Genomic DNA, 56,938 nt, shown 5'->3' with positions numbered 1-56,938 from the left:
GGCGCCGTTGACCGACCCGATGCCGGTCAGCAGGCCGTCGGCCGGGCTGGCGGTGAGCAGGTCGTCGAGGCCGCGGCGGCGGCGCTGGGCCGCCAGCAGCAGGGCGCCGTATTCGATAAAGCTGCCGGGATCGACCAGGTCGGTCACATTCTCGCGCGCCGTGCGCTGGCCCGTGGCGCGGCGGCGGGCGACCGCCTTGGGCCGGTTCTCGTCCAGGGTAAGGCCATGACGGGCGATCACCTCGGCCAGGTCCGGCCGGATGTAATCGGGATCGATCGCGCCTTGCTGGCTGGCGGCATCGGCCGCCACGTCGCCGGGTTCGATGAACAGCAGCGCGCTGTCCTCGAACACCACGTCGCCCACCTGCGGCCCGATGGCGCGGACGATGCCGGCGACGGGCGCCTTCACCACATGCTCCATCTTCATGGCTTCCAGCACGGCGATGGGCTGGCCGGCGGCGATGGCATCGCCCGGCGCCACCTCGATCACCACCACCTTGCCCGACAGGGGGGCTGGAACCGGCACGGTGCCGTCCGGCGCATCGATCGCGGCCGGGCCTTTGGCTGCCACCGGGGCCGCGGGGAAGAAGCGGTTGGCCCGCGCGGCGCCGGCTGCCGCCAGGCGCGGCGCCACCCGTTCCACCCAGCGATTGTCGAAGCGGACGGCGGCGATGTCGCCCTCGCCCAGCAGATGTTCGAGGAAGGCCAGGTTGCTGGCGACACCCTCGATCCGGCTCTGGCCCAGGGCCTTCGCCGCCGCCTTCACCAGGGCGGGGAAATCCGCCTTGGGCGTCTGGACGATCAGCTTGGCGATCAAGGGATCGAAGCTGGGATTGGTGGTGTAACCGGCATAGCCGCAGGCATCGACACGAATACCCGGGCCTGACGCCATCTCGAACACGCTGAGCGTGCCGCCCGAAGGCCGCGCCTCGCCATTGGGGGCGATGGCTTCGAGGTTGATGCGCAGTTCCATCGCCTGGCCGCGCGCCGCCACAGTATCCAGGCCCAGCGCGTCGAGGCCGGCCCCGGCGGCCAGGCGGATCTGCGTCGCGACGATATCCGCGCCCGTGACCATCTCGGTCACCGTGTGCTCCACCTGCAGGCGTGGGTTGGCTTCGATGAAGAAGAAAGCATCGCCGTCGACCAGGAATTCGACCGTGCCGATGTTGTCGTAGCGGGCGGCCCGGCCAAGCGTCAGCGCCGCCTCGATGATGCGCCGGCGCAGGCCCGCGTCCAGGCCGGGCGCCGGGGCGATCTCGACCAGTTTCTGGTGGCGGCGTTGCAGGCTGCAATCGCGCTCGAACAGATGGGCCACCTGGCCCGTCCCGTCGCCCAGGATCTGCACCTCGATATGACGGGCGGCGGGGATGAAGCGCTCGACGATGAGGGCGCCGTTGCCGAAGGCGGCGCGGGCCTCGGATTCGCAACGGGTGAAGGCCTGCGCCAGATCCTCGGCCCGCTCGACCACGCGCATGCCGCGCCCGCCGCCGCCGGCCACGGCTTTCACCATCACCCGCGCGCCGTCGCCCAGGCCGGCCAGGAAGGCCTGGGCGCCGGCCAGGTCCACCGCCCCGGCCGTGCCTTCCGCCACCGGCACGCCCGCGGTCACGGCAAAGCGCCGGGCGGCGGCCTTGTCGCCGAACAGATCGAGCAGGTCGGGCCGGGGGCCGACGAACGTGATCCCGGCTGCCGCACAATCGCGGGCGAACCCTGCATTCTCGGCCAGGAAGCCATAGCCGGGGTGGATGGCGTCGCAACCCGCCGCCTGGGCCACCGCGATGATCTGTGCGCCGTCGAGATAGGGCGCGACGCCGCGCCCGCCCAGCACCCGGGATTCATCGGCCGCGGTTACATGCAATGACGCCGCGTCATCCTCGCCATGAACGGCGACGGTGGCGATGTCGAGCCCGGCGGCGGCCCGGGCGATGCGGATGGCGATCTCGCCGCGATTGGCGATCAGCAGGCGGGTAAACAACAGGCTTCCTCCCCTTATTGGGCAAGAACCCACCACATTCTCAAGGACTTGTCATGCTTGTGCCGATTACTCACTCGTCATCCCCGCGAAGGCGGGGATCCACGGCAGTGGCGATACGGGTCTGCCCCAGTGTTCCCCGACGGTGGATCCCCGCCTTCGCGGGGATCACGACGGGGTGTGAGGGATGCACCTGCACCAAATCTCCAACACAAGACAATGGGGCGGACACGCGCCGCCATGCAAAAGCCGCGCGGGACGGTCATACCTTCGGCGTCACGCCGGGGGTATCCGATGATCGTCTATTGGGGCAGTTTCGCGCTTATTCCGTTCAGCCTGCTGGCCCTGGCCGGGGTCATCCGGCGCCCGGGCCTGTGGACCGGCCTGGTGCTGGCAGTCCTGCTCCTGGGGCTGTGGACCCGCTTCATCGAGCCCAACTGGATCATCACGCGCGAGGCGACCATCGCGGTCGGCGGCAAAGCCCGCCTTGCCCTGATTTCCGACATCCACCTCGGCGTCTTCAAGGGCCGTGTCTTCCTCGACCGGGTGGTCGACAGGCTGAACGCGCTCGATGTCGATGCCGTGCTGATCGCGGGCGACCTGACGGGCGAACCCGCCGAACCGCTCGACTACCTCTTCGCCCCCCTGGCCCGGCTCAGGCACCCCACCTATGCCGTCCTGGGCAATCATGACGAGCAGCGGCCGGGGCCGCCCCTGGGCGAGGAACTGCGCCGGGTGCTGGCCCGCTACGGCGTCACCGTGATCGAGGGCAAGGCGGTGCCCGTGGGCGGCATCACCCTGGTGGGCCTGGGCGACCGCTGGGCAGGCAAGGATTCGCCAAGCTTCGTCGCCACCCTGCCCCACGACCGGCCGATCGTCCTGCTGACCCACAATCCCGACACCGCGATGGATGTGCCGGCCGGCACGGCAGCCCTGCTGCTGGCCGGTCATACCCATGGCGGGCAGGTGCGCCTGCCCTTCCTCTACCGCCGGATGATCCCCGCGCACCCGCCCTTCGACCGTGGTCTGGTCGATTGGCAGGGGCTGCCGGTCTATGTCACCTCAGGGTTAGGCGAGACGGGCCTGCCCCTGCGCTTCCTGAACCCGCCGGTGATCGATGTCCTGACCCTAGAGTGACGCGACGTCCTGCCCACCCGGCTTGACATGCCCTATGCAGCGTTGCACGAAGGCTGACGTTAACGGCAGTGGGAGAGACGACGTGCAGGCGCGGCAGACCGAGATCATCCCGCTGATGTCGTCCAGCCCCGGCACCGCGCGCCAGATCACCGTCCATCGCTATGGCTCGCCGGGCCGCGGCCCCAAGGCCTATCTCCAGACCGGGCTGCACGCCGATGAACTGCCCGGCCTGGTGGTCATGCAGCACCTGCTGGCCCTGCTGGATCAGGCCGCGGCGGCGGGCCGGATCACCGGCGACATCATCCTGGTGCCCTACGCCAATCCCATCGGCCTGTCGCAATACCTGTTCGGCAAGCACGCCGGCCGCTACGAATTCGACTCTCTGGGCAATTTCAACCGGCTGTATCCCGATCTGGCCGCGCCGATCGGCGATGCCCTGTCGGACAGGCTGGGGCCCGACGCCGGCGCCAATGTCGCCCTGATCCGGGCCGAGGCGAACCGCCTGCTGGCCGCCATCAACCCCAGGAGCGAGGTCGACCACCTGCGCCTGGAATTGATGCGGCTGAGCGTCGATGCCGATTATGCCCTGGACCTGCATTGCGACGATGAAGCGGTGATGCACCTCTATCTGGGCACCGCCCTGTGGCCCGGCGCCGCCGACCTGGCGGCCGAGTTGCAGGCCCAGGCGGTGCTGACCGCCGAGGTCTCGGGCGGCGAACCCTTCGACGAGGCGGTGGGCGGCATCTGGTGGCAACTGGCCAAGCGCTTCCCTAAGGCCGCGATTCCCGCCGCCTGCCTGTCGGCCACGGTCGAGCTGCGCGGCGACCGGGACGTGAGCGACGACCTGGCGAGCGCCGATGCCGCCGCCCTGTTCCGCTTTCTGGGCCGGCGCGGCCTGATCGATGCCGACCCCGGCCCGCTGCCCAAGGCCCTGTGCGCCGCCACCCCGCTGGACGGCACCGACATCATCGAATGCCCGCACGGCGGCGTGCTGCTGTTCAAGCAGGCGGCCGGTGCCACGGTCGCGGCGGGCGACCTGGTGGCCGAGATCCTGAACCCCGCCACCGGCGCCCGCACCCCGCTGGTCAGCCGGGCCAGCGGCATTCTGTTCGCCCGCGCCGGCCATGCCCTGGCGCGGCCGGGCCTGCCGGCGGCCAAGGTGGCCGGGCCGGTCCCCCTGCCCCATCGTACCGGGCGCCTGTTGACCCAATGACCCGATAACAAAAGCAACGAGGAGAGAGATCATGGCCATCGACCACGAGCAGATCATGGGATGACGTCCGGCCCCTGGACCGTCAAATACACCGACCGCGAGACCATGCTCTATGCCCTGGGCGTGGGGCTGGGCCTCGACCCGATGAACCGGGACGAACTTCCCTTCGTCTACGAGAACGGCCTCAAGGTCCTGCCCTCGCAGGCCACCGTGGTCGCCTGGGACAACACGATCCTGGCCAATTCGGGCGTGAACTTCATCATGGTCGTGCACGGTGAGGAACGCCTGGTGGTGCACAACCCCCTGCCCTACGAGGGCGAGATCGAATGCACGGGCAAGGTCACCGGCTGTTACGACAAGGGTGCCGGCAAGGGCGCCATCATCCTGCTGGAAACCGAGATCCGCGACAAGGCGACGGGGATCAAGCTGATCACCATCGGCATGACCATCTTTGCCCGCGGCGACGGCGGCTTCGGCGGCCCGGCCGGCGGCGGGCCCGAGCCGCACAAGCTGCCCGAGCGGGCGCACGAGACGGCGGTCGCCTACAAGACCCTGCCGTCGCAGGCGCTGATCTATCGCCTTTCGGGCGATCGCAACCCGCTGCACGCCGATCCCGGCTTTGCCGAGATGGCGGGCTTCCCCCGGCCGATCCTCCACGGCCTGGCAACCTATGGCAATGCCTGCCGCGCCGTCACCGAGGCCTACTGCGGCTGGGATCCCTCGCGTATCGTCGAGTTCAATGCCCGCTTCTCGGCCCCCGTGTTCCCGGGCGAGACGCTGGAGACCCAGATGTGGCAGGACGGCAACGTGATCTCGTTCCGCACCCGCGTGGTGGAGCGTGACGTGATCGCCATCAACAACGGCAAAGCCGTGATCAAGGATTGATGCCATGAGCGGTGCCAACGACCGGCTGCTTCCCGCCGCCACCGTGCTCCTGCTGCGCGATGGCGCAGCGGGGCTGGAGGTCTTCATGGTCCAGCGGCACCATCAGATCGATTTTGCCGCCGGGGCCCTGGTGTTTCCCGGCGGCAAGGTCGACAAACGCGACAGCGATCCCGGCGTGGCGGCCCATCTCTCGCCCACCCCGGACCTGACGCCCGAGCTGATCCCCTTCGCGGTTGCCACCATCCGCGAAGCCTTCGAGGAATGCGGCGTGCTGCTGGCGGGCCCCAAGGGCAGCGACTCCCTGGTCGATGCCGCCCGCCTAGCGCAGATCGAGGCGCGCTGGCGGGGTCCCATGGCCAAGGGCGAGATCGGCATCCAGGAGATGCTCGCGGCCGAGGACCTGACCCTGGCCCTCGACCGCCTCACCCGCTATTCCCATTGGGTAACGCCCAGCTTCATGCCCAAGCGTTTCGACACCCACTTCTTCCTGGCCACGGCGCCGGCCGATCAACTGGCCCTGCACGACGGCGGCGAGACGGTCGACAGCATCTGGATCAACCCGGGCCAGGCGATCGCGGACGGCATCAGCGGCAAGCGCTCGGTGATTTTCCCGACCCGCATGAACCTCTCGATCCTGGCGCGGGACAACACGGTGGCCGACGCGGTGGCACGCGCGCGGGCCAACCCGCCGGTGATGGTCCAGCCCTGGCTGGAGGATCGCGCCGACGGCCAATGGCTGGTGATCACGCCCGACGCCGGCTACGACCGCACCGAGGCGCCGATTTCGGAACTGATGTAACCAGCTCGAATTCGTCATCCCGGCGAAGGCCGGGATCCACTGGCGTGGCAATACGGGTCTGCTCCAGTGCTCCCCATCGGTGGATCCCGGCCTTCGCCGGGATGACGGCAATAGAAAATCAGGGGAGAGAGTAATGTCCGACGAGTTTACACCGGTGCTGATCGGCACCGGCCAGGTTACCCAGAAGGATGTCGACCCGCTGGTGGCGCGCGGCCCCATCGCGATGATGGCCGAGGCGGCGCGCCTGGCGGCCGAGGATGCCGGCATCGGCGCGGCGGGCTTGGCCGAGATCGACCGCCTGGGCGTGGTGCGTTTCCTCTCAGGTCACTTCGACGATCCCGTCGCCACCCTGGCCGAGGCGCTGGGCGCTCACCCGGCCGACAAGCACCTGACCTCGGTCGGCGGCAACTCGCCCCAGATGCTGGTCAACGAGACGGCGGAAAGGATCGCCAAGGGCGAATGCCGCCTGGCCCTGTTGACCGGTGTGGAAGTCCTGGCGACCATCACCAAGGCCCAGCGTAGTGGCGTTTCCATCCCCTTCGGCACGGTCACCCTGACGGAGGAGGACCGCAATGGCTCCCTGCCCACGGAACTGGCCCACAGCATGTTCCCGCCGGTCAACGTCTACCCGATGTTCGAGAACGCGATCCGGGCCAAGCGCGGGCGCAGCCAGAAGGCCCACCTGGTCAAGATCGGCGAATTGTTCGCGCCCTTCACCAAGGTCGCCGCCGCCAACCCGCTGGCCTGGTTCCCGATCGAGCGCAGCGCGGCGGAACTGACCACGCCCAGCGCCAAGAACCGCTTCGTCGGCTATCCCTATACCAAGCTGGTCAATTCGATCATCGAGGTCGACCAGTCGGCCGCGGTCATCATGACCTCGGTCGCGCAGGCCCGGCGCCTGGGCGTGCCCGAAGCCAACTGGGTGTACCTGCATGGTTGCGCCGATGCCAAGGATCACTGGTACGTGCTGGAACGGGTGAACTACCACTCCTCGCCCGCCATCCGCACCGTGGGCCGCGAGACCTTTGCCATGGCCGGCAAGACCGTGGCCGATATCGACTTCTTCGACATCTATTCCTGCTTCCCCTCGGCGGTGCAGATCGCCAAGCAGGAACTGGCCCTGCCCGAAGTCGACGAGAAGCCGCTGACCGTGACCGGCGGCCTGCCCTATTTCGGCGGCGCCGGGAACAATTACGTCATGCATTCGATCGCGGAGATGGCCCGGTGCCTGCGCGCCAACCCGGGCAAATACGGCCTGGTCACCGCCAACGGCTGGTACATCACCAAGCATGCGGCCGGAATCTATTCGACCGAGCCGCCGATGAAGGCGTTCGAGCGCAAGGATCCCAAGACCTACCAGGCCGAGATCGACGCCGATCCCAAGCCGGTGATCGTCGAGGAGGCCAACGGCAACGCCAAGATCGAGACCTACACGGTGGTCCACGGCCGCGACGGCGAGCCTTATCTGGGCATCGTCATCGGCCGCCTGGAAGACGGCAGCCGCTTCGCCGCCAACACGCCGGGCGACCGCGAGGTGCTGGACTGGCTGCTCGACGGCGAAGCCATCGGCAGGAAGGGCAAGGTCACCTCGTCGGGCGGGCAGAACAGCTTCGATCCGCGCTAGGGCGCCGGCAGGAACACCCTGCGTCCTTCGAGACGGCCCTTTGGGCCTCCTCAGGATGAGGAGAATCTTTGTGGCAAAAAGACTTACCTCATCCTGAGGAGCCACGGCACGTGGCGTCTCGAAGGACGCACCATGTTGCACCAAGGCGCGATGCGGCGGAACGGCTGCCTAGTTCAGCCCCGGGATGCGGAGGCCGCCCAGCCCGCCTATCCCGCCCAGTCCCTGCATCATCTGCTCCGCCGGCATGATCGGGACACCGGCCGGCACCTGGAAGCGGCCGGGGTCCTGCGGGGTGAGCGAGACACGGGTGGCTGTGACCACATAGGTCTTGCCCTGGTCGACGGTCTCGGAATAGAGCAGCACATTGTCGGGGGTCAGGCAGACCTTGGCATCGACCCGGTCCTTGCCCAGGGTGCCGATCGCGTCATAGAAGGTGCAGCCGACCCCGGCAATGGTCCTGGTGCCGATCCGGGTCAGGGTCACGTCGGCCTCGGTCATCATCTTCTGCGGGCTCATGCCGCCGGCCGCCCCCGGGGCGCCGGGGATGGGCTGGGACATGTCCATCTCGAAGGCCATGAGCATCGGCGATTGCAGCAGCACGAACATCCGGTTGGTGTGCAGGTTCATGAATCCGGTCATGGGCTGGCCCCGCTCGGTCATGTCCATGCGCATCAAGCCCTGGTGATGGGCCAGTTGCATGGTCTGCCCGCCCGGCGTCACGGTGTAGGTGGCGGCATAGTCGACCTTGGGCAGGGGCAGCGGATCGGCCGCGGCGGGCAAGGCGGCCAGGGCGCAAAGCGCGGTCGTTGCGGCGAGGGTGGCAAGGCGACTCATGGCGGATCCTCCTGAGCGAGCGCCGATACTGCCACGACCGCCCCTCGGTGATAAATCGCCGGGGCGGGTGCCGGTTCCCTCACCTGACCGGCAAACCGGGCATTCCCCCATCCCCTGCATCATCTGATCCATGCTCATCACCTGGACACCGGCGGGAGGGCTGAAGCGCGCGGGGTCTTGCGGGGCGATCGAAACCTGGGTCGCGGTCATGGTGAAGGGCTTGCCCGGGTCCGTCGAAACGGATTCGAGCATCACATTGTCGGGCGTCAGGCAGACCCTGGAATGGACCTCTTCGCCGCCGGCGTTGCAGATGGCGTCATAGACCACGCAGGTGAGGCCGGCGATGGTCTTGCTCCCCAGCGGGGTCGGGTCGATGCGGGAACCGCCCAGGACATCGCCGGGACCGACGCCGGGCTTGGCCGAGATGCCGGGGCTGCCCTGGCGGGTGTCGAGCTCGATCGCCATGCCCTGCATCAGCATGATCGCGCGGTGCGCCAACGGCTCCAGCAGGATGGCGATCGCCTCGCCGGCCGCGCCCATTTCCAGGCGGATGATGCCGTCGTGATGGGCCATGGTCATGGTCTCGCCATCGGGCTCGATCGTGTAGGTGGCGCTGTAGTCGACCTTGGGCACCATCTGGCTGTCCGCGGCCGCATCCGCCCGCTCGGTGCGGAACGTGAAGGGCAGGACGGCGACGACGAACAAGGCAAGGCAACGCATGATTTTCCCCTGAATACGGGCGGCGACATGGCGATTCGTGACCTGTCGCCACTGTGACATGGTTCACAATTCCGGCGCGGTGACGGCGGTCACAGACCCGTCACCGTCGCGTCATCCTGGCGTCTCGGCGGGGTGCTTGCAGACCCCCGCCACCCAGGGCACCCTGGGCCAAAATGATAAGCGTCGGCAAGGCCGATGGAGGAGAGACCATGACCGACATGTCCCTGTTCGACCCGCTGCTGAAGCCGGTGCCCAGCCCCTATTTCAAGGAAGAGCATCACACCTACCGCGCCCAGTTGCGCCGGTGGGTGGACGAGCATGTCGCCCCCTTCGTCGACGAATGGGATGAAGCCGGCACCTTCCCGCGCGAGCTCTATAAAAAGGCCTCGGAGATCGGCCTGCTGCGCATGGGCTTCCCGGAGGAATACGGCGGCATCGAGGGCACCGACATCTTCCATTCGATCGTCGCGACCGAGGAACTGGCCCGCGCCGGGGCAGGCGGCCTGATCGCCGGCCTGATGACCCATGGCATCGGCGCGCCGCCGATCGCGGCCCTGGGCTCCGACGAATTGAAGGCGCGCGTGCTGCCCGGGATCATGGCGGGCGAGAAGATCTCCGCGCTTGGCATCACCGAACCCTCGGGCGGCTCGGACGTCGCCAACCTGCAGACCACGGCGCGGCGCGAGGGCGACAGGTACATCGTCAACGGCTCGAAGATCTTCATCACGTCAGGCATGCGCTGCGACTATCTCACCACCGCGGTGCGCACCGGCGGCAAGGGCTTTGGCGGCATCTCGCTGTTGCTGATCGAGATGGACCGCGCCGGCATCACCCGCACGCCGCTCAAAAAGATGGGCTGGTGGATGTCGGACACCGCCGCGATCTATTTCGACAATGTCGAGGTCCCGGCGGAGAACCTGGTGGGGCCGGAGAACGCCGGCTTCCTCGGCATCGTGCGCAATTTCAACGGCGAGCGCATCGGCCTGGCCGCCGGCGCCAACGCCTTCGCGCGGGTGGCCCTGGAAGAGGCCATCGCCTGGGCGCGCCAGCGCACCACCTTCGGCAAGCGCCTGGCCGATCACCAGGTGATCCGGCACAAGATCGTCGACATGGCCATGCGCATCGAGGCGACGAAGTGCATGCTGGAGAACCTGGCCTGGCGGGTCGACCAGGGCGATGCGCCGATCGCCGAGATCTGCATGCTGAAGAACCAGGCGACCCTGACCATGGAATTCTGCGCCCGCGAGGCCATGCAGATCCTGGGCGGCGCCGGTTACATGCGCGGCACCAAGACCGAGCGCATCTATCGCGAGGTGCGGGTGAACGCGATCGGCGGCGGCTCGGAAGAAATCATGCGCGACCTGGCCGCGCGGCAGTTGGGGTTGTGATAAGTCAGCCCCCGGACAACGGGCGTTGCGTCCTTCGAGACGCCCCCTGCGGGGGCTCCTCAGGATGAGGAGGACTTTTCTGCCACAAAGAACGTCCTCATCCTGAGGAGGCCCGGAGGGCCGTCTCGAAGGACGCACCATGCCGCTGCAACGAGAACTTCCTGGAGGTAACGCATTGCGGCCGTCCCTGGTGATTTTCGATTGCGACGGCGTGCTGGTCGATTCCGAAGGCCCGGCCAACCGTTGCCTGGGCGAGGCGGTCACGGCCTTGGGGCTGCCCATGGACGAGGCGGGCAGCCGGGCACAGTTCGTCGGCCTGTCGATGACATCGGTCATGGCCCGGATCGAGGCGATGACCGGCCGGCCCCTGCCCGCAGGCTGGCTGGCCGCCCTCCAGGCCAAGACCTATGCCTGTTTCCGGGCAGAGCTTCAGGCCATCCCCGGCGTGCGCGCGGCGATCGAGCGGATCTTGGCGGCGGGCATCGCCACCTGTGTCGCCTCCTCGGGCTCGCCCGACAAGATGGAACTGACCCTGGGCCTGACCGGCCTGCGCCCGCTGTTCGGCGACCGGCTGTTTTCGGCCGTGCAGGTGGCGCGGGGCAAGCCGGCCCCCGATCTCTTCCTGCTGGCGGCGCGGCGCATGGGTCTGGCGCCCGAGGCGACCGTCGTGGTCGAGGACAGCGTGCCCGGCGTCACCGGCGCGGTTGCCGCCGGCATGCGTGCCCTGGGCTTTGCCCGCGATACCGATGCCGCCCTGCTGGCCGCCGCCGGGGCGGAAACCTTCGACGACATGGGCGCGCTGCCGCGCCTCATCGGCCTTTGACCCGGCTAGGCCGGCAACAGCTCATAGCCGGTGCGCGGGAAATGGACGTGGAGCGTGCCCAGCCCGGCCGGCTCGCGGGCCAGGATCCAGCGCGATGCCGTCGCCCCGACCAGCGTGCCCGCGGTCCGACCCTGCGCATAATCCGCCGGGCCGATGCGAACCGGCCGGCCGATCGACGGATCGGCGCGGTGCTCGTCCAGGATCGGCCTGGGCGATGCGCCCTTGGCCACCGCCAGGGTCTCGTCGGGCGAAATCTCCTCGCGCTGTCCTTCGCCGAAGGCCTTGATCCGCTCCATCCAGGCGATGGTTTCGGGGAACGGGTCGATGAGCGACGAGGCCCCGAGGTCGCGCATGAACCACAGGCTGTGATAGGTCGAAAAATCCGCGTGGTTCGGCTCGGCACCGAACAGGAACGGGTGCTGGCGCAGGCGCTGTTCGACCCCGGCCAGATGCGCCAGCACCCGCTGGCGCGGCCTGCCCAGGTCCCCGAGCTTCACCGAGGATTTGCGCCCGATCTGCACCCGGTCCCACAGGGCGCGCAGGAGGTCGAACGGGTTCATGGACGATCCCATGGTCCGCAGGAGGCTGGCGCCCCCCGCCGACATCATGCAGGCGAGGAAGATCTTGAGGTCGACCTCCCGGGCATAGGCCCGCACCTCGTCGCTGCAATGCTCGAGCGAGAGGGCGGCATGGCCGGACAGCGCTGCGATCTCTTCGGCAATGACCTTGGAATCGCAGAAGATGTCGGCGCCGATCTGCGCGACGGGGATCCGCCGGTATCCGCCGGCAAGCTGCGCCAGGACCGGGCGGGGCGGGAATTCGCGTGTTACAGCCGAGCGCCAGGAAAGCTGCGCGGACCCGAGCATGGCGCGAACCTTCGCCGAGAAGGGCGAAAGCGCGTAGTGATGCAGAATCAGGTCGGGCATGAGATCTCCCCCTCGTCGCGTCGGCCATGCTTTGCCACGGTACCGCCTGTGAGGGAAAAGGCAAAATCACCCGCAATCCCCTTTGGTGGGAAAGCTACCGACCCACCGGCACGCAACACCCCGTCGGATGCGGCGACGACAACATTGCCCGGTTGCCGGCAAAGGGCGATAAGCTCAGGCGATGAATCACTGGTCGAGTAGAGGGAGCAGCTTTTGAGCAAGCCCGGTTTCCAGACGACCTGGCGCGGTGCGACCGATGCCTGGGAATGCGACCAGATGGGTCATATGAACGTCCAGTTCTACGGCCGCAAGTTCGACGAATCCCAGGCCGTCATGATGACCCGCCTGGGCCTGCCCCTGGCCAGCGCCATCGCCCCGCGCCCCCTGACCGACCAGATCGTGTTCAAGCGCGAGAGCCGATCCGGCGCCGTGCTGCACACCCAGACCGCCGTGATCGGCCTCGACCGGGCGGCCGGCACCATCCGCCTGCGCCACGAGATGTACCAGTCGGCCAGCGACACCCTGGCGGCGGTACTCGATACCGTCATGGGCGGGGCCGATGCCCAAACCGGTGCCCTGTGCCCCCTGCCCGCCGGCGTGCTCGACGCGGCCGCGGCGCTGCTGGTGGCACCCAATGCCGTGAACGCGCCGGCCCAGCCGGAACTGCCCGGGCCGGCGGGCGGCGTGTCCGGCCGGGCGGCGGCGGATTTCGGCCTCAAGGAAACGCTGGTCAGCCTCGTGCGGCCCGGCGACCTGGCCGCCGGTGGGCTGTTGACCCGCCAGGCCTATATCTCGCGCCTGTCGCAGGCCGTGGGCCATCTGATCGCCAGCGACGCGATCTCGGCCGAGGCGCTGCGCGCGCGCCACATCGGCTCGGCCGCGCTGGACTACAAGGTGCGCTGGCTGGCCCCGTCCAGGCCGGGCGACATCGTCGTCCTGCGCTCGGGCTCCAGCGGCATCGTGGGCCGCACCCTGCGCCTGTTCCACTGGCTGTTCGACGAGGCGAGCGGCACCCCGCTCGCCACCGTCGAAATCGTCGCGGTCTATTTCGACATGCAGGCCCGCAAGGCAATCGAGGTCCCCGACGAGATCCGCGCGCTGATGGCGGGCCAGACGGCGGCGTGGCCGGGCTGAACGCTGAGGCCTACTTCCGCCGCTTGGCGGGATCGAGGAGGCCGGCAAAGCCCTCGAGCACCGAGGTGGCGGCCACCGCCGAGCTGGCGGCCGAAGCCGCCACGGAGGGCGGCGCCTTGCGCTCGCGCAGGGCGATGGCCAGCACCGGCACCAGGCAGAGGATGCCGGTCACCGCCGCCGCCAGGGCCGTGCCGAGCAGCGGCAACAGCGCCTCGAACAGGGCAAAGGCAAGAAATCCCGCCCCCATCAGGGTCAACCCCGCCAGCAGCAGGGCGCGCGCATAGCTGCGTTCCATGGACCTGGACCTCCTCACCTTGGGCGATGATCGTCCAGGTCCGCCCGTTCGGCAAACGGGGAAACAACCGGGTCAGAAGGTATAGCCCAGGGTCAGGCGCGCCTCGGTCGGGGCGCCCGGCAGGACGTAGAAGTCGCTGTAGGAGCCGACGTAATATTCCTCGTCGAACAGGTTGCTCACGTTGAGCTGGGCACGGTACGGGCCTTGCTCATAGGATAGCGTGGCATCGACCAGCGTATAGGCCGGCAGGGTGAAGCTATTGCCGTCGTCACCCTGCTGCTTGGTGTAGTGGCTGACGCCGGCGCCAAAACCGAAGCCTTCGAGCGGCCCGTCCTGAAGGCGGTAGTGCGCCCAGGCACTGTACATGTGAGCCGGGACATTCCGGGGCGTGGCACCGTCGTTGTCGCCCTCCGTCACCCTGATATGGGTGTAGGTGTAGGCGGCGGTCAGGTCGAGCCCCGGTGCCGGCGACCAGCGGGCGTCGAGCTCGACGCCACGGCTGCGCTGCTCGCCCGAGACGGCGTAGACATTGGGAAACCCGGTCGACGATGCAACGTTCTGCCGGGTTATGTCGAAGAGGGCAAGCGTCCCGCCCAAGGTTCCATCCTCGCTGTCGGCCTTGAGGCCGATCTCGTAGTTGACCCCGGTCTCGGGCTCGACATTTCCACCGCTTGCCGTGCTTCTTCCCGGCTGTGGCCGGAAAGACTCGCTGTAAGTGGCATAGGCCGCGAAGCCCGGCTGGAATTCCCAGGTGATGCCGGCCTTGGGGCTGAACTTGTCGTCTTCGCTCTCCGCGTGGCCGCTTGGCCCGTCGGAACTGGTCTTTGCGCGATCGAAACGGCCGCCGAGCGTCACCGTCACGTCGCTGCCGATCTTGACTTGATCCTGGACATAGAAGCCCAAGGCACGCGAATCCGCCTGCGTATGTACGGTCAGCGGCTGCGCCGGCGACGGTTGGCCGTAATCCGGGTCGAAGATATCGATGAAGTCGAAGACGCTGAAATCGGATGCATCGTTTTCGTCGTCATAGGCGCTGTAGTCGACGCCAACGGCCACGAAATGCTGCAACGAGCCGGTCGAGAACCGCGCTTCGGCTGCTGTGTCGATGCTGAAGACCGTCCACTTGTCCCGCTGCGAGTAATAGAAGCGCATCAGGGTACGATCGTCGGCGGCGAGAAAACCTGGATAGATGATGTTGCTCCACTTGGAGTCGAACCAGCTCATGCGCAGGTTCTGGCGCACGGCAAAGGTCTCATCGAACTCGTGGCGGAATTCGTAGCCGAGGCGCTGGCTCTCCAGGTTCAGCTTGCCGGGATAGTCCGGCTCGCCCAGGAACCTGTCGAGCGGCAGCTTGCCGTTGGCATTGGGCAGCACGGTGCCCCGCGCCGGCAGCGTGGGCGCCGCCCGGTCCCAGTTTTCCGAATAGCGGGCAAGCAGTGTCAGGCTGGTCTGCGCGTTCGGCTTCCAGGTCAGCGAGGGCGCGACGACGATCCGCTTCGAGGGATCGACATGCTCGATGAACGTATCTTCCGAGCCGAGCAGGATGAGCAGCCGCCCGTACAGCGTCTCGTCCGGGGTCAGGACCAGGCCGGCATCCAGCGTCGCCTGATAGTCGCCCTCGGTCCCCGCCATCGTCGTCACGGTGGCGAAGTTCTCAGGGACCGGCCGCTTGCTGACCAGGTTCACCATGCCGCCGGCGGAGCCTGCGCCATAGAGGGTGGAGGCCGGACCGCGCACCACCTCGACCCGGTCGAGCAAAAGCGGATCGGTGGCGATCCCGACGTAGTAGTCGTTGACCAGGCCATCGAGAAAGACCGAGGTATCGGCCTCGAAGCCGCGGATACGCACATAGTCCCAGCCATTGTAGTAGCCGCCCGGCATGACGCCGGCGGCATGGCGCAGGATGTCGGTCAGCGAGCGCGCGCCCGTATCCTCGATCAACTGCCGCGTCAGCACCTGGATCGACTGCGGCACCTCCAGGATCGGCGTATCGGTCTTGGTGCCGGCGCGGCTGGTGTCCGCCCCATAGCCCACACCCGGCCCGACCGGATCGGCCGCCTGCGACTGCCCTTCGACGGTCACCGTGTCGAGCGTGATGGTGCCGTCGCTGCCCGCCTCCTGCGCCGCGGCGCCATCGCCGGCGGCCAGCGCCACGAGCAGCGCCACAATGGAAAAGCCATGGCGCCCATGACGCGAGCCGAACCTACTCATCTGCAAACCCCAGGGTTTCCGCCGCAGCGCGGAAATTCAGGGGGACTGTAGGTGTTTGCTAGTAAGAATAAATTGCAATTGTCTGATCACTATCACGGTGAACGGCAAAGCTGATAGGTTTGGAGAGGCATGGTGCGTCCTTCGAGACGCCACGCTTCGCATGGCTCCTCAGGATGAGGAAAGTCTTTTTGCCATAAAGATTCTCCTCATCCTGAGGAGGCCCGAAGGGCCGTCTCGAAGGACGCACGACGCCGGTGCAAAACTTTTTCGCCACGCCGGGCATCGCAAAAGAAAAGGGCCGGCGGGTTGCCCCGCCGGCCCTTCTCAAGTCGTAAGCCTCAACCTTACTCGGCGGCGGCCGCGAGCTTGGCGGTCTGGTAGAAGGTCTCGCCCTTGGCGGCCATGTCGCGCAGGAGCTGCGGCGGGCTGTAACGCTTGCCGTACTTCTGGGCGAAGACATCGCACTGGGCGACGAAGGCGGCGACGCCGACCCGGTCGATCAGCGACAGCGGGCCGCCGGTCCAGGGCGCGAAGCCCCAGGCCAGGATCGAGCCGACGTCGGCATCGCGCACGTCCGTGACCACGCCTTCGGCGTAGCAGCGGGCTGCTTCCACCGCCTGGCGGAACAAGAGGCGGGTGCGGATTTCCTTGATCAGGTCCGTGCTGCTCTCGGCGATCTTCACCGGGGCGAGATCGGCCAGGCCTTCCCACAGGTACTTCTTGCCGTCGGCCGGATACTCGTAGAAGCCCTTGCCGTTCTTGCGGCCATAGCGGCCCAGCTTCTCGACCAGGGTGGCAACCAGGGCATCGGCCGGAGTCGCCTCATAGGCATCGCCCAGGTCCTTCCTGGTCTGGGTGCGCACCTTGTGGCCGAGGTCGAGCGCCACGTCGTCGTTCATCTCGAGCGGCCCGCGGGGCATGCCCGTGGCCCGGCCGATGTTGTCGATGATCGCCGGGGCAATGCCCTCGGCCAGCATCTCGATGCCTTCGCTGACGTAGGTGCCGAAGCAGCGGCTGGTGTAGAAGCCGCGGCTGTCGTTGACCACGATCGGGGTCTTCTTGATCTTCTTGACGTAATCCATGGCGACCGCCAGGGCGCGCTGGTCCGTCTTCTTGCCCATGATGATCTCGACCAGCATCATCTTGTCGACGGGCGAGAAGAAGTGGATGCCGATGAAGCTCTCAGGACGCACGCTCGCCTCGGCCAGGCCGGAAATCGGCAGGGTCGAGGTGTTGGAGGCATAGATCGAGGTCGCGGGGATGACGGCTTCCGACTTCTTCGTCGCCTCGGCCTTCACCTCGCGGTTTTCGAACACCGCCTCGATGACCAGATCGCAGCCGGCGAGATCGGCATGATCGGTGGTCGGCTTGATCAGGCCCAGCAGCTTGGCCTTCTTGTCTTCAGTGGACTTGCCACGGCTGATCGCCTTGTCCAGCAGGCCGGTCGAATAGGCCTTGCCCTTCTCGGCCGCCTCGATCGTCTGGTCGAGCAGCACGCATTCGATCCCGGCCGAGGCCGAGACATAGGCGATGCCGGCGCCCATCATGCCGGCACCCAGGATGCCCAGCTTCTTGACGTCGGTCGCCGGCTGGCCGGCCGGGCGACGCACGCCCTTGTTCAGCTCCTGCATGGAGATGAACAGGGTGCGGATCATGTTGCCCGAGGTCGGGTCGATCAGCAGCGAGACGAAGTAACGGGTCTCGATACGCAGGCCGGCGTCGAAGGGAACCTGCAGGCCCTCATAGACGCAGGACAGGATCGCCTTGATCGCCGGGTAGTTGCCCTGGCTCTCGCGGTGGCTCATGGCGATGGCGCCCGGGAAGGTCTGCATGCCCGAAGGCGTGTAGACGCCGCCGCCGGGGATCTTGAAGTTCTTCTCGTCCCAGGGCTGGACGCTGCGCGGCTTGTCCAGCAGATAGGCCTTGGCACGGGCCAGCAGGTCGGCCGCCGGCACCACTTCGTTGACGACACCCTGGCCCAGGGCGCCCTGGGGATCGAGTTCCTTGCCCTGGAGCAGCAGCGGCAGGGCATTGGCCGCACCGATCAGGCGGGGCAGACGCTGGGTGCCACCGGCGCCCGGCAGGAGACCGACCTTCACTTCCGGCAGGCCCAGCTTGGTGCGGGAATTGTCGGCGGCGATGCGGTAGTGGCAGGCCAGGGTGATTTCCAGGCCGCCGCCCAGCGCGGTGCCGTTGATCGCGGCGACGAAGGGCTTACCGCTGGTCTCATAGCGGCGGAAGATCTTCTGCAGGGTGCCCGAATTGTCGGTCAGGGCCTTGGCATCCTTGGGGCCGAAGGCGGTCTTGACCAGCATGTCGAGGTCGGCGCCGGCCAGGAACGCGTCCTTGGCCGAGGTGATGATGACCCCCTTCACCTTCTCGTCGGCGATGGCCTTCTCGGTTGCCTCGGCGAAGTCCCGGATCGAGCCTTCGTTGAGGACGTTCATCGACCGGCCGGCCATGTCCCAGGTGATGGTGGCGATACCGTCCGCGTCGACGGCGTAATTGATGTTGTTGCTCATGTTCCGACCCTCGATCAGACGCGTTCGATGATGGTGGCGGTGCCCATGCCGGCGCCGACGCACAGGGTGATCAGCGCGGTCGACAGATCGCGGCGTTCCAGCTCGTCGAGCACGGTGCCGAGGATCATGGCGCCCGTCGCCCCCAGGGGTGGCCCATGGCGATGGCGCCGCCGTTGACGTTGATCTTGTCATGGGGGATGTCCAGCGCCTGCATGAAGCGCAGGACGACCGAGGCAAAGGCCTCGTTCAGCTCGTAGAGGTCGATGTCGGTCGACTTCATGCCGGCGCGCTTGAGGGCGCGTTCGGCCGCGGCAGACGGGCCGGTCAGCATGATCGTCGGCTCGGAACCGATCGAGGTGAAGCTGCGGATGCGGGCACGCGGCTTCAGGCCGTTGGCATCGGCCACTTCCTTGGTGCCGAACAGCACCGCGGCGGCGCCGTCGACGATGCCGGAAGCATTGCCGGCGTGGTGGACGTGGTTGATCTTTTCCACTTCCGGGTAGCGCAGCAGGGCGACACCGTCGAAGGCCATCTCGCCCATCATGGCGAAGGACGGCTGCAGGGCCGACATCGACTGCATGGTCGCATCCGGACGCATGTGCTCGTCACGGTCCAGGATGGTGACGCCGTTCAGGTCCTTGACCGGCACCACGGTGTTCTTGAAGTAGCCGTTCTTCCAGGCATGCGCGGCGCGCTTCTGGCTTTCGATGGCATAGGCGTCGACGTCTTCGCGGCTGAAGCCGTACTTGGTGGCGATCAGGTCGGCGCCGATGCCCTGGGGCGCGAAGTAGGACTTGAACGCCGCCTGCGGATCGGCCGGCCAGGCGCCGCCCGACGAGCCCATGGGCACGCGGCTCATGCTCTCGACGCCGGAGCCGATCGACATCGGGCTCTGGCCCGACATGACCTGCGCCGCCGCCATGTTGCAGGCTTCGAGGCCCGACGCACAAAAGCGGTTGATCTGCACGCCGGCGGTGGTCTCGGCATAGTCGGCATTCAGCACGGCGATGCGCGCGATGTCCGAGCCCTGCTCGCCCACCGGCTCGACGCAGCCCATGATCACGTCTTCGACGAGGGCGGTGTCCAGCTCGTTGCGATCGCGGATCGCCTTCAGCACGCCGGAGGCGAGGTGCAGCGAGGTGACCTCGTGCAGGCTGCCGTCCTTCTTGCCTTTGCCGCGCGGGGTGCGTACCGCGTCGAGGATGTATGCGTCGGGCATGGTCTCTACTCCTCAGAAGTTTTTGTCTCGATCGTCACCCCGGCCTCGAGCCGGGATCTTGTAACCAGTAAGCACTCTATCCCCACGAGATCCCGGCTCGAGGCCGGGATGACGCAGGACAAGGAACCTCACAGCATCCGGCTGATCAGTTCCTTCATGATCTCGTTGGCGCCGCCGTAGATGCGCTGAACGCGGCCGTTCACATACATTTGCGCGATCGGGTATTCCATCATGTAGCCATAGCCGCCGTGGAGCTGCAGGCACTCGTCGACGACCTTGCCCTGCAGGTCCGAGCACCAATACTTGGCCATGGCCGCGGTCTGGACGTCGAGCTTGCCCTCGACCAGCAGCTCGATGCAGTGGTCGACGAAGACGCGGGCGATGCGGGTCTCGGTCGCGCATTCGGCCAGCTTGAAGCGGGTGTTCTGGAAATCGAAGATCGACTTGCCGAAGGCCTTGCGGTCCTTGGTGTACTTGACCGTCTCCTCGACCGCCTTCTCGCAGGTCTTCACCGCGGTGATGGCGATCTGCAGGCGTTCCGAGGGGAGCTGCTGCATGAGCTGGATGAAGCCCTGGCCTTCCTCATGGCCCAGCAGGTTGGCGGTCGGCACGCGGACCTCGTCGAAGAACAGCTCGGAGGTGTCCTGCGCGTGCATGCCGATCTTGTCGAGGTTGCGGCCGCGGCGGAAGCCTTCGACCTCGTCGGTCTCGACCACGATCAGCGAAGTGCCATGGGCGCCCTTGGTCGGGTCGGTCTTGGTCACGACGATGATCAGGTTGGCGAGCTGGCCATTGGTGATGAAAGTCTTCTGGCCGTTGATGACGTAGTGGTTGCCATCCTTCTTGGCCGAAGTGCGAACGCCCTGGAGATCCGAGCCGGCGCCCGGCTCGGTCATGGCGATGGCGCCGATCAGCTCGCCCGTGGCCATGCGTGGCAGCCACTTCTTCTTCTGCTCTTCCGAGCCGTAGGTGTGGATGTAGGGTGCTACGATGTCCGAATGCAGCGAGAAGCCGGGGCCTGAGGCGCCGGCGTCGACCTGCGCTTCCATCAGCAGGGCGGAGGCCTTGAAGTCCATGCCCGAGCCGCCGTATTCCTCCGGCATGGTCGCGCACAGGATGCCGGCCTCGCCCGCCTTCAACCAGGCCTCGCGGCTGATCACGCCGTCTTCGGCCCACTTCTGATTATAGGGCACGCATTCCTTTTCGAAGAACCGGCGGGCGTTGTCCCGCACCATCTCATGCTCTTCGTTGAGCTTCAGGCTACGCTGGAACATGGGCGATCTCTCCTCCGCCGTTTGGGCTGGTTACCGAACTTTTTTTATCTTGGAACGGGGGCGCCAAATGCGCCCCCGTCCTTGGATTGGTGACAATCAGAAATTGGCGGCCTTCAGCGCCATGATGCTGTCCGCGCCGGCGCTGAGCTTGACCAGCAGCGAGGCGGTGTCGGGCACGATGCGGTCCAGGAAGAAGCGGCCGACGATCAGCTTGTTCTCGTGGAACTCGGTCGCCGTGCCGGCGGCCTTGGCGTCGAGCGAGATCTTGGCCATCTGCGACCACATGTAGGCCAGCACCTGGATGCCGAACAGGTGCATGTACTCGACCGAGCCGGCACCGGCGTTGTCCGGGTTGGCCATGGCGTTCTGCATGAACCACATGGCGCCGTCGCGCAGGTCGCCCGTCGCCTTCTGCAAGCCGTCCAGGAACGGCTTCAGCTCGGCGTTGCCGGCATTCTCGGCGACGAAGTGCTCGACCTCGCCGATATAGGCGAACAGGCCGCGGCCACCGTTCTGGCCCAGCTTGCGGCCGACCAGGTCGAGCGCCTGGATGCCGTTGGTGCCTTCGTAGATCTGGCTGATGCGAGCGTCGCGCACGAACTGCTCCATCCCCCACTCCTTGATGTAGCCGTGGCCGCCGAACACCTGCTGGGCGGCGACGGTCGACTCGAAGCCCTTGTCGGTCAGGTAACCCTTCACGACCGGGGTGACCAGGGCGACGATGTCGTCATTGGCCTCGCGCACCGCCGGATCGGGATCCTTGTGCGACAGGTCGATCTTCAGCCCGGTCCACAGGTAGAAGGCGCGCGCACCCTCGACGAAGGAGCGGATCGAGAGCAGCATGCGGCGCACGTCGGGGTGCACGATGATCGGGTCGGCCGGCTTCTCGGGGAACTTGGTGCCCGAGATCGAGCGCATCTGCAACCGGTCCTTGGCATAGATCGCCGCGTTCTGGTAGGCGACCTCGGCCTGGGACAGGCCCTGGATGCCGACGCCGAGGCGGGCCGCGTTCATCATGGTGAACATGGCGCGCAGGCCCTTGTGCTCTTCCCCGATCAGGAAGCCGGTGGCCTCGTCGAAGTTCATGACACAGGTGGAATTGCCGATGATGCCCATCTTGTGTTCGATGTTGCCGGCCTTCACGCCATTGCGGGCACCCAGCGAACCATCGGCCTCGACCATGAACTTCGGCACGATGAACAGCGAAATGCCCTTCACCCCTTCCGGGCCGCCAGGGATCTTGGCCAGCACGAGGTGGATGATGTTGTCCGACATGTCGTGTTCGCCGGCCGAGATGAAGATCTTGGTGCCGGTGATCTTGTAGGTGCCGTCGCCCTGCGGCTCGGCGCGAGTGCGCAGCAGGCCCAGATCCGTGCCGCAATGCGGCTCGGTCAGGTTCATGGTGCCGGTCCACTCGCCCGAGACGAGCTTGGGCAGGTAGGTCTGCTTCTGGTCGTCGGTGCCCCACTGGTGGATCGCCGCATAGGCGCCGTGGGACAGGCCGGGATACATGCCGAAGGCCATGTTGGACGACGAGACGAATTCGTTGAGTGCGAAGCCCAGGACGTAGGGCATGCCCTGGCCGCCGAACTCCGGGTCGCCGGTGATGCCGGGCCAGCCGCCGTCGACGAAGGTCTTGTAGGCTTGCTTGAAGCCGGTCGGCGTGGTCACCACGCCGTCGGCGATCTTACAGCCTTCGGCATCGCCCACCTGGTTCAGCGGCGCCAGGACGCGTTCGCAGATCTTGGCGCCCTCGTCGAGGATCGCATCGACCACGTCGCGCGGGGCGTCGGCAAAGCCGGCCAGGTTGGAATACTTCCCGATATTCAGCACGTCGTTCAGGACGAAGCGAATATCGTCGACGGGCGCCTTGTAGCTAGGCATCTCGATCTCTCCTCAGAATGCGCGGGCCCGGACGGCCATCTTGTTTACCAGGTAGTCGACGCAATTTTGTTGCGCAAAACCCGGTCTGGCCTTCCGGCTTGCATCGCCATACCGACAACGCAACGGCACTTCAAGCTCTTTTCTGAACATAATTGTCAATATAGTTGACGCTAACGTCACCAAGACGAGGAAACCCGCCGGAGTCATGCCGCGACTCCCGTCATGGCGGGCAGGCTGGCGACCGCCGAGGGATCGACCACGCCGTCGAAGGCCAGCGCCTCGAAATAGCGTGAAGTCCACTCCCGGCCCGCAACGATGCCGCGATGGGCCAGCGGCTCCACCCGGGTTTCGATGAACAGGCGGGTGACCAGGGCCATGCGGGCATTACCCTGCCCCAGTTCGACCACGGCACTTTCCAGCAGCAGGGCCGCGGCCAATACCTCGGCCATCAGGGCCAGCAGGCGGCGGGCATGGCGCTGGGCCAGGGCCGCGTCGGCCTGCAGCAGCGCCACGGCTTGCGTTACCTCGGCCAGGCCGGCCTCGGTCGACCGGGCCAGTACCGACAAAGCGGGCGGTGCCGATCCGGTGACCTTCTCGATGCGGGCCCGATAGGTCTCGAAGCCCGGCAGGCGGTTGCCCAGCAGGCGCAGCAGTTCCAGCGCCTGGATGTTAGCCGGGCCTTCCCAAACGGTCAGCACCTGGGCATCACGCAGCAGGCGCGGCGTGACATGATCGGCGGTGTAACCATTGCCGCCGATCAGCTCGATCGCCCCGCGCGTGGTGGCGCAGGCATCTTCCGCCGTCTGGTATTTGGCCAGGGCGGTCGCAACGCGCAGCCAGGCCCGCTCCGCCGTCTCGGCCTCGGCCACATCGCGGCCATGGGCGGCGTCGAAGGCGCGGGCGGATTCAAAGGCCAGGACCAGGCCCGCCTCATGGGCGACGAGCATCTTCAAAAGCTCGTCCTGCACCATGGGATAATCGGTGATGGTGTGGCCGAAGGCGGCGCGCTGATCGGCGTAGCCAAGGGCTTCCAGATAGGCCCGGCGCTGCACGCCGACACTGCCCATGGCGTTGTGGATGCGGCTGAATTCCAGCGCCTCGACCATCAGCTTGAAGCCGCGCGGCGGCGGCGCCACTTCTACGGCCCAGGTATCGATCAGGTCGATCTCGCCGGTGGGGATGCCCTTGGTGCCGAGCTTTTCCTTCAGCCGGCGAATGCGCATCGAATTGGGTGCGCCATCGTCCCGGTGCGTGGGTACCAGATACGCCCCCAGGCCCTTGGAGCCTTCAGGGGCGCCCTCGGGCCGCGCCGTCGCCAGGGCGAGGCCGCCATTGGCGTTGGAGGTGAACCATTTCAGGCCGGTGAGCCGCGCGGTACCGTCGCCCTGTAACGTGGCCCGGGTCGTGGTGGCGCCGATGTCGGAGCCGCCGTGATGTTCCGTCGCCCAGGTGCCGCCGGTTAGCGCCTGGCCGTCCATCCGGGTCATCTCGGGCAGATAGCGTTCCCGCACGCTCTCGGGCGCGAAGCGGTCCAGCACATAGGCGACCGCCCCAGTCATGGTGACGGGACAGTGCAGCGAGATATCGGCCATGCCCAGCAGGTAGCCGAAGGCGAAGGTCAGCGTGTAAGGCTCGGCCTTTTCGCCAAACGCCAGGCCCACGGCGCCGCGCTCGTAAACCTCGCGGCTGACCGCGTCCCAGGCCGGGTTGTGGTGAATGACATTGACCATCCGGCCCGACCGGTCATAGGTCTCGAGCCGCGGCGGGGCAAAGCGGTCGGTATAATCCGCCGCCTCTTCGACCGGGCCGCCGCAGAAGGCGCCGAAGTCTTCGAGGCGGGCCTGCTGGCGGGCCAGGCTGTCGGGGATCAGGCGGCCGAGCAGGCGCTGCAACGACCCGTCCAGGGCGTAGAAATTTCCGCCCTTGATCGGATACGGCAGTCGGGGCCTGGCCGGCCGGTTGGTCACGCCGCGTTCACCTTCTTGCGCTTGAGCGGCGCGGTGACGGGGGCATCGGGGTCGACGCCGCGCTCGCGCAGCAGGCCTTCGAGATAGCCGCAGGAATTGGTCAATTCGTGCATCACCTGCTCGATATCCTGGCGCTGGCGCTCCAGGGCCTCGAGTTTCAGGCGCGAGGTCTCCAGGGTACGGCGGATCTGCTCGGTCTGGCCGTCGCCCAGGTCGTAGAGGTCGAGGATTTCGCGCAGTTCGGCGAGCGAGAAGCCAACCCGCTTGCCCCGCAGGATCAAGAGCAGGCGCACCCAGTCGCGCTGGGAATAGATCCGGGTCTGGCCTTCCCGCTTGGGATGGAGCAGGCCGCGATCCTCATAGAACCGGATCGCCCGCGGGGTGACCGCGAACTCTTCGGAAAGCTGGGTGATGGAATAGGTCTTCGACACCGTTGCCTCTCCCCTGGTGGCTCACTTGAGCCGTTTCCTCCGATTTCGGGGACTCATAGGTGACGTTGACGTTAACGTCAACTGCCAATTTGTCAGTCAGCAAGAATTCCGGTCGTAACCCCGCGCTTGAAACCGCCGGGAGGTGGACGCCAAATAGATGTAACAACGAGGCCGATCACGGCGACGGGTGCGGAGGATATCGATGTCCAAAAGCGAACCAGCGGCGGGCACCAACCGGCCCGCGACGATCACGCGCTACCGCGACTTCTTTCCCTATTATTTGCAGGAACATGCCAAGCCGGCAACCCGCGCCATCCACTATTTCGGCACAGGGCTGACGCTGGGCTTCCTGGCCGCCGCCATCGCCACCCTGAATCCCTGGTGGCTGCTGGGCATGCCGCTCGCCGGCTATTTCTTCGCCTGGGTCGGCCACTTCGGCATCGAAAAAAACCGCCCGGCCACCTTCACCTACCCGCTGTGGTCGCTGGTCTCGGATTATCGGATGTTCTTCCTGTGGGCCAGCGGGCGGCTGGGGAAGCACTTGCGCGCGGCGGGGGTGGCGCAGCACGACAATCTTCACTAGAATCAAGAACTAACACACTATAGAATACGGGAACAATCTGGCGCAGGGCAGATCATCCGAATGAAACACGTCATATCTTCCATATCCAGCATTTTAATGGTATTGGTAGCAATTGCCCTAACCGTATATCTTGCACCTAAAATATTAGATAATTTCAGTCCAAAATATAAAACTAAAGATCAATTCGAGAAAGATATACTTTTATATAATGCTGGAGAACTTTCGTCGATCATTCTTGTAAAAGAGAATGATCAACTTACATATAAACAATATCTTGATAGCATGTACATAGTCTATAAGAGGACGGTGCAGAATAAGCAATCTGACTTTACAACGGAAGACGAAAGAGATAGAGAAGCCGCCTGGGACAAATTGGTTACAAGCATACACGTTAAATCATCCTTTTCATCTGAGATGAATATTAAATTACTTTTAAAGTCATACTATAAATTTATAAAATATTTATCCGGCGAAAACGCAGATGATTGCGCAAACTTAGCGGCAGGAAAAAACATTCCGATGGAAAAATACGCGGCGGCTGATGAATATATAAACCAACTTCGCATATCCTATATTGATGGCATCAAAACACCCGACTTGGCAGAAATTCAGGATATCGATAAACTTTATCAGCAAATTATTAAACCCAAAGAAAAATTATTTTCACAAAATGAATTGTCTGCAATGGAAAGCCTTAGCTCATCAAACAGCGATACGCTATGCAGCGCCTACACAAAATACCTAAAAATAATACTTGATGCTAATAACAGCAAATCAACATCATTCTATCGTCTCCTATTGAGGAGAAATTAGAATTCGAGAATTTTTGCGGTGACTTACAATGTGCCGCCAAGTGCTTCAACATAGCGTGGCAGGCTGCACAGATGAATGTCTGCATGCCTCTCCAGCTTGACCACCCCCGCTGGCTAGTCCGATGTTCCGCTACCAAAATCTTCAGGGGGCTCTTCCCCCGCCAAACGGCGTGTATCAACCTCCATCTCTTGCAGCACATCCTGCGTGGCCTGCGCATTGCGGGCCCGACGCACGGGCGGCAGGGCTTTACGCAGTTCATTGAACGAGTGGTGGCCGGTCATGGTTTGGACTGACATGGTTGTAAGCGCCAGGATAAGGCGCAATCGACGCCCCCGGCAAGATGCCTCCGCCTGCAATCTTACCGCCGTCATCCCGGCGAAGGCCGGGATCCACTGCGGTGGAGCGCGCGGCCCAACCGGTATTGCCACGACGGTGGATCCCGGCCTTCGCCGGGATGACAATCAGATAATAAACGGGATGATCGCCTTGCGGTCGCTGGGGTAGCCGGGGAATCTCTCGTGGTACCAGCGGTGGCTCTGGAAGGCGCGGGGGACCAGGTTGCCGGCGGAGATCAGGAAGATCATGACGCCGGGCAGGCCCCAGGTCATCAGGGCGAAGCCGGCCCAGGCGGTGAGTTCACCCAGGTACTGCGGGCTCGAAACATAGCGGAAGGCGCCGCCGTAGGGGATCTTATAGTCCTGCCCTGCCGCGTTTGGATCGCGCAGGTGACGCATGATCGCTTCCGACCGAACCGTCAGGAACAGGCCGCAGAGATAGACCGCCAGACCGCCGATGAAGCGCGGATCGGCCAGCCAGGCGCCGGTCAGGTGCGGTGCGTACTGCGTGAAGAAAGTCGCATTCAGATAGCCGTGCAGGCCGGTCACGAACATGCCGAGCAGCATGACCGTGATGCTGAAGGTGCTGCTGCGGTTCCTGGCGACACGCAGGGACAGCGGGAAGAACCAGCCGCGGTTGCCGTAGTGGATGGTCCAGACCAGGGCCAGGGCCAGCGGCGTTACCTCGAACGCGCGGGCCCCTTGCAGGTAGAACCAGAAGAACACCACCGTCGCCGGCAGTTCCATCAGCCACCAGCCGAGTTTGGGATTCAGGTTCACCCCCATCTTGTCCGAGGCGAAGCGGCCATAGGGGCTCTTGGCGAACAGCGAACCCAGCAGGGTGAAAGCAGCGAAGCCGAAGCCGACTGCCAGCCAGGTATCGAAAGTCTCGTTGCCGGTATACCAGGCCATCACGGTTTCCCCAGGGTTTTCAGGAAATGCTCGCTCATCATCACCGTGGTGATCTTCCACATGCGGAAGATGCGCGAGACCGAGCGCAGCATGATGGTCATGTGGCGCATGAGCTGCAGCCGGTTGCGGGCGCCGAAGAACACCAGCTTGTTGGTGACATGCGCCTCCGACGGCCAAGCCTCCTCGACGATGCCGTCCAGGGCGGCCACGCCGGGGGTCAGCACTTCCTCCACCACATTGCGGACATAGCGGGCGCGCGGCTGCATCCATTCGCTCATCGGCGATTGCCAGCCGAACCAGCGCCGCATCCATTCATCCCTGGGGATGGACTTCGGGCGCTCCAGCAAGGTTACCGCCAGCAGGCCCGGGCTGCGCTGGCCATCGGGCCAGTCCCTGGACTTGCCATGGGCATTCTCGCCATAGTCCGTGTAGAGCCATTCGTCCACCCGGTAGCCGGCAAGATCGAAACCGGCTGCCTGCAACACCGCCTCATAAGGCTGGCGCTGTGTGGGATCATCGAGCCACAGGTTGATCTGGGCGACGAAGGGCTTTGGCCCCAGCATCCGGGGTGCGGGCGAAGCGATGGTGATGAGATCGTCGGCGATGTTCATTTGCAGGCCGGCCGGAGCCATCCCCAGCAGTTTTGGTGCGCAGTCGTCGAGCAGGATCCGGCGCCGCTCGGCCGGGGTCATGGCCCCGCGCGACCACAACAGATAGATCAGCTTGCTCATGCTTTGCGCCCCTGCCTGGCAGCGATGAAGTCGCGGGCCGCCGGCAACAGCAGCGGCACGGCAGTGGCCGAGGTGTAACGCGGCGTGTAGCCGAGCAGGCGCTGCGCCTTGGCGATCGACAGCCGCGAATTCTCGGCCAGGTTATTGACGCCCCGCACCGTCAGCATGGGCATCGGCGCGCCCAGGTAATGGGACAGTTCCGCGACCCGCGCCACCGTGCGGATCAGCCACATGGGCAGCCAGGTGGTGGGGAAGCGGAAGCCAACCCCCTCGACCAGGGGCCGGAACCAGGCCATGCCGTTCATCGGCTCGCCATCGGTGATGTAGAAGGCCTGGCCGCCGACCGCCTCCGGCGCCGCGCGCAGGGCCCGGGCGGCCAGCAGCATGGCATCCACCAGGTTGTCGACATGGGTATTGTCGGTGACCGTGTTCTTGTCGCCGACCAGGGCCTTGAACTTGCCCGCCGCCAATTGCTCGAGAAAGCTGCGGATCATCATCGAGCCGGTGTCCGTGCCCCAGATCCCGCCCGGCCGTAGGGCGCAGACCCGCAGGCTACCTGGACGGTCGGCCGCCAGCGCTGCCTTCTCCGCCTCGATCTTGGACAGGGTGTAGAGATCCCTGGCCCCTACGGCATAGGGCAGGGATTCGTCCTGCGCCGCCGCCGACCCGTCCAGCGCCACATTGAAGGAACTGGTGTGAACCACCGCGCCCACGCCCGCCTCGCCGGCGGCGCGGACGACATTGCCCGTCCCGCCTGCATTGACCTCGAAGACGAAGCGCCGCTCGGCCTGGCGATAGAGGCTCAGGGTGTTGATCAGGGCGGCGGTGTGGAAGACCGTGTCCACGCCTTCGCAGGCCGCGCGGACGGCGCCATAGTCGCGCAGGTCGCCGACCACCGTCGCAACCCCGTCGCCATGGCTGTGTGCGATCACGTCGAAGCTGGTGACGGCGCAGCCCTGCTTGCCCAAGCGCCGGATCAGGTTACGGCCGACATAGCCGGCACCCCCGGTCACCAGGCAGCGCGCCCCCAGGTGTGCGGGCCCAAGCTGATCGGTGGCGCTCATGATTCAGATGACCCATAGATGCTGCGGGTGGCATTGCTGAAGAAGTTGGTCCGCTGCCGGTGGGACATGAACCGGGTCACGCCATTGACCAGGCGGTTCAGGCGCCCGGCGATATGGATCGGCCCCTTGCCCAGTGCCGCCAGCCCCTCGCGGGCCACGGCATCGGCGCGCATGGGGAAGGCCTTGCCGCGCTTGGCCTCAGGCGTATAGCTCTCGAACCCCGGCGTGAGCGTGGCGCCGGCGACGCAGGCGATGACATCGACGCCGTGGGGCTTCAACTCGGTCCACAGGCTCTCGGCCAGCGTGATGTTGAAGGCCTTGGTCGCGGCATAGGTCGCGATCAGGGCCGAGCCCTGGAAGCCCGACATGCTGGACATCAGCAGGAGGCCGCCGCGCTTGCGCGCCACCAGGCGTGGGCCCAAACGCTGGGCCAGGATCAACGGCCCGCGGCAGTTCACGTCCAGCATCCGCTGGTGATCGTCCAGTGCCACATCGGTGAAATCGGCGATCCGGGAATAGCAGGCATTGTAGATGCCAAGGCCGATGTCGAGGCCGGCGGTCGCCGCGTCGATCTGCTGCGCCAGGTCGGGCGCGGCGAGGTCGACGGAGACGGGCCGCACTTCCACCCGGTGACGGCGGCGGATCAGTTGCGCGTCCTGTTCCAGCACCTCGATCCGGCGCGCCAGGGTGACCAGGTTCAGGCCACGTTCGGCCAGGACATGGGCATAGGCCTGGCCGATCCCCTCGGAGGCGCCGGCCACGATGGCCCAGGGGCCATAGCGTTGATGAAATTCAGGAAACAGGATCATGGGTGCCGGTCCGCCACTTAGCCACGGGCTAAGAATGCGGGGCGCGCCGCAGCCTGATATTGCGAAAACTTGCCAAATCATTGTGAAATTCCGCCACAATCGCGTCGGGAGGGATTGGGAAATGACCTTGGCCGACGCAGCACGCCCCGACGCGCCGACGATTTCGGCCGCCTATGCCCGGCTGCTGTTCGACTATCTGCGCGCCCTGGGCCTCGCCCCCGCGAGCGTGCTGCCGGCCTGGCAGGTGGCGGAGATCGAGGCCAAGGACTCCCATGCCCTCACCTCCCGCGCCAACTGGCTGGGCATGCTGGGCCGGATCACCGGCCATACCGACGACCCGGACCTGGCGCTCAAGGTGGGCGAGGCCTTCCGCATCCGCCACATGGGGGTGGCCGGCTATGTCCTGGTCAATTGCGCCACACTGGGCGAAGCGGGGCAGCAGTTCGGCCGCTATCACCGCCTGATGGGCGATGTCGGCCGCTCGCGCGTTCACCGCGAGGGGGACCGGGCGGAGGATGTCTTCGAATGGGCGGGCGAGACCCCGCCCCCGGCCATGGACCAGCTTTGGGCGGCGGCCACCGTCAGCCTGGGCGGCTGGCTGACCGGGCGCACCGACCTGGCCTGGGAGGCGCATTTCCGCTTTCCCCGCCCGGCCCGGATCGCGGAATACGAGCGCATCTTCCGCGCCACCCCGCGCTTCGACCAGCCGGTGACCAAGCTCACCTTCCCGGCCTGGGTGCTGGATCTGCCGATCGCCATGGGCAGCCCCGAACTGCGCCGGCTGGCGGAGTTGCAGGCAGAGAGCGCCCTGAAAGCCCTGGCGGGCGAACCCGGCCTGCTGCGGCGAACGCGCCTGGTGATCGCGGAAAACTTAGGGCTGGGCCGCGCCTCGCTGGACCAGGTGGCGCCGGCCCTGGGCCTGTCGCCGCGCACCCTGCACCGCCGGCTGGCCGACCACGGCTGCAGCTTCCGCGACCTGACCGACGCCGTGCGCCGCTCGCGCGCTGAAAGCTACCTGCGCAACCCTGAAATCTCCCTGGTCGAGATCGCCTTCATGCTGGGCTATACGGAACAGAGCACGTTCCAGCACGCCTTCAAGCGCTGGACCGGGCTGACCCCGGGGGAGTTCCGGGCCGCATTGTAATCCCTATCGTCATCCCGGCGAAGGCCGGGATCCATTCTGGGGCAGCGCGCGATGTCTCAATGGATTCCGGCCTTCGCCGGAATGACATAAATTGGCTGTCACCCCACCGCGGCGTCGGCGGCATTGGGATCGCCCGGGGCGGTTTCGCGGTCCAGTTCGGGGATGGCAACCACCCTGCCGCCACGGAAATCGTTGCGGCAGACGATGACGCCGCATTCTTCCAGATAGGTCAGCAACCGCCGCGCCCGGCCCAGCGACTGGGTGCCATAGGCCCGGGCGATGGCGGCGTCCGGTGGGCACGGCACATTGGCGATCGCCGCCTGGGCCAGCAGCAGGAAAATGCCCTGTAAATCCTCCGACAAGGCACCCGCCATCTCCTGCGCCTTGGCCGAAGCCGCATCCGCCTCGCCGTCAGCGGGTGCCGCCACCCCGGCCCGCACCACGGCGAGGAGGCGGCGGAAGCCGGGCAGGTCCAGGGGCTGGCCGGTCAGGCGCTTGATCCGGCAGCGCACCAGGAAATCCTGGTAGAGGATGGCGACGGAGCGATAGGCGGCATCCCGGTCGGCCAGGATCTCGGCCATGATCGCGCGCTGGGCGGCCTCGCGCTCGGCGGCCGGCATCTCGTCCACCGGTTCTTCCGGGGCCGGGGCGAAGGCGGCGCGGGCGCGTGCCAGGTCCAGCAGGATGTCGGCCGTCGGCGGCGGCGCCGGCGGGCGGATCGGCACCAGGCGCACCGGCTCGCCCTCGCCGCGCTTGAAGATCAGGTCGTGGGCATCTTCCGGCGGCTGCTGCGGCAACGGCACCAGGATCGGGCTGGTGCTGCGGGCACTGGTCTCGACCGCGCCGATGTGCAGGGGCACGGGCAGGCGTGACAAGGCGGGGCCCAAGGCGACGAACTGGCCGCGGGTGAGATCGCGGAACATTTCGGCCTGGCGCCGGTCCATGCCCAGCAGGTCGGCGGCACGGGCCATGTCGATATCGAGGAAGGTGCGGCCCATCAGGAAATTGGAGGCCTCGGCCGCCACGTTCTTGGCCAGCTTGGCCAGGCGCTGGGTGGCGATGACGCCGGCCAGGCCCCGCTTGCGCCCGCGCGACATCAGGTTGGCCATGGCCCCCAGCGAGACCTTGCGCGCCTCGTCCGAAACATCGCCGGCGGCCGACGGCGCGAACAATTGCGCCTCGTCCACCACCACCAGCATGGGATACCAGAAGTCACGCTCGGCATCGAACAGGCCCCCTAAGAAGGCTGCGGCGCAGCGCATCTGCGCCTCGCCGTCCAGGCCTTCGAGGTTCAGCACGACCGAGACCCGGTGCTGGCGGGCGCGGGCGGCGATACGCTGGAGATCGGCCTCGCTGCGCCCGGCATCGACCACGACATGGCCGAAGCGGTCGGCCAGGGTGATGAAATCGCCCTCCGGATCGATCACCGCCTGCTGGACATGGGCGGCGCTCTGCTCCAGCAGGCGGCGCAGCAGGTGCGACTTGCCCGAGCCGGAATTGCCCTGGACCAGCAGGCGCGTGGCCAGCAATTCCTCGAGATCGAGCATGGCCGCGGCGCCCTTCGCCGTCACCCCCATCTCGACACCGACCTTCATGCCGCCTCCACGCGCACTCATTGAAACCGTCATCCCGGATCTGCGCTGCGCTTCGTCCGGGATGACGATGAAGATTTGTGTCTAGCACGACACCCGGGGGATTCGGGCGGTATGGCACCGGATTTTTCGCTCCGCCTCAAAATCTAAATGACAGATATTGATTTTTGTTATTCGTGCGTTTATGTTCCCTTCACCGCAACCGAGGAAGCCCCCATGACCACGCTTCGCACCCTGGGCCGCACCGGCCCGCAGTCCTTCCCCCTGGGCCTCGGCGCCATGGGCATGTCCGATTTCTATGGCGCGCCCGACCGGGCGGAGAGCATCGCCACCATCCACGCGGCGCTCGATGCCGGCATCACCCTGATCGACACCGGCGACTTCTATGGCATGGGCCACAACGAGCTGCTGATCCACGAAGCCCTGGCCGGCCGGCCGCGTGAGGCGGTACAGATCAGCGTGAAGTTCGGCGCCATGCGCGATCCCAAGGGCGCCTTCGTCGGCATCGACAACCGCCCGGCCGCGCTGAAGAACTTCCTGGCCTATTCGCTGAAACGCCTGGGCACCGACTACATCGACATCTACCGCCCCGCCCGCCTCGACCCCAATGTGCCGATCGAGGAAACGGTGGGGACCCTGGCCGACCTGGTTAAGGCCGGCTACATCCGCCACATCGGCCTGTCGGAAGTCGGCGCGCAGACCCTGCGCCGGGCCGCCAGCGTTCACCCGATCGTCGACCTGCAGATCGAATATTCCCTGATCACGCGCGGGATCGAGGCCAAGATCCTGCCCACCGCCCGCGAATTGGGTATCGGCATCACCGCTTACGGCGTGCTCTCGCGCGGCCTGCTCGGGGGCCACTGGCAGGCCGGCGGGGCGTCCGGCCCGGGCGATTTCAGGGCCCACAGCCCGCGCTTCCAGGGCGCCAATCTCGAGGCGAACCTGAAACTGGTGGAGACCTTGCGCGGCGTGGCGGCCGACAAGGGCGCCTCGGTCGCCCAGGTCGCGGTTGCCTGGGCACTGTCGCGGGGATCGGATATCGTCCCGCTGATCGGTGCCCGTCGCCGGGACCGCCTCGCCGAGTCGCTTGGAGCCTTGACCCTTGAGCTTACCCCTGCCGATCTGGCCGACATCGAACGGGCGATCCCCGCCGATGCCATCGCCGGCACCCGCTATGCGCCCGAGCAGATGGCCCTGCTGGACAGCGAACGGGGATAGGCCCGATGGCCGCTGACGAGGTCTTGAGCCGCGAGCGGATCCTGGAAGCGGCGGAGGATGTCCTGCGCCGCTTCGGGCCGCAGAAGGCCACGGTGGTGGACGTTGCCCGTGCGCTGAATGTCAGCCACGGCAGCGTCTATCGCCACTTCGCCAGCAAGGCCGCCCTACGCGATGCCGTGGCCGAACGCTGGCTCGCCCGCGTCTCGGCGCCGCTCGAAGCCATCGCCCGGGACGATGGCCCGGCTGATGCGCGCCTGCGCCAGTGGTTCGACCGCCTGATCGAGGCCAAGCACCGCAAGGTGCTGGACGATCCCGAACTGTTCGAGACCTACCACCGCATCGCCATGGATGCCCGCGAGGTGGTCATCGCCCATGTCGACCACCTGCTCGACCAGTTGACCCGCATCATCGCCGACGGCGCCGCGCAAGGGATCTTCAAAACCACCGACCCCATCGCCACCGCCCGCGCCGTGCTCGATGCCACCGCCCGGTTCCACAAGCCCGCCCATGCCGGGGAATGGCGCGATCCGGGCATCATGGCGGCCTTCGACGGGGTGTGGAAACTGGTGCTGGCCGGGCTCAAGGCAGGCTGAGGGCCGGGGTAACAAGGCGCGTCCTTCGAGACGACCCTCACCCCACCGCCCGCAGCCCCGCGACCGCCACCACGCCCAGCAGCAGCGCCAGGTTCGGTGCCTTCCACGCCACCACGGCAACCGCGACCACCAGCGTCGCCACCGTCTCGGCGACGCCGGTGGCGAGCGCGGTCGGCACGATCAGGGAAATCAGCATGGCGGGGGTGAGCGCGTCGAGCGCCGCGCGCCAGCGGCCGTGGGTGGGGATCAGGCCGCCCAGCCACAGCCCGCCGAGGCGCGCGCCATAGGTGACGGCGATCATGCCGGCGAAGGCGAGGACCAGGTCGGCGTCGATCATGGCGTGACCTCCACCGTTTCAGGCTCTTCATGCAGGGCCGCGGCGGTAACGGCCCCCGCGATCGCACCGGCGATCACATACCACTTGCCGGGCAGCAGCAGATGGACAGCCAGCGCCACGCCGGCGCTGACCACCCAGGGTGCCAGATCCCGCTTACCCGTCCAGCGGCCCAGGATCAGCACGGTGAAGACCGCGACCAGGATGAAGTCGAGACCAAGCCGGCTGGGGTCCTCGATGACGCGGCTGAGCAGGGTGCCGAGCGCGGTCGAGGTGACCCACACGCCATAGAGCAGAAGCGAGACCCCGGCATAGAACGCCGGCCCCACGGCGCGCCGCCGGGTAGCGTCCAAGGTGACGGCCCAGCTCTCGTCGGTCAGGAAGAAGACGAGGCCGGAAGCCCCGAGCTTCCCCGCCGGCAACAGGACCGGGCGGATCGACGCCCCCATCAGGAGGTGGCGGATATTGAGCACGGCCACGGTCAGCACGATCGCCGCCACCGGCAGCGGCTGTGCCCACAGCTCGATAGCGGCAAACTGCGCCGCCCCGGCGAAGACCAGCATCGACATGGCGATGGCCTCGAGCGGGCTCAACCCATGCGACATGGCCGAGGCCCCCACCATCAGGCCAAAGGGGGCAGCACCCAGCGAGATGGTAATGCCGGCGCGCAGGCCGTCGAGGATCTCGCGGCGGGGGGTCGGTGAGCTGGTCATTACCTTGCGCCAAGCCTTGCTCTCGGGGCGGCGATGGCACCACGGCTCGGGATCACCGGCAAGGGTGCCCCCGACATGGCAGGCCTGCCTTTGCCGGTACCATTACGTCAAACGCCTTGCGCCACCTCGCCCAGGCGAATGCCGAGGTAGCACTGGTTTCGATCGATATCGAGCCAGCGGGGGTCTTCCGGATCGGGCAGCAACTCGACCAGCCGGCCAAGCCGCCAGGACGCGGCCGCCCCATCGCTGAAATCCAGCCTCAAAGCGAAGGTCGAGTTCCCCTTCCGGCCGCCGATGCCGAACATGTAGGCAATGCCGATCAGGGCCCGTTGTTCGGGCTCGAGAAAGCTGTAGTCGAGGAACAGCGCATCCACGGCAAGGAAGCGGAGATTGTTGTCGCCAGAGGCGCGCAGCACGGCGGTGACGCGCCGGGCCAAAAGATCCAGGAATGCCCGGGGATCGGTGCTAACCACAGAACACCGCCGGCGGGCAGGTCGATCGTTGGTCTGAATTGCTGGCGTTACGTCTCCTGTCTTGGCGGGAAGGGCGACGATAGCATATTTCGGTCAAACCCCTTCCGGCCAGCGGCGGGTGGCCTCCAGGGATTGACCGGTTTCGAGCAGGCTCTTGAGGCTGGCCAGGATCATCGGCCAGCCGCTGGAGACCGCCTCGATCAGCTTGGAGCCGGTCAGCTCCATCTCGTGGATCAGGGTGAGCTTAACCATGTCGCCCATGGTCTCGAGCTCGTAGGTCAGGCGGGAGAAGCCTTCGACGCGCAGTTCGGGCTTGAACTCGTTGCGCCAGGACAGGACCAGGCGGCGGGGCGGCTCGATCTCCAGAACCTCGCCGGCATCGCCGATGCGCCCGTCGGGGATCATCAGGCGCCAGGCCGCGCCGGGCTGCCAGGTGCAATCCTGCCAGGTCTCGGCCCAATAGCGGCGGGTGAAGTCGGGCTCGATCAGGGCCTGCCACAGCTTCTCCACCGTGGTGCGGATATAGGTGACATAGACGAAACGGTCATGGGCCATCGGGGTCTTCCTCCAGTCGCTTCTTGAGCTCGGCGAGTGCCTGCAGCCGGCCGTGCTCGTATTTGCTGATCCAGCGCTGCGAAATGGCGTGGATCGGCACCGGGTTGAGGTAGTGCAGCTTCTCGCGCCCGCGCCGCAGCACCGCCACCAGGTTCGCTGCCTCCAGGATGCCCAAATGCTTGGTCACCGCCTGGCGTGACATGCCCAGGCCTTCGCATAATTCGCCCAGGGTCTGGCCGTTGCGGGCATGAAGCCGGTCCAGCAGGGCGCGCCTTGTCGGGTCCGCCAGGGCCTTGAACACCTCGTCGAGATCCATAGGCTTAATATGCAACCATCTAGTTGCCTGTCAAGAGCGGATGCTTGACGCCGCCGCGCTATATTGGCACGGTCAGTGTCATAAAATCGGCCAGGGAAGGGCGCGACAATGCAGGTCGAAAATGCGGTAATGCCCAGGGGCGAGCAGATCCGCGCCCTGTTCGACGCTCAGGACGACGGCCCGGTGGTGATGCTGAACCTGCTGCGCTTTCGCGAGACCGCGGCCTATCCCGACGGCCAGGATGCCGCCTTGAGCGGGCGCGGCGCCTACGGGCGCTATGCCGCCGCCATGAAGGCCTTGGTCGAGTCCCAGGGCGGGCGCCTGATCTTCTCGGGCGACGCGACAGGCATGGTCATCGGTACGGCCGAGGCGCCCTGGCATGTGGTCGCCCTGGTCGAGTACCCCTCGCGCGCCGCCTTTGCCGCCATCGCCACCTCGGACGCGGTGCGGGCGATCTCCGGCCACCGCAGTGCCGGATTGGAGGGGCAATTGCTGATCGCCTGCCGGCCCGACGCCTTTTGATGGCGGAGGCACCCCTGCTGGACGGCCGGCGTCAGCGCGCGGTCGACAATCGCCGCCGCATCGTCGAGGCCATGCTGGCCCTGGTGCGGGCGGGCGATGTGGCGCCCGGCGCGGAAGCCGTGGCGGCCAAGGCCGGTGTCGGCCTGCGCACCGTGTTCCGCCTGTTCGAGGACATGGATTCGCTCTACCGCGAGATCCACAGCATCCTCTATGCCGAACTGGCGCCCCTGGTCGCCACCCCCTGCCCGCGGCCTGGCCCGACCGGCTCTTCGCGCTCATCGACCGCCGCGTGCGCGTGGTGGAGAAGCTGATGCCGGTGAAGAACGCCGCCGACGTGCAGCGCTTCCGCTCGCCCTACCTGACCGAGGACCACCAGTTCCTGGTCCATTTCCAGCGCAAGATGATCCTCGACGTGCTGCCGCCCGAGATGACCGACCCGGTGCTGATCGATGCGATCGACCTGGCCATGAGCTTCGAGGCCTGGCGGCGCCTGCGCCAGGAGCAGGGCCTGCCGGTCGAGGCGGCAGCGGCCGTGGTGAGGAAGACGGTACAGGCCCTGCTGGCCTGCCAGGCGTAACCAAGCAAGAACATAAGGGAGAGACGCTCATGGATGGCTTTCTGATCATTACCGGCATCATCATCGTTCTGGTCGGGCTGCGCCCGATCTTCAGCCCGGTGGCGGCGTCCCTGCCCTTCGGCATCGAGCTGAACAGCGTCAATGCCCGTAACCAGACCAGGGCCAGCGCCGGTGGTGTCGCGGTCGCCGCCGGCATCCTGGTGACCGCGGCGGCGGCGGTACCGGTGCTGATCCTGCCCGCACTGGTCCTGGTCGCCGTGCTGACCGCCGGCCTGACCTTGGGCCGCCTGATCAGCTTCGTCACCGACGGCCGGCCGACGACGCTGATCTGGGTCTCCTTCGGCGCCGAACTGCTGGGCCTCGCCCAGTCGATCTTCTGGATCACCGTGGTGCTGCCAGCCAGCGCGGCGGCGTAACCTATCAAATTCCGTCATCCCCGCGAAGGCGGGGATCCACCGTCATGGCGATACGGGTCCGCCCGTGCTTTCACCCGCCGTGGATCCCCGCCTTCGCGGGGATGACGATCAAACAGGTACGTCGTTCATGACGGTCGGGCCGCCGCCAGGAATTTCTGGAAGGTGTCGCCCACCTTGCCGCCGCCCATCTGGTCGATGATCGCCACCGAGTCCATGGCCTCGAACACCTGGGCGATGCCGGCAGCGCTGCCGCGGGCAAATAGCGTGTACTCGTTTTCGTAAAGTGCGCCGGTCGCCTTGAAGCGGGCGCGGTAGATGAAGCGCACGGCGCTGGCCACCTCGTCGCCCAGCTCGTCGAGGATGGTCACCGAACAGTCGGGATAATAGTTCTCGGTCCAGACCGCGACATTGAAGGCAACGACCGCGTCGTAACCCTTCATGGGGCGGGGAAAGGGCAGCGAGGCCGGCAGGCTCCATTCGATGTCGGGGGCATAGAGCGCGCTCATGGCCGCCACATCGCCAAAGGCCGTGACCAGTCTGCCCGCCGGTGTCTTTGCCGTCATCGCGTTTCCCTTCTGCGTGGTTCTAGTCCAGGATCATGCCGACCGAGCCGACGATCGAGCGCGGTTTGCCCCGGCGCGACACGGGCAGGCCGCCCTCCTGCGCCAGCGGCGCTTCCAGCATGGCGGTCAGGGTGACGATGAAATCGGCCAGCGTTCCGTGCGCCCGCCACATCGCATGGGGCCGCGAGCGATCGCTGAGCGCTGCCTCGCGGAAGGCCAGCACGCAGGCGACATAGGCGCCCATGAAGACGAAGCGTTGGTTCTGCATGGCCGGCGACAGATGCGGCAGCAGCCGGCGCAGATGATCGAGGCAGCGCAGGTAACCCGAGTTCCAGCGGTTCTCCAGCGCATCCATGAACAGCGCCCGCTGGTTCATGGTCAGCATGAAGATGAAACGGATGTAGCTGTCCTCCTCCCCCTCGCCGCCCAGGTCGATCGAGGGATAGACCAGCGCCTCCGCCACCTGGGTCACCGTCACCGGGTCGCCGACTGCTTCCAGGGTGTCGAGCAGGGCATTGCGGCGAATATCGATCAGCCGGGCCCCGTCCACCACCAGCTCGCGCACCAGGGCTTCCTTGGTGCCGAAATAGTAGCTGACCGCGGCATGGTTCTTCTGCCCGCAGGCATCGACGATCTGGCGCACGGTAACGCCGTCGATGCCATGGACGGCAAACAGGCGCAGCGCCGCCAGCTTGATCTGCTCGCGTGCCGCCGGCTGCCTTTTGCTCTCGTCCTTCATGCCGCCTTTTACCGTCGCTGGTGACCTTGACAAGGCTATTGGAACGGCCTTACCTAAGTCAATCAATTTATCCAAATGACTTAAATTTGGACGAGGGAGAGGGCCTTGAACGAACGGGACATCCCCGTGGATCTGGACGCGCTCACCGCCTGGATGACCCGGGAGGGTCTGGGCCAGGGGCCGATCACCAGCACCCGCGTGCTGACCGGGGCACGCAGAACCTGCTGCTGCTGCTGGAGCGGGACGGCCGCGCCTATGTCCTGCGCCGGCCGCCCCGGCACCTGCGCGCCAATTCCAACGAGACCATGCGGCGCGAGATGCGCATGCTGGCCGCCCTGGCCGATACCGCCGTGCCCCACCCGCGCCTGATCGCGCCCTGCCCCCAGGAAGATGTCCTGGGTGCCGCCTTCTACCTGATGGAGCCGGTGGACGGCTTCAACGCCACCACCGGCCTGTTGCCGCTGCACGCCGGCTCGCCTGCGATCCGCCACCGCATGGGCCTGTCGATGGTCGAGGCGATCGCCACCCTGGGCGCCGTCGACTACAGGGCGGTGGGCCTGACCGACTTCGGCAAGCCCGACCATTACCTGGAACGGCAGGTCGCGCGCTGGCGCGGGCAGCTCGAGTCCTATGCCGAACACGCCGGCTGGCCGGGCCAGGCGCAACTGCCCGGCGTCGAGCGCATCGCCGCCTGGCTGGAGGCTCATCGCCCGGCCAGCTTCCAGCCCGGCATCATTCACGGCGACTATCACCTGGCCAATGTCATGTTCCGAAAAGACAGTCCGGAATTGGCCGCCATCGTCGACTGGGAGCTGACCACGATCGGCGATCCGCTGATCGACCTGGGCTGGCTGATGGCGACCTGGCCCGAGGACGGCCGGGGCACGGTCGGCACGGTCGGGGTTACGCCCTGGGACGGCTTCCCCAGCGCCGCCGAGCTGATCGAGCATTACCGGCCGCGCACCGGCCGCGATCTTTCCCACATCGAGTGGTACGCGGTGCTGGCCTGCTACAAGCTGGGCATCATCCTGGAAGGGACCTATGCCCGGGCCTGCGCCGGCAAGGCGCCCAAGGAGACCGGCGACATGCTGCATGCCGGCACGATCTCGCTGCTCGAGCGCGCGCAGCGCTGGATCCAATAGGGGCGATCAATGAACGAACTCGATTTCACGGGCAAGACGGTGCTGGTCGTCGGCGGATCCAGCGGCATCGGCAATGGCATCGCCCAGGGCTTCCGCCGGCGCGGGGCCGAAGTGCATGTCTGGGGTACCCGCCCCACCGCGGCCGACTACGATGGCATCGAGGGCTCCGACCTGTCGGGCCTTGCCTACGCTTGCGTCGATGTGGGCGATCCCGCCGCGATCGAGGGCCATGTGCCGGCTTTCGACCGGCTCGACGTGCTGGTGCTCAGCCAGGGCACGGTGCTCTACAAGCAGGGCGAGTTCGAGCGTTCCGGCTGGGACAAGGTCATGGCGGTCAACCTCGACAGCGTCATGAACTGCAGCAACAAGTTCCGGCCGCTGCTGCGCGCGGCCAGGGGCTCGATGATCGTCATCAGTTCGGTCTCCGGCTACACCGCCAATCGCGGCAACCCGGCCTATGCCGCCTCCAAGGCCGGTGCCGTCGCCCTGACCCGCACGCTGGGCGAGGCTTTCGCGCCCGAGGGCATCCGTGTCAACGGGATCGCGCCGGGCCTGGTCGATACCAAGCTGACCAAGGTCACCACCGAGAACCCCAAGCGCCGGGAAATGGCCCTGGCCGCGATTCCCGCCGGCCGCATGGGCACGCCCGACGATATGGCGAGCGCCGCCCTGTTCCTCGCCTCCCCCCTCGCCGCCTACGTGATCGGCCAGACGCTGATCGTCGACGGCGGCCTGATCCTGTCCTGAGAAACAACATTAGCGCGTCATCCCGGCCCTGAGCCGGGATCTCGGGACGAAGAAGCACCGAAAACACTGGTCGAAAGATCCCGGCTCGAGGCCGGGATGACGAAATGGGTAGGGAGAGATCACATGAATTTCCAGCATTCGGACAAGGCCCAGGCGTTGATCGACAAGCTCAACGATTTCATGGACACCCATGTCTACCCGGCCGAGCAGACGCACCACGACTGGGTCCACGACATGGCCAATCTGTGGAAGCCCTGGCCGGCCCTTGACAAACTCAAGGCCAAGGCCCGGGCGGCCGGCCTGTGGAACCTGTTCCTGCCCGAGGAATACGGCCATTTCAGTGCCGACCTGACCAATCTCGAATATGCACCCCTGGCCGAGATCATGGGCCGGGTGCCGTGGTCGTCGGAGATCTTCAACTGCTCCGCCCCCGATACCGGCAACATGGAAGTGCTGGCCAAGTTCGGCACGCCGCAGCAGCAGGCGCAGTGGCTCGCCCCCTTGCTGGCCGGCGAGATCCGCTCGGCCTATCTGATGACCGAAAAGAATGTCGCCTCGTCGGACGCGACCAACCTGGAAACCTCGATCGTGCGTGATGGCGACGATTACGTCATCAACGGGCTGAAGTGGTGGATCTCGGGCATCATGGACCCGCGCTGCAAGCTCCTCATCGTGATGGGCAAGACCGACACCACGGCGCCCAAGCATCGCCAGCATTCGACCATCATCGTGCCGCGCGACACCCCCGGCGTGCAGATCGTCCGCAACCAGAGCGTCTTCAGTCACCACAACTCGCCCGGCGGCGAGGCCGAGGTGCTGCTGGAGAATGTCCGTGTCCCCAAGGAAAACCTGATCTTAGGCGAAGGCCGCGGCTTCGAGATCGCGCAGGGGCGCTTGGGCCCGGGCCGCATCCATCACTGCATGCGCTCGATCGGCCAGGCCCAGCGGGCGCTGGAGATCATGGCAAGGCGGGTCGAAAGCCGCGTCGCCTTCGGCCGCAAGCTGGCCGACCAGGGCAGCATCCGCCAGGACGTCGCACGGTCCTATTGCGAGATCGAGCAGGCCCGCCTGCTGACGCTCAAGGCCGCCGACCACATGGACCGCTTCGGCAACAAGGGTGCCCGCGACCTGATCGCGGCGATCAAGATCGTGGCACCCCAGATGGCTCAGACGGTGACCGACCGGGCGATTCAGGCCCATGGCGGCATGGGGGTGAGCGCCGATACGCCGATCGCCGGCTTCTTCACCCTGAACCGGTTCCTGCGCATCGCCGACGGCCCCGACGAGGTGCACCTGTCCCAACTGGGCAAGCTCAAGATCGCGGAATACAACGCGCAGGGAAGGAACGACCGGTCATGAAGGCGCTTTGCTATCACGGCGAAAAAGACATCCGCTGCGACCAGGTTAAGGACGCGGCCCCGATGGGGGTAACCGGTGCCGTGGTCAAGATGACCGCCTGCGGCATCTGCGGCAGCGACCTGCACATCTATCACGGCCACGGCTTCACGCCGGACCTGGGCTTCTGCGTCGGCCACGAGGCGGTGGGCGAAATCGCCGAGGTGGGCAGCGGGGTCAAGTCGCTGAAGGTCGGCGACCGGGTGATGGTCTCGGCCGCGGTCAATTTCGGCAGTTGCGGCAAGTGCCCGGCCTGCTTCGCCGGCCTGGCCGCCCAATGCCCGCAGCGCACGATCTCGTGCTACGGCCTGGGTCACGCCCTGCCCGGCTGCCAGTCGGAGGGCATCGCCGTGCCCAATGCCGACAGCAACGCCCTGAGAATCCCCGACGGCATCACCGACGACCAGGCCCTGATGCTGACCGACAACCTGCCCACCGCCTATATGGGTTGCCTCAATGCCGATATCGGCCCGGGCAAGACGGTCGCCATCGTCGGCCTGGGCCCGATCGGCCTGCTGGCGATCGAATGCGCCTTCGCCCTGGGCGCCGCGAAGGTCTTCGCCATCGACCTGGTCGAGTCGCGGCGGGCCCGGGCGCAGCAACTGGGCGCCATCCCGGTCGACCCCACCGACCCCGTGGCCTTCGTGCGCGAGGCAACCAGCGGGGCCATGGTCCAATGTTCGGTCGAGGCGGTGGGATCGGACGCGACCATCCAGCTTGCCATCGCCCTGGCCGGCCAGGGCGCCAGCATCTCGGTCTTCGGCGTCAACCAGAACCAGGCGTTTAAGTATCCGCTGTGGACCGCCTTCAACAAGACCCTGACCTTCCGGGTGGCGGGCTGCTTCGTCCAGACCATGTGGCCGCAACTGATCCCGCTGGTCGCCGGCGGCCGCCTGAAGCCCGAACGGGTCATCACTCATCGCATGACCCTGGACCAGGGTGCGGACGCCTACCGCATTTTCGACGGCAAGCTGGACGGCGCGTTGAAGATGGTCCTGGCGGCGTAAGAAAATCCCTCTCCGCCGCGTGCGGGGGAGAGGGAGGGGCCCGGCGCGAAGCGACGGGAGGGTGAGGTGGTCGGCGGTACGGACCGCGCCCTACGCCGACCGCCCTCCTCACCCAACCCTCTCCTCCTAGGAGGAGAGGGCTTTTTGATCGAGCGTGTTACACGAACTCGAAATCCGTGTTCGTGATGGTGAAGGCCGAGGCGGCTTGCAGCACGATCACGCTGTCGACATCGGACAGCAGCGTCAGCACCACCTCGGTCGTGCCGTTGCCGGTCACGGTGAAGTCGGACAGGTCGTCGGCCAGGTTGGTGCGCAGCTTGTCCGTGCCGCCCTGCCAGTCGGTCACGGTATCGCGGCCGAATTCGCGGGTGGTGAACTGGAAGCGGTCCAGGTCGGTGCCGCCGGTCAGCGTGTCGTTGCCGGCATCGCCGATCAGCGTGTCGCGGTTGGAACCGCCCGACAGGATGTCGTCGCCGGCCTCGCCGAACAGGCGGTCGTTGTTGCCGCCGCCGAACAGGCGGTCGACATCCTTGCCGCCATGCAGCACGTCGTCGCCGCCCTGGCCTTCCAAAGTATCGCGGGCATCGCCGCCCGTGATCTCGTTGACGCCGCCGTTGCCGCGCAGCCGGTTGGCATCGGTGCGCGAGCCGAGCAGGTTCTCGATTTCCTCCATGCTGTCGCCGACGGCGTCACCCGTCGCGGTCAGGGTCCCGTCGAGGGCAACCGTCACGCCGGTGGACTGGAGATAGCTGGCGATGTCGATGCCGTCGCCGCCGGCCATGCTGTCCGCGCCCTGGCCGCCGATCAGCGTATCGTCGCCCCCGTCGCCCGACAGGATGTCGTTGCCGGCACGCCCGTCGATCACATCGTCGTCGCTCAGGCCCTGGAAGTGGTTTGCCTCGTCGTTGCCGCTCAGGCGATCCTCGAGGGCCGTGCCATTGATGGCTGCGATCGACAGGAAACGGTCGCCCACCACGTCGCCAGTGTCCTGCGTGCGATCGAACAGGTCGAGCGTGATGGCATCGGCGGAGAGCGCATAGGTGACCACGTCGTCGCCCGGCCCGCCGTCGAAGACCTCCCGGCCCGCGCTGCCGATGAACGTGTCGCCGCTGCCCAGGCCCTGGAACGTGAGATCCTGGCCGTTGCCGATGAAGACATCGGAGAAGTTGGTGCCGCGGAACACCTCGATCGAGGAGAAGGTGTCGCCAACCGCGTCACCCCCGGTCAGGGACCCGCCGGGGCGCAGGTCGATCACCACACTGCGGATCGAATTCTCGTAGGAGGCGGTGTCGATGCCGTCCCCGCCCAGCAGCGCATCGGCACCGATGCCGCCGGTCAAGACGTCGTCCTTCAGGCCGCCCTCCAGCACATCGTCGAGGTTGCCGCCCACCAGTTCGTCGGCGCCATCGCCCCCGATCAGCGTCATCGCCAGGCCGTTGGCACCGCGGATGATATCGTCGGCGGTGCTGCCCGTGATCACCTCAATGCTGACGAAGCTATCGCCTTCCGCATCGCCCCGGTTCTGGGTGGGGTCGTTCAGGTCGACGACGATGCGCCCGGGTGCCGTCGAATAAGACGCGGTATCGCGCCCGGCCCCGCCGTTGAGCAGGTCGGATCCGGCGCCGCCCACCAGCGTGTCGTCGGCATCGTCGCCGAAGAGCTGGTCGTTCCAGCCGCCGCCGTCCAGCGTGTCGCTGGCGCCACCGCCGCGCAGGGTATCGTCGCCCCAGCGGCCGAACAGGAAGTCGGCCCCGCCGGCACCCAGGAGTTCGTTGTTGCCGTCGTCGCCGAACATGATGTCCGCGCCGCCGGTGCCGATGAAGCGTTCGATACTGTCGAAGGTGTCGCCACCCGCGTCGCCGGTGTTGACCACAGGGTTGGCCAAGTCGAGGATGATGGGCGAGGACGAGGTTTCGTAGGAGACCGTATCGGTGCCGCTGCCGCCGGCAAAGCGGTCGGCGCCGGCGCCGCCAATCAGGGTGTCGTTGCCGTTCAGGCCGGAAAACTCGTTGGCGAAGGCGTTGCCGACCAGCCGGTCGGCGAAGGAGGAACCGATCAGGTTCTCGATGCTGGAGAGGGTGTCGCCCGCCGCCTCACCGCCGACGGTCTCGCCGGTGGCGAGGTTGACCTGCACCGGCTTCTCCGACAGGCGATAGCTAGCCGTATCGGTGCCTTTGCCGCCCAGCAACTGGTCGCCGCTGGTGCCGCCCATCAGGATGTCGTCGCCGTCGCCGCCGTCGAGCACATCCTCGCCGCCGATGCCGCGCAGGTCGTCATTGCCGCCGAAGCCGCGCAGGCGGTTGGCGTTGGCGTCGGCCAACACGAAGTCGCCGGCATCGGTGCCGTCGACATTCTCGACGCCGAAGATCGTGTCGCTGAGATTGGTGGCCGAAGCACTGCCGCCGTTGCCGAAGTCCTGCAGCGAGACGCTGACCGGCCCCGCGATGTCGCGGTAGCTGACCGTGTCGACACTCGTGCCGCCATCGATCAGGTTGATGCCGGTGCCGCCCGCGAGGATATCGTCGCCGGCCACGCCGAAGAGATTGTCGTTGCCGCCCCGCCCCTCGAAGACATTGTTGATGGCGTTGCTGTGGCCGCTGATCACGTCGTTGAAGCTGGAACCGATGATGTTCTCGATGCTGGTCAGGCGGTCGCCCGCGGCAAAGCCGCCGCTGCCCGCGGTGCCGTCGGTCGAGATGTTGATCGCCGCGTTCGAGGCCTGGTAGTCGGCGGTGTCGGTATTGCCGCCGCCGTCCAGCCGGTCGGCGCCGCCGCGGCCATCCAGGAAATCGTTGCCGTTCAGGCCTTTGAGAATGTTGGCGCCGTCGCCGCCGGTCAGCCCGTCGTCGAAGCGCGAACCGGTCAGGTTCTCGATGCTGATCAGGCTGTCGCCCAGTTCGTCGGAGGCGCCGGAAATGATGTTGATGTCGCCGAAGCGCAGGGTGACGAAGACGGCGCTTGGCGCGCTTTCATAGCTCGCCGTATCGCTGCCCGTGCCGCCGTCCAGCGTGTCGCCGCCGCCGCGTCCTTCGAGCACATCGTCACCGCCCTGGCCACGGATGGTCTGGCTGGCGTTGTTGCCGTGGAATTCGTCATTGCGCGAACCCAGTTCGAAGATTTCGGCGCTGTCGTAGCGGACGTCGAAAATGCGGTTGTCGGCGGGATCGTCGAAGGCAAAACCCGAGCGGCCCGTTTCCATGTCGACGAACACGCCCTTTACGCCCACGGGGAACAAGGGCTCGGAGTCCGTCGGCTCGGCATCGCTGCTGCCGCTGATGTTGTAGCGCACCGTGTCCGTGCCGGTGCCGCCGCGGATGACTTCGTTGCCGGTGTCGTCGATCAGGATGTCGTTGCCCGAGCCGCCGTCCAGCGTGTCGTTGCCCTGGCCGCCCTGGAGCGTGTCGTCGTCGCCGTCGCCGAACAGGGTGTCGTCGCCACCGTCGCCGATCAGCGTGTCGTCGCCCGAGCCGCCGTGGAATTCGTCGTCGCCGCCGCTGCTCCAGGTGCTGAAGCCGTGCAGGAAGGCATTGAACGGGGTGCGGGCCGGGCCGCCGCTCCAGGCGCCGTCGGCGATGAAATCATCGCCGCCCAGGCCGAAAACGACGTCGTCGCCGCCGCGGCCATAGATCTCGTCATCACCGCTGGTGACGCCGTCGGCGCTGTCGAGCGTGTTGCCGGAAGTCGTCCCACGAATGTCGGCCATTGCCGTCTCCTGTGTTCAGTGCAGACCTGAGTGAGGCCACGCAAACAAACCGGGCTTGCCGGACCGCAGGGGGCGTTGCCTGCCGCAAGCCGCGGCTGGCTACAACACACCGGATTGAACACATTCCCCCAACGCGACCGCGTGAAACGCAGCGGCAAGCAACCGTAACAGCGAGGAACCGGGTCGGACAGTCCGCTCTAGCGTGGCGGCGCCTCTCAGCCCTCAGGAACAAGTCGTATCATGGCACCTGTGAGCCGCCTGTCCCCTGGGTAACAGGCTCGAAAACCTGTATCGGCACGTCGAAGCCGCGCAACTGGATGGTCTTGCCCGGGCGCAGCAGCCCGGCCGGGCACCGGGCGGCCGTGCCGGGCCCGACGCAGATCATCGTGCCCAGTTCCTTGTTCGCTGCCTCGAGCCTTGCGGCGGCATTCACCGTGTCGCCATAGGCGGTATAGTCGAGCTTCGAGCCCGTGCCGACATCGCCGACGATCACCTCGCCGGTCTCGACGCCGATCCGCGTATGGCCGAAGCCCAGGGCCGCCGGCACCTCCCGGCGGCGGAACGCCTCGCTCCAGGCGTGGAGCGCCAGGGCGCAGCGCACGGCGGCTTGCGCGTGCCCGGGCTGCTCCAGCGGGGCATTGAACAGGGCATGGATGGCGTCGCCGACGAACTTGTCGACCATGCCGCCATGGGCCACGACGATCTCGGACATGCCGCCGAAATAGGCGTCGAGCATGGCCACCAGCGTCTCCGGATCGGTGCCATGGGTCAGGCCGGTGAAGTTGGCGATATCGGTGAACATGGCCGTCACCTCGCGGCGCTGACCTTTGAGTTTCAGCAGGGAAGGATCACGGGCGATCATCGCGACGACGTGGGGCGAGAGATGCTGCTCGAAGCGCCGGCGAATGTGCCGCTCGCGCCGGTGCTGGAAGGCGAAGGCCAGGATCGCCGTGACCACATAGCCGGTTGCGGCCAGCACCAGGGCCAAAGCGGGCTCGATCAGAACGCCGCCGGCGGCGGCATTGACCACGAACACCGCGAAAGCCGCGATCGCCGCCAGCATGACGCCCGCACCGGCGAGCGGCGGCAGCAGCAAAGGGATGGCCACGCCGACCAGTCCGGCCAGACCCGCGACGATATAGGCGTAGCGCTGGAGCAGCGCCGATGTCCGCGGGACGAAGCCCTGCAGGATCTGCCGTGCGGCGGCGGCATGGATCATGACCGACGGGGTCAGCGACGCGCCCGCTGTCGCCCGCAGGCCCCCCAGTTCCGGCGCCGAGCCCCCGATGAAGACGATCGCGCCGGCAAGTGCCGCCACAGGCCCGTTCGCCGCCAGCACGTCACGGGCCGGGATCGCCTTTATCGGCGGGGTCGCAGCCAATGGCGGCAGCCTGAGCATCGCATCGGCGGCCAGGGCGCCGGTGATGCTGCCGGTGGCAAACCGACCCTGCCCGCCGTCGAGTTTGTAGAGCGAAGCGCCCACCCCCACGCGCACGGCTTCGAGCGCGAGTCCAGGGCGGATTTCGTCGCCGACGCCGACGAACAGGGGTAACCGGCGGACGATCCCGTCGCTGTCGCCCGGCAGGGCCAGGCAACCGCTGCCAGTGGCGGCCGCCGCCAGCACCTCGGTCGGTGCATCGGCCCCCGCAAAGCGCCACATCCCGTCAAGGCCTGCGCGGCCGCGCACCAGGACGGGGGCGCCGCGCACCGTCTTGGCCGCCGTCGGCGTCAGGGCAAAGCCCAGCACCGTCGGCCTGCCTCCCAGGGCCTGGGCGAAGCGCCTGTCGTCGTCGTCGAGGCGATCCGCCAAAGCGGCGAGCGACGGGTCCTCGACCATCTGGCCCAGCCGGCGCGCCAGGGCCGCCGGCGAGCGCTGGTCCGGGTCGGCGAACAGAATGTCGATCGCGATCGCGACGGCACCGGCGGCAGCGGCCTTGTCGACGAGATCGGCCAGCAGCGAACGCCGCCAGGGCCAAGCGCCGATGGCACCGGTACTCGCCGCGTCGATATCGATCACCACCACCGGGGTGGACCCTGGCGCCGGTGTCGCCACAAGTTCCATCGCCAGGCCCAGCGTGAGATCCGTCGCCCGCTCCTCCAGGTTTTGCCGGACGTCCGGCAACAACAGGGTGAAGGCGACATAGACGACGAAGCAGGCCATGGCGCCTAGGGCGGCAGCCGCGATTCTCCCGCGCAGCAGCCTAATCATCGGCCGAGTCTGCGAATTGGGCGAGCATGGCGGGATCGCAGAACAGGCGATCGCTGGTGCGTTTGATGGCACCGGCATCCTCGAGCACGCCCAGCGCCATGTTCAGCTTGGACCGGCTGCTGCCGACGAGGCGTGCCAGCTCGCTTTGCGAGTAGCCGAGTTCGAGCGACAGGCGCCGCCCTGGCGGGGCGGTCCGCTGGCCGAGCAGGCCCAGGAGAAAGCGCGCCAGGCGCACCTCGATCTTGTGGAGCGCGATCCCCTCCAGTTGATCGGTGGTCGCCCGCAGGCGGCGGCACAGCAGGTGTATCACCGAGCGGGCCAGCCGGGGGCGGGTCTCGAATAGATGGTCGAAATCGGCGGCGGAAATGCCGTAGGCCCGAACCGGCGAAATGGCGGTGGCATCGGCGGTCCGCGGGCCGCTGTCGAAGGCCGCGATCTCGCCGATCAACTCGCCGGGACCGGCGACCCGGAAGCTCAACTCGCGACCGGAAGCGGTGGTCAGGGCAAGGCGCACCAGCCCCTCGGCCAGGAGATAGGCCATGGAGCCGGGATCGCCGACGGCAAACAGCATGCGCCCGCTGTCGAAATGGACCTCCCGGAACGCCTTGGCGCAGATCGCCAGATCCTCGGGCTCGAGGGCGCCGAAGGCCTCGGTCGAGGCAAGCAAGGCTTCGACGAGATCTGCTTCAGCCATCGGCCCCCTCCCGAAACGCGGCAAGACACACGGCGCCGCTCACCGAAGTTGGGCCAGGGCCTCCTCGACCCGCTCGGGCGCCCAGACCTTGGGCGGCGACGGCGGGGCGCCGGGATAGGCGATGTCGGTGCCCTCGCCGGCCTTCAGTTCCACGCTGGTGCCGGCAGCCGTGACCACGACGTGGCCGCGGAGCAGCAGCACGCCGAAGCTTCCCCGGCTGGGGCCGGCGAAGAAATTGGTGCCGCGCACCGCGATCTGGCCGAAGTCGCTGTTGACCTTGATCGGCCGGGCAACGCTTTCGGGATCCTTGTCGAGCATCAGGGCCCCGGCCTCGAGCGAAATTTCCCCGCCCGCTTCGGCCAGGAAATCGTCGATCTTGACCCGGCCGTTCTCGCCGATGGCGATGGTGGTATCGCGGCCCAGGCGGATTTCGATCCGGGACTTGGCGCCCGTGGCCACCGCATCGCCGGTGAAGACGGAATCTTCCGGCGACAGCGGCCGCTGGACGGTTTCCCTGGTCGCCTCGGCACTCCCGCGAAGGTTGAGCACCAGGCCGGCGGCGGCCGTATCAGCGCGGGCAACGTCGCCGGCACCGATCGGCATCAGGCCGATCAGCAGACCGGCCAGGAGCCCTGATGCCGCCCAGGCGGCACGAAGGATTGCCATCCGAGATCTCCCCACCTCAATGCGCACGCCGCCCTGCCGGTGGCGCAACGACGGCGACACCATAGCGCGGTTGTGCCGGGGAAAGAATACAGGGCCGCGCCGCCTGTGATGCGGATCACAGCGGGACGCTACAGGCCCATCACCTTGGCCATGATGTTGCGTTGGATATCGTTCGACCCGGCATAGATCGAGCCGGCCCGGTCGTTGAGGTATTTGGCCATCACGGTCAGGGAATGGTCGGGGCCGATGGGCGCGGCATTGCCGCCCGGCGGCGCGTGGCCCGGGACCGGGCCGGCCGGGTTGATCGCATGGGGCTGGAACGGCGCCGTGTAATAGGCCGCAGCCTCGATCGCCAGTTCGGTCAGGCGCTGGCTCATCTCGGTGCCGCGGGTCTTCATGAGCGAGGCCTGCATGCCCGGGGTGCCGCCTTGGGAGAGAGCCGACATCACCCGATGCTCGGTATATTCGAGCGCCATGATCTCCACCGCGGCCTCGGCGAGTTTCCGGGCGAAGTTGCTGTCATCGATCAGCGCGGTGCCGTCGCCCGCCTGTTCCGCCCGGGCCATGGCGCGGATCTTGTCGAGGCGGACATGGAGCGAGGGGGCATAGGCATTGCCGCCGCGCTCGAATTCCAGCAGGTATTTGGCGACCGTCCAGCCGTCGCCGATGCGGCCCACCACATTGGCCCTGGGGACACGGACATCGGTGAAGAAGATCTGGTTCTGGACATGTTCGCCGGTGAGCATGATCAGCGGGCTGACCTCGATGCCCGGCGTGTCCATGTCGATCAGGATGAAGGTGATGCCGCGCTGGGGCGGGCCGCTCCTGTCGGTGCGCACCAGGCAGAAGATGCGGTTGGCATACTGGCCGTGAGTGGTCCAGATCTTCGAGCCGAAGCAGATGAAGTGGTCGCCGTCGTCGACGGCACTCATCTGCAGGGCGGCAAGATCGGAGCCGGCACCCGGCTCGGAATAGCCCTGGCACCAGAAATCTTCGCCTGAGAGGATGCGCGGCAGATAGAACGCCTTCTGTTCCGCGCTGCCGTGGCCGATCAGCACCGGCCCGCACATGCCAAGCCCCATGGGCGACAGGCCCGGCGCATTGGCCCGCGCCAATTCGATCGCGAAGATATAGCGCTGGATCACCGACCAGCCGCAGCCGCCGTATTCGACTGGCCAGGCCGGCGCGATCCAGCCTTGGGCGTGGAGGATGGTGTGCCATTCGCGCATGGTCTCGCGATCGGTATAGACGCTGGTCGACAGCCGCGCCGCCTCGCGCAGGCGATCGTTCAGCCTGGCATCGAGGAAGCCCCGCACCTCGTCACGGAAGGCCTCGTCCTTGGCACTCAGGGCAAGGTCCATGATCTCTCCTCCACTATTCTTGTCGTTGAATGGTACCGGGAGGGATGCCTCCCCCTCTACTCGGGTTTGTTCGGCTCTAGTTGGCCCCGGCGAAGATGCGCACGAAATTGGGCTGGCCGGTGGCCGCGGTCAGGCCGCCGTCGACGATCAGGTTGGCACCGGTGATGTAGCTCGCATCGTCGGAGGCCAGGAACAGGATCGCCGCCGCCTGCTCCTCCGGCATCGAGGGCCGGCCCAGCGGGATGAGCTGGCGGTAAGCCTCGCCGATGCGGTCGTCGGCCTGCAAGGGCGCGGTCAGCGGCGTGACGACATAGCCGGGCGAGATGCTGTTGGCGCGCACGCCCTCGCCCGCATGGTCGATGGCGATGGCGCGCGTCAGGTTGATCACCGCCGCCTTGGCGGCGTTGTAGGCGGCAAAGCCGTAGTCGGCCGCGGTCCCCGAAATCGACGCGGTGCTGACGATGGCGCCGCGCACCTGCGCCAGGTGCGGCAGGGCGGCACGGCAGGCGAAGAACACGGCATCGAGATCGACCGCCATCACCCGGCGCCATTCCTCGGTCGAGAGCATGTCGACCCGGCCGAACGAGCCGATGCCGGCGTTGTTGACCAGCACGTCGAGCCGGCCGAATTTCTCGACCGTCGAGGTGATCGCCTGGCCCACCTGCAATTCATTCGCGTGCCGTCACGGCGTCCGCACTGGCTGCCGTGGGCCTGCTCACCACCACTGTCGCCAGCGCCGCGGAATACCAGGTGGGCAATGTCGATATTTCATTCTCCACCGTCCTCAGCGCAGGCATCCTGATCCGCGCGGAAGACCCCAGCCTCGAGTTCATCGCGCCCGGCAACCGGCCCGGCGGCTATGCCTCGACCAATGCCTATGACGATCCGTCGCTGAACTTCGACAAGGGCGATGTCGTCTCGAGCGGTGTCAAGGCGCTGTCCGAGCTGAAACTTTCCTACGAGAATTTCGGCGCCGTGATCAGCGGCAAGGCCTGGTACGACTATGAACTGTCGGAAGGCGATCGGCCCCACGGCAACATGGTCAACGGCTACCGGGCCGGCGCGCCCCTGTCCGACGACGGCCTGTCCGATCTTGCCCAGTTCAAGGGCGTCGAACTGCTCGAAGCCTATGTCCGCGGCTCCTTCGACCTGGGCGACCATGCGCTGGAGGCCCGCGTCGGCCGCCAGGTGGTGAGCTGGGGCGAGAGCACCTTCATCGGCGGCGGCATCAACTCGATCAACCCGATCGACGTCAGCGCCTTCCGCCGCCCCGGGGCCGAGCTCAAGGAGGGGCTGCTCCCGGTCGGCCTCGCCTATGTCAATTTCGGCATCACCGGCGATCTCAGCCTGGAGGCCTTCTACGAGTTCGAATGGGCGCCGACCGAGATCGATGCCTGCGGCACCTACTTCTCGACCGTCGACGCGGTGGCCCACGGCTGCAACGGCTTCACCCTGGGCGCGGCACTGGCCGATACCGCCGCGATCGCCGGCGGCCGCGTCGCCAAGCGCGCGGAGGACCTCGATGCCAACGACGGCGGCCAGTATGGCGCCGCCCTGCGTTACTACTCCGCCGGTCTCGACACCGAGTTCGGCGCCTATTTCGTCAACTACCACAGCCGCACGCCCTATATCAGCGTCTTCAACACCACGGCGGCGAACGGCGGCGTGCCCTTCATCCCGGGCGACCCGCTGGGCGGCAATTTCAGGTACGTGATCGAATACCCGGAGGATATTCAGCTCTACGGCCTCAGCTTCGCCTCGGTCCTGGCCGGGGTCTCGGTGGCCGGCGAGGTGAGCTATCGCCCCGACATGCCGGTCCAGCTCAACGCCAACGACCTGCTCGCCGCCTTCGCTTCGGGTGGTGCCGCCGTCGATACGCCGATTTCGCCCGACGTCAGGATAGGCTCGGGCGCGCTCTACCACGGCTATGACGAGGCCGATCAGTACCGCGCCACCGTGTCGGGCTTCAAGGTCCTGCCGCCCATGCTGGGCGCTGTCGGTATCACTGTCCTGGGTGAAGTGGGCGCCGAAATGCTGGACGGCCTGCCTGCCGACAAGCGTTACGGTCGCACGGCGGTCTATGGCGTGGGCGCCCGCAACGGCGTCTGCCGCGAAACCACGGCGAAGAAGTGCGACGACGACGGTTATGTCACCACCTTCTCCTGGGGTTATCGTGGCCGCGCCATCTTCGACTATCCCGACGTCGTCGCCGGCATCAATGCCAAGCCGTTCCTGAGCTGGTCGCACGACGTCAACGGCACGGCCTCGGACGGCACCTATATCGAGGGCCGCATGGCCCTGGGGCTGGGCCTCGATCTTGACTATCAGGGTTACAGCGTCGGCGGCTCCTATGTCCGCTTCATCGGCGGCGAATACAACTACGGCAAAGATCGCGACTTCTTCTCGTTGAACGCGACGGCTCGGTTTTGAGATTGGGGGAGGGCATGAACGTGAACAAGAGGACGATCGCCGCGGTGGCGATGCTGGGTGCCTGATGGTGTCGGCTTCGGCCGTTGCCAAGATTACCGAGCAGGAGGCGGCCCGGCTGGGCACCGACCTGACGCCGATGGGGGCCGAGCGCGCGGGCAATGCCGACGGCTCGATCCCCGCCTGGGACGGCGGGATCAAGACGGTGCTGCCGGGCGTGGTGCCGGGCGTCTCGCGGCCTGACCCCTATGCCGCGGACAAGCCGCTGTTCAAGATCACCGCGGCGAACATGGCGCAATATCGCGCCAAGCTGACCGATGGCCAGGCCGCGATGCTGGCGCGCTACAAGGAGACGTTCTTCATGAACGTCTATCCCACGCACCGGAGTGCCGCCCTGCCCGAGACGATCTACCAGCACATCCGGGCGCAATCGACCAAGACCGAACTGGCCGACGGCGGCTATGGCCTGTCCGACCTGGGTCTCTCGACGGTTCCCTTCCCGATCCCCAAGACCGGGCAGGAAGCGATCTGGAACCACCTTGTGCGCTATCGCGGGCAGGCCTTCGAACGCCGCGTGATCCAGGCCGTGGTGCAGCGGAACGGTTCCTTCGACCCGATGATCTACCGGGATATGATGACCTTCCGCTCCGGTGTTCCCGAGACGCCGGAGAATGCCGACATCGTCCTGAAGGATGTGCAGAAGATCCTGGAGCCCCAGCGTCTCGCCGGCACCACCTTGCTGGCGATCGACCGCATCAACCCGGTGCGGGCGCCGCGGCAGGCCTGGATCTACAATGCCGGTACCAGGCGCGTCCTGCGCGCGCCGGAAATCGGCTATGACAACCCGGGCATCGCAGCGGACGGCGCCCGGACCAACGACAATTTCGACATGTATAACGGCGCCATCGATCGTTACGACTGGAAGCTGGTCGGCAAGCGGGAGATGTATATTCCCTACAATGCAAACCGGCTCGATGACCGTTTGCTCAAATACGCGGACATTCTGAAGCCCGGGCACCTGAACCCGGAATTGACCCGCTATGAGTTGCATCGGGTCTGGGTGGTCGAGGCGACACTGAAGCCGGCGTCGCGGCATATCTATGCCAAGCGGGTCTATTACATGGATGAAGACACTTGGTCGATCGTCGCGGGCGACCATTTCGACGGCCGTGGCGAGTTGTGGCGCGTGTCCGAAGGCCATCTGATCCAATATACCGATGCGACCGTCCCGCTGTATTGCGTCGAGGTCCTTTATGACTTGCTCGGTGATCGCTACATCGCCTTCGGCATGAACAACGAGGAACCCTACGAGATCATTTCGACTGGCG

The 56,938-nt window shown here is 66.6% G+C and carries 52 protein-coding genes (1 of these 52 cut by a window edge); 23 read left to right on the top strand and 29 right to left on the bottom strand.

Going from position 1 to position 56,938, the window contains the following annotated elements; translation table 11 throughout:
* Positions 1-1,974: the 5' portion of an acetyl-CoA carboxylase family protein gene (locus tag D3874_RS03940; protein WP_233559828.1), read on the bottom strand. Its footprint begins 1,296 nt before the window's first position; the window shows 1,974 of its 3,270 coding nt (coding positions 1-1,974); the start codon lies at positions 1,972-1,974; the stop codon falls past the left edge of the window.
* Between the two features lie 291 nt (positions 1,975-2,265).
* Here D3874_RS03940 and D3874_RS03935 point away from each other — a divergent pair, with 291 nt between their 5' ends.
* From D3874_RS03935 to D3874_RS03915, 5 genes are all read left to right on the top strand, one after another.
* Positions 2,266-3,108, top strand: a complete 843-nt coding sequence (locus D3874_RS03935) for a metallophosphoesterase (RefSeq protein WP_158595825.1) — start codon at positions 2,266-2,268, stop codon at positions 3,106-3,108.
* An 82-nt stretch (positions 3,109-3,190) separates the two neighbouring features.
* Complete coding sequence (locus tag D3874_RS03930; protein WP_233559827.1) at positions 3,191-4,321, top strand: succinylglutamate desuccinylase/aspartoacylase family protein; 1,131 nt, start codon at positions 3,191-3,193, stop codon at positions 4,319-4,321.
* Positions 4,322-4,381: 60 nt separating this feature from the next.
* Positions 4,382-5,206 carry a MaoC family dehydratase gene (locus D3874_RS03925; RefSeq protein WP_199698927.1) on the top strand — a complete coding sequence of 275 codons (825 nt, stop codon included), beginning with the start codon at positions 4,382-4,384 and terminating at the stop codon, positions 5,204-5,206.
* A gap of 4 nt (positions 5,207-5,210) precedes the next feature.
* The gene (locus D3874_RS03920; protein ID WP_119776818.1) at positions 5,211-6,005 is read left to right on the top strand and encodes an NUDIX hydrolase; all 795 of its coding nucleotides are present in this window, start codon (positions 5,211-5,213) and stop codon (positions 6,003-6,005) included.
* Positions 6,006-6,138: 133 nt separating this feature from the next.
* The gene (locus D3874_RS03915) at positions 6,139-7,629 is read left to right on the top strand and encodes an acetyl-CoA acetyltransferase (protein WP_119776815.1); all 1,491 of its coding nucleotides are present in this window, start codon (positions 6,139-6,141) and stop codon (positions 7,627-7,629) included.
* 168 nt (positions 7,630-7,797) lie between these two features.
* Here D3874_RS03915 and D3874_RS03910 read toward each other — a convergent pair whose 3' ends face one another.
* Positions 7,798-9,183: a hypothetical protein gene (locus D3874_RS03910; protein WP_147385515.1), complete on the bottom strand. Its 1,386-nt coding sequence runs from the start codon at positions 9,181-9,183 to the stop codon at positions 7,798-7,800.
* 209 nt (positions 9,184-9,392) lie between these two features.
* Here D3874_RS03910 and D3874_RS03905 point away from each other — a divergent pair, with 209 nt between their 5' ends.
* Both D3874_RS03905 and D3874_RS03900 read left to right on the top strand, forming a co-directional pair.
* Positions 9,393-10,571, top strand: a complete 1,179-nt coding sequence (locus D3874_RS03905) for an acyl-CoA dehydrogenase family protein (RefSeq protein WP_233559826.1) — start codon at positions 9,393-9,395, stop codon at positions 10,569-10,571.
* Positions 10,572-10,746: 175 nt separating this feature from the next.
* Positions 10,747-11,394 (top strand): HAD family hydrolase, encoded by a 648-nt coding sequence (locus D3874_RS03900; protein ID WP_199698926.1) that lies wholly within the window; start codon positions 10,747-10,749, stop codon positions 11,392-11,394.
* Between the two features lie 5 nt (positions 11,395-11,399).
* Here D3874_RS03900 and D3874_RS03895 read toward each other — a convergent pair whose 3' ends face one another.
* On the bottom strand, positions 11,400-12,320 hold the full coding sequence (locus D3874_RS03895) for a glutathione S-transferase family protein (RefSeq protein ID WP_119776806.1): 921 nt from the start codon (positions 12,318-12,320) through the stop codon (positions 11,400-11,402).
* Positions 12,321-12,533: 213 nt separating this feature from the next.
* On the opposite strand from D3874_RS03895, the gene D3874_RS03890 reads away from it, so the two are divergent.
* A complete protein-coding gene (locus D3874_RS03890; protein ID WP_119776803.1) occupies positions 12,534-13,454 on the top strand; it encodes an acyl-CoA thioesterase in 921 nt (306 codons plus the stop codon).
* 10 nt (positions 13,455-13,464) lie between these two features.
* Here the strand turns inward: D3874_RS03890 and D3874_RS03885 are convergent, their stop codons facing one another.
* The 8 genes from D3874_RS03885 to D3874_RS03850 form a co-directional block, all read right to left on the bottom strand.
* Complete coding sequence (locus D3874_RS03885; RefSeq protein WP_119776800.1) at positions 13,465-13,749, bottom strand: hypothetical protein; 285 nt, start codon at positions 13,747-13,749, stop codon at positions 13,465-13,467.
* Positions 13,750-13,821: 72 nt separating this feature from the next.
* Positions 13,822-15,960, bottom strand: a complete 2,139-nt coding sequence (locus tag D3874_RS03880) for a TonB-dependent siderophore receptor (protein WP_119776797.1) — start codon at positions 15,958-15,960, stop codon at positions 13,822-13,824.
* A 344-nt stretch (positions 15,961-16,304) separates the two neighbouring features.
* Positions 16,305-18,482: a 3-hydroxyacyl-CoA dehydrogenase NAD-binding domain-containing protein gene (locus tag D3874_RS03875; RefSeq protein WP_119776795.1), complete on the bottom strand. Its 2,178-nt coding sequence runs from the start codon at positions 18,480-18,482 to the stop codon at positions 16,305-16,307.
* A 124-nt stretch (positions 18,483-18,606) separates the two neighbouring features.
* Positions 18,607-19,701, bottom strand: a complete 1,095-nt coding sequence (locus D3874_RS03870; RefSeq protein WP_456306393.1) for an acetyl-CoA C-acetyltransferase — start codon at positions 19,699-19,701, stop codon at positions 18,607-18,609.
* Positions 19,702-19,829: 128 nt separating this feature from the next.
* Positions 19,830-20,975: an acyl-CoA dehydrogenase family protein gene (locus D3874_RS03865; protein WP_119776793.1), complete on the bottom strand. Its 1,146-nt coding sequence runs from the start codon at positions 20,973-20,975 to the stop codon at positions 19,830-19,832.
* Positions 20,976-21,071: 96 nt separating this feature from the next.
* Complete coding sequence (locus D3874_RS03860) at positions 21,072-22,859, bottom strand: acyl-CoA dehydrogenase C-terminal domain-containing protein (RefSeq protein WP_119776791.1); 1,788 nt, start codon at positions 22,857-22,859, stop codon at positions 21,072-21,074.
* Positions 22,860-23,062: 203 nt separating this feature from the next.
* A complete protein-coding gene (locus tag D3874_RS03855) occupies positions 23,063-24,826 on the bottom strand; it encodes an acyl-CoA dehydrogenase family protein (RefSeq protein WP_119776788.1) in 1,764 nt (587 codons plus the stop codon).
* A complete protein-coding gene (locus D3874_RS03850; protein WP_119776786.1) occupies positions 24,823-25,257 on the bottom strand; it encodes a MerR family transcriptional regulator in 435 nt (144 codons plus the stop codon). The genes D3874_RS03855 and D3874_RS03850 overlap by 4 nt, the downstream gene beginning before the upstream one ends.
* A 202-nt stretch (positions 25,258-25,459) precedes the next feature.
* On the opposite strand from D3874_RS03850, the gene D3874_RS03845 reads away from it, so the two are divergent.
* Positions 25,460-25,840, top strand: coding sequence for a DUF962 domain-containing protein (locus tag D3874_RS03845; RefSeq protein ID WP_119776783.1), 381 nt, complete (start codon positions 25,460-25,462; stop codon positions 25,838-25,840).
* A 60-nt stretch (positions 25,841-25,900) separates the two neighbouring features.
* Entirely contained in the window at positions 25,901-26,653 is a 753-nt protein-coding gene (locus tag D3874_RS27810) for a hypothetical protein (RefSeq protein ID WP_147385514.1), read from the top strand.
* A gap of 461 nt (positions 26,654-27,114) precedes the next feature.
* On the opposite strand, the gene D3874_RS03835 is transcribed toward D3874_RS27810, so the two are convergent.
* The 4 genes from D3874_RS03835 to D3874_RS03820 are packed head-to-tail and all read right to left on the bottom strand — an operon-like array spanning position 27,115 to position 30,504.
* Positions 27,115-27,900, bottom strand: coding sequence for a methyltransferase (locus D3874_RS03835; RefSeq protein ID WP_119776779.1), 786 nt, complete (start codon positions 27,898-27,900; stop codon positions 27,115-27,117).
* A complete protein-coding gene (locus D3874_RS03830; RefSeq protein ID WP_119776776.1) occupies positions 27,900-28,631 on the bottom strand; it encodes a hypothetical protein in 732 nt (243 codons plus the stop codon). Before D3874_RS03830 ends, D3874_RS03835 begins: the two co-directional genes overlap by 1 nt.
* On the bottom strand, positions 28,628-29,695 hold the full coding sequence (locus tag D3874_RS03825; RefSeq protein WP_119776773.1) for an NAD-dependent epimerase/dehydratase family protein: 1,068 nt from the start codon (positions 29,693-29,695) through the stop codon (positions 28,628-28,630). Before D3874_RS03825 ends, D3874_RS03830 begins: the two co-directional genes overlap by 4 nt.
* On the bottom strand, positions 29,692-30,504 hold the full coding sequence (locus D3874_RS03820) for an SDR family NAD(P)-dependent oxidoreductase (protein WP_158595824.1): 813 nt from the start codon (positions 30,502-30,504) through the stop codon (positions 29,692-29,694). Before D3874_RS03820 ends, D3874_RS03825 begins: the two co-directional genes overlap by 4 nt.
* 121 nt (positions 30,505-30,625) lie before the next feature.
* Between D3874_RS03820 and D3874_RS03815 the strand changes: the two genes are divergently transcribed.
* The gene (locus D3874_RS03815) at positions 30,626-31,648 is read left to right on the top strand and encodes an AraC family transcriptional regulator (protein ID WP_158595823.1); all 1,023 of its coding nucleotides are present in this window, start codon (positions 30,626-30,628) and stop codon (positions 31,646-31,648) included.
* 98 nt (positions 31,649-31,746) lie between these two features.
* On the opposite strand, the gene D3874_RS03810 is transcribed toward D3874_RS03815, so the two are convergent.
* Positions 31,747-33,243 carry an ATP-binding protein gene (locus D3874_RS03810; protein WP_119776768.1) on the bottom strand — a complete coding sequence of 499 codons (1,497 nt, stop codon included), beginning with the start codon at positions 33,241-33,243 and terminating at the stop codon, positions 31,747-31,749.
* 213 nt (positions 33,244-33,456) lie between these two features.
* Here D3874_RS03810 and D3874_RS03805 point away from each other — a divergent pair, with 213 nt between their 5' ends.
* Positions 33,457-34,458 (top strand): aldo/keto reductase, encoded by a 1,002-nt coding sequence (locus tag D3874_RS03805; protein ID WP_119776766.1) that lies wholly within the window; start codon positions 33,457-33,459, stop codon positions 34,456-34,458.
* 5 nt (positions 34,459-34,463) lie between these two features.
* On the top strand, positions 34,464-35,051 hold the full coding sequence (locus tag D3874_RS03800) for a TetR family transcriptional regulator (protein WP_119776763.1): 588 nt from the start codon (positions 34,464-34,466) through the stop codon (positions 35,049-35,051).
* A 37-nt stretch (positions 35,052-35,088) separates the two neighbouring features.
* Here the strand turns inward: D3874_RS03800 and D3874_RS03795 are convergent, their stop codons facing one another.
* The 5 genes from D3874_RS03795 to D3874_RS03775 all read right to left on the bottom strand — a co-directional run bounded on the left by D3874_RS03795 (position 35,089) and on the right by D3874_RS03775 (position 37,457).
* Positions 35,089-35,388: an AzlD domain-containing protein gene (locus D3874_RS03795; protein ID WP_119776761.1), complete on the bottom strand. Its 300-nt coding sequence runs from the start codon at positions 35,386-35,388 to the stop codon at positions 35,089-35,091.
* Positions 35,385-36,098 (bottom strand): AzlC family ABC transporter permease, encoded by a 714-nt coding sequence (locus D3874_RS03790; RefSeq protein ID WP_119776758.1) that lies wholly within the window; start codon positions 36,096-36,098, stop codon positions 35,385-35,387. Before D3874_RS03790 ends, D3874_RS03795 begins: the two co-directional genes overlap by 4 nt.
* Positions 36,099-36,205: 107 nt before the next feature.
* Entirely contained in the window at positions 36,206-36,535 is a 330-nt protein-coding gene (locus D3874_RS03785; RefSeq protein WP_119776755.1) for a hypothetical protein, read from the bottom strand.
* 129 nt (positions 36,536-36,664) lie between these two features.
* Complete coding sequence (locus D3874_RS03780) at positions 36,665-37,126, bottom strand: SRPBCC family protein (protein ID WP_119776753.1); 462 nt, start codon at positions 37,124-37,126, stop codon at positions 36,665-36,667.
* A complete protein-coding gene (locus D3874_RS03775) occupies positions 37,116-37,457 on the bottom strand; it encodes an ArsR/SmtB family transcription factor (RefSeq protein ID WP_233559825.1) in 342 nt (113 codons plus the stop codon). Before D3874_RS03775 ends, D3874_RS03780 begins: the two co-directional genes overlap by 11 nt.
* A 93-nt stretch (positions 37,458-37,550) precedes the next feature.
* On the opposite strand from D3874_RS03775, the gene D3874_RS03770 reads away from it, so the two are divergent.
* Genes D3874_RS03770 through D3874_RS28370 form a run of 4 tightly spaced genes read left to right on the top strand, consistent with a single transcriptional unit; the run spans position 37,551 to position 38,957 of the window.
* A complete protein-coding gene (locus D3874_RS03770; protein WP_119776748.1) occupies positions 37,551-37,964 on the top strand; it encodes a DUF1330 domain-containing protein in 414 nt (137 codons plus the stop codon).
* A complete protein-coding gene (locus D3874_RS28380; protein ID WP_158595822.1) occupies positions 37,964-38,275 on the top strand; it encodes a hypothetical protein in 312 nt (103 codons plus the stop codon). Before D3874_RS03770 ends, D3874_RS28380 begins: the two co-directional genes overlap by 1 nt.
* Positions 38,275-38,541, top strand: a complete 267-nt coding sequence (locus D3874_RS28375) for a hypothetical protein (RefSeq protein WP_158595821.1) — start codon at positions 38,275-38,277, stop codon at positions 38,539-38,541. Before D3874_RS28380 ends, D3874_RS28375 begins: the two co-directional genes overlap by 1 nt.
* Before the next feature lie 29 nt (positions 38,542-38,570).
* Positions 38,571-38,957, top strand: coding sequence for a DUF4345 family protein (locus D3874_RS28370; RefSeq protein WP_158595820.1), 387 nt, complete (start codon positions 38,571-38,573; stop codon positions 38,955-38,957).
* 125 nt (positions 38,958-39,082) lie between these two features.
* Here the strand turns inward: D3874_RS28370 and D3874_RS03760 are convergent, their stop codons facing one another.
* On the bottom strand, positions 39,083-39,520 hold the full coding sequence (locus D3874_RS03760; RefSeq protein WP_119776745.1) for a nuclear transport factor 2 family protein: 438 nt from the start codon (positions 39,518-39,520) through the stop codon (positions 39,083-39,085).
* Positions 39,521-39,542: 22 nt separating this feature from the next.
* A complete protein-coding gene (locus D3874_RS03755; RefSeq protein WP_119776742.1) occupies positions 39,543-40,259 on the bottom strand; it encodes a TetR/AcrR family transcriptional regulator in 717 nt (238 codons plus the stop codon).
* A gap of 86 nt (positions 40,260-40,345) precedes the next feature.
* Here D3874_RS03755 and D3874_RS03750 point away from each other — a divergent pair, with 86 nt between their 5' ends.
* The 4 genes from D3874_RS03750 (at position 40,346) to D3874_RS03735 (ending at position 44,550) form a co-directional block, all read left to right on the top strand.
* On the top strand, positions 40,346-41,401 hold the full coding sequence (locus D3874_RS03750; RefSeq protein WP_199698925.1) for a phosphotransferase family protein: 1,056 nt from the start codon (positions 40,346-40,348) through the stop codon (positions 41,399-41,401).
* 9 nt (positions 41,402-41,410) lie between these two features.
* Entirely contained in the window at positions 41,411-42,148 is a 738-nt protein-coding gene (locus tag D3874_RS03745) for an SDR family NAD(P)-dependent oxidoreductase (RefSeq protein WP_119776740.1), read from the top strand.
* Positions 42,149-42,271: 123 nt separating this feature from the next.
* The gene (locus D3874_RS03740; RefSeq protein ID WP_119776738.1) at positions 42,272-43,507 is read left to right on the top strand and encodes an acyl-CoA dehydrogenase family protein; all 1,236 of its coding nucleotides are present in this window, start codon (positions 42,272-42,274) and stop codon (positions 43,505-43,507) included.
* Entirely contained in the window at positions 43,504-44,550 is a 1,047-nt protein-coding gene (locus tag D3874_RS03735; protein WP_119776735.1) for an alcohol dehydrogenase family protein, read from the top strand. The genes D3874_RS03740 and D3874_RS03735 overlap by 4 nt, the downstream gene beginning before the upstream one ends.
* A gap of 157 nt (positions 44,551-44,707) precedes the next feature.
* Here the strand turns inward: D3874_RS03735 and D3874_RS03730 are convergent, their stop codons facing one another.
* From D3874_RS03730 to D3874_RS03705, 6 genes are all read right to left on the bottom strand, one after another.
* Complete coding sequence (locus tag D3874_RS03730; protein ID WP_119776734.1) at positions 44,708-48,253, bottom strand: calcium-binding protein; 3,546 nt, start codon at positions 48,251-48,253, stop codon at positions 44,708-44,710.
* Positions 48,254-48,491: 238 nt separating this feature from the next.
* The gene (locus D3874_RS03725) at positions 48,492-50,462 is read right to left on the bottom strand and encodes an adenylate/guanylate cyclase domain-containing protein (RefSeq protein ID WP_158595819.1); all 1,971 of its coding nucleotides are present in this window, start codon (positions 50,460-50,462) and stop codon (positions 48,492-48,494) included.
* Entirely contained in the window at positions 50,455-51,156 is a 702-nt protein-coding gene (locus D3874_RS03720) for a Crp/Fnr family transcriptional regulator (RefSeq protein ID WP_119782090.1), read from the bottom strand. Before D3874_RS03720 ends, D3874_RS03725 begins: the two co-directional genes overlap by 8 nt.
* Before the next feature lie 39 nt (positions 51,157-51,195).
* Complete coding sequence (locus D3874_RS03715; protein ID WP_158595753.1) at positions 51,196-51,822, bottom strand: FecR family protein; 627 nt, start codon at positions 51,820-51,822, stop codon at positions 51,196-51,198.
* A gap of 128 nt (positions 51,823-51,950) precedes the next feature.
* Complete coding sequence (locus tag D3874_RS03710; RefSeq protein ID WP_119775177.1) at positions 51,951-53,183, bottom strand: acyl-CoA dehydrogenase family protein; 1,233 nt, start codon at positions 53,181-53,183, stop codon at positions 51,951-51,953.
* 76 nt (positions 53,184-53,259) lie between these two features.
* A complete protein-coding gene (locus D3874_RS03705; RefSeq protein ID WP_199698924.1) occupies positions 53,260-53,844 on the bottom strand; it encodes an SDR family NAD(P)-dependent oxidoreductase in 585 nt (194 codons plus the stop codon).
* A gap of 5 nt (positions 53,845-53,849) precedes the next feature.
* Here D3874_RS03705 and D3874_RS03700 point away from each other — a divergent pair, with 5 nt between their 5' ends.
* Together D3874_RS03700 and D3874_RS03695 are read left to right on the top strand one after the other, a co-directional pair.
* Positions 53,850-55,613 carry a DUF1302 domain-containing protein gene (locus D3874_RS03700; RefSeq protein ID WP_119776727.1) on the top strand — a complete coding sequence of 588 codons (1,764 nt, stop codon included), beginning with the start codon at positions 53,850-53,852 and terminating at the stop codon, positions 55,611-55,613.
* Positions 55,614-55,677: 64 nt separating this feature from the next.
* The coding region (locus D3874_RS03695; RefSeq protein ID WP_147385513.1) for a DUF1329 domain-containing protein at positions 55,678-56,938 on the top strand (1,261 nt) is incomplete at its 3' end.

Origin of the sequence: Oleomonas cavernae, assembly GCF_003590945.1 — a bacterium.
GTDB classification, from domain to species: Bacteria; Pseudomonadota; Alphaproteobacteria; order Zavarziniales; family Zavarziniaceae; genus Zavarzinia; species Zavarzinia cavernae.
Note: the sequence above shows the minus strand (reverse complement) of the source record. Positions and strands in the feature narration are given on the sequence as shown.

Bases quoted from the DNA above. Each gene is read 5' to 3' on its own strand.
- D3874_RS03935 (WP_158595825.1), top strand. From the start codon at position 2,266: ATGATCGTCTATTGGGGCAGTTTCGCGCTTATTCCGTTCAGCCTGCTG.
- D3874_RS03925 (WP_199698927.1), top strand. From the start codon at position 4,382: ATGACGTCCGGCCCCTGGACCGTCAAATACACCGACCGCGAGACCATG.
- D3874_RS03920 (WP_119776818.1), top strand. From the start codon at position 5,211: ATGAGCGGTGCCAACGACCGGCTGCTTCCCGCCGCCACCGTGCTCCTG.
- D3874_RS03915 (WP_119776815.1), top strand. From the start codon at position 6,139: ATGTCCGACGAGTTTACACCGGTGCTGATCGGCACCGGCCAGGTTACC.
- D3874_RS03910 (WP_147385515.1), bottom strand. From the start codon at position 9,183: ATGCGTTGCCTTGCCTTGTTCGTCGTCGCCGTCCTGCCCTTCACGTTC.
- D3874_RS03905 (WP_233559826.1), top strand. From the start codon at position 9,393: ATGACCGACATGTCCCTGTTCGACCCGCTGCTGAAGCCGGTGCCCAGC.
- D3874_RS03895 (WP_119776806.1), bottom strand. From the start codon at position 12,320: ATGCCCGACCTGATTCTGCATCACTACGCGCTTTCGCCCTTCTCGGCG.
- D3874_RS03885 (WP_119776800.1), bottom strand. From the start codon at position 13,749: ATGGAACGCAGCTATGCGCGCGCCCTGCTGCTGGCGGGGTTGACCCTG.
- D3874_RS03880 (WP_119776797.1), bottom strand. From the start codon at position 15,960: ATGAGTAGGTTCGGCTCGCGTCATGGGCGCCATGGCTTTTCCATTGTG.
- D3874_RS03875 (WP_119776795.1), bottom strand. From the start codon at position 18,482: ATGAGCAACAACATCAATTACGCCGTCGACGCGGACGGTATCGCCACC.
- D3874_RS03870 (WP_456306393.1), bottom strand. From the start codon at position 19,701: ATGCCCGACGCATACATCCTCGACGCGGTACGCACCCCGCGCGGCAAA.
- D3874_RS03865 (WP_119776793.1), bottom strand. From the start codon at position 20,975: ATGTTCCAGCGTAGCCTGAAGCTCAACGAAGAGCATGAGATGGTGCGG.
- D3874_RS03860 (WP_119776791.1), bottom strand. From the start codon at position 22,859: ATGCCTAGCTACAAGGCGCCCGTCGACGATATTCGCTTCGTCCTGAAC.
- D3874_RS03845 (WP_119776783.1), top strand. From the start codon at position 25,460: ATGTCCAAAAGCGAACCAGCGGCGGGCACCAACCGGCCCGCGACGATC.
- D3874_RS27810 (WP_147385514.1), top strand. From the start codon at position 25,901: ATGAAACACGTCATATCTTCCATATCCAGCATTTTAATGGTATTGGTA.
- D3874_RS03835 (WP_119776779.1), bottom strand. From the start codon at position 27,900: ATGGCCTGGTATACCGGCAACGAGACTTTCGATACCTGGCTGGCAGTC.
- D3874_RS03830 (WP_119776776.1), bottom strand. From the start codon at position 28,631: ATGAGCAAGCTGATCTATCTGTTGTGGTCGCGCGGGGCCATGACCCCG.
- D3874_RS03825 (WP_119776773.1), bottom strand. From the start codon at position 29,695: ATGAGCGCCACCGATCAGCTTGGGCCCGCACACCTGGGGGCGCGCTGC.
- D3874_RS03820 (WP_158595824.1), bottom strand. From the start codon at position 30,504: ATGATCCTGTTTCCTGAATTTCATCAACGCTATGGCCCCTGGGCCATC.
- D3874_RS03815 (WP_158595823.1), top strand. From the start codon at position 30,626: ATGACCTTGGCCGACGCAGCACGCCCCGACGCGCCGACGATTTCGGCC.
- D3874_RS03810 (WP_119776768.1), bottom strand. From the start codon at position 33,243: ATGAAGGTCGGTGTCGAGATGGGGGTGACGGCGAAGGGCGCCGCGGCC.
- D3874_RS03805 (WP_119776766.1), top strand. From the start codon at position 33,457: ATGACCACGCTTCGCACCCTGGGCCGCACCGGCCCGCAGTCCTTCCCC.
- D3874_RS03800 (WP_119776763.1), top strand. From the start codon at position 34,464: ATGGCCGCTGACGAGGTCTTGAGCCGCGAGCGGATCCTGGAAGCGGCG.
- D3874_RS03795 (WP_119776761.1), bottom strand. From the start codon at position 35,388: ATGATCGACGCCGACCTGGTCCTCGCCTTCGCCGGCATGATCGCCGTC.
- D3874_RS03790 (WP_119776758.1), bottom strand. From the start codon at position 36,098: ATGACCAGCTCACCGACCCCCCGCCGCGAGATCCTCGACGGCCTGCGC.
- D3874_RS03780 (WP_119776753.1), bottom strand. From the start codon at position 37,126: ATGGCCCATGACCGTTTCGTCTATGTCACCTATATCCGCACCACGGTG.
- D3874_RS03770 (WP_119776748.1), top strand. From the start codon at position 37,551: ATGCAGGTCGAAAATGCGGTAATGCCCAGGGGCGAGCAGATCCGCGCC.
- D3874_RS28380 (WP_158595822.1), top strand. From the start codon at position 37,964: ATGGCGGAGGCACCCCTGCTGGACGGCCGGCGTCAGCGCGCGGTCGAC.
- D3874_RS28375 (WP_158595821.1), top strand. From the start codon at position 38,275: ATGCCGGTGAAGAACGCCGCCGACGTGCAGCGCTTCCGCTCGCCCTAC.
- D3874_RS28370 (WP_158595820.1), top strand. From the start codon at position 38,571: ATGGATGGCTTTCTGATCATTACCGGCATCATCATCGTTCTGGTCGGG.
- D3874_RS03760 (WP_119776745.1), bottom strand. From the start codon at position 39,520: ATGACGGCAAAGACACCGGCGGGCAGACTGGTCACGGCCTTTGGCGAT.
- D3874_RS03755 (WP_119776742.1), bottom strand. From the start codon at position 40,259: ATGAAGGACGAGAGCAAAAGGCAGCCGGCGGCACGCGAGCAGATCAAG.
- D3874_RS03745 (WP_119776740.1), top strand. From the start codon at position 41,411: ATGAACGAACTCGATTTCACGGGCAAGACGGTGCTGGTCGTCGGCGGA.
- D3874_RS03740 (WP_119776738.1), top strand. From the start codon at position 42,272: ATGAATTTCCAGCATTCGGACAAGGCCCAGGCGTTGATCGACAAGCTC.
- D3874_RS03735 (WP_119776735.1), top strand. From the start codon at position 43,504: ATGAAGGCGCTTTGCTATCACGGCGAAAAAGACATCCGCTGCGACCAG.
- D3874_RS03730 (WP_119776734.1), bottom strand. From the start codon at position 48,253: ATGGCCGACATTCGTGGGACGACTTCCGGCAACACGCTCGACAGCGCC.
- D3874_RS03725 (WP_158595819.1), bottom strand. From the start codon at position 50,462: ATGATTAGGCTGCTGCGCGGGAGAATCGCGGCTGCCGCCCTAGGCGCC.
- D3874_RS03720 (WP_119782090.1), bottom strand. From the start codon at position 51,156: ATGGCTGAAGCAGATCTCGTCGAAGCCTTGCTTGCCTCGACCGAGGCC.
- D3874_RS03715 (WP_158595753.1), bottom strand. From the start codon at position 51,822: ATGGCAATCCTTCGTGCCGCCTGGGCGGCATCAGGGCTCCTGGCCGGT.
- D3874_RS03710 (WP_119775177.1), bottom strand. From the start codon at position 53,183: ATGGACCTTGCCCTGAGTGCCAAGGACGAGGCCTTCCGTGACGAGGTG.